The following is a 55,699-nucleotide window of genomic DNA, read 5'->3' as shown; positions in this document are numbered from 1 at the left end:
TCGCGACTCCAGACCGGGAAGCGCAGGTCGTAACAAATCAGTGGCCGCACACGCCAGCCCTTGAGTTCGAATTGCACCTGACGTTCGCCCGGCGTGTAGTGGTTATGCTCGCCGGCCATGCGAAACAGATGGCGCTTGTCGTAATGCCACACCTCCCCGTCCGGCCGCGCCCACAGCAGGCGATTACGATGACTGCCATCTGCGGTTTGAACGATGATGCTGCCAGTGATGACCGCGTCGAGCTTCGCCGCCTGAGCGCGCAGCCACTTGCTGGTCGGACCGTTTTCCGCTTCCGCCAGCGTTTGCGATTCCATGGAGAAACCGGTGGTGAACATCTCCGGCAGGATGATCAGGTCCGCGCCGCGCGCCTGCTCCAGCAATTGTTCGAAATGCTCCAGGTTGGCTTGCCGGTCGTGCCAGGCCAGCGTGGTCTGGATCAGCGCGACATTCAGGTTGGGCAATGCACTCAGATCACGCATAGTTTTGCCGCTGCTTCACGCAGGGTCTCCTCGCGTTTGGCGAAGCACAGGCGCACCAGGCGCTGGCCTTCGGGTGGGGTCTGGTAGAACACCGAGATCGGGATGCTCGCCACGCCATGTTCGCGGGTCATCCACAACGCCATCTCGACGTCATTGAGGTCCGGGCGGATCTGCGAGTAGTCGACCAACTGGAAATAGGTGCCGGTCACGCGAGTGAAACTGAAGCGCGACGGTGCCAGCAAGTCGCAGAACAGATCACGCTTGGCCTGATAGAAACCTGGCAGCTCTTCGACGTGTTCCGGGTGCTCGGCCATGAAGTCGGCCAGGGCGAACTGCAGCGGCGTCACGCCGCAGAAACTGACGTATTGATGAACCTTGCGCAGTTCGGCGGTGAGTGCCGGTGGAGCGACCACGTAGCCGGTTTTCCAACCGGTAACGTGATAAGTCTTGCCGAAGGAACTGACCACGAAAGCGCGCTGATAGAGCTCTTCGTGATTGAGCACACTGACGTGAGGCACGCCGTCAAACACCAGGTGTTCGTAGACTTCATCGCTGACCAGATAGATGTCGCGACCCCGAATCAGATCCGCCAGCTGATCCAGCTCGGCCCGGCTGATCAGCGCCCCGCTCGGGTTGTGCGGCGAGTTGAGCACGATCATCCGCGTGCGCGGGGTAATGGCGTCAGCCAGTTTCTGGAAGTCGATGGCGAAATCATTCAGCCCGAGCTGCACATGCACGCAGCGTCCACCGGCCAGTTCCACCGACGGCTCATAACTGTCGTAGCAAGGATCGAACACGATCACTTCGTCGCCGGTGTGGATAACCGCCTGAATCGCGCAGAAGATCGCCTGGGTGGCGCCGGGAGTGATGGTCACTTCGTGATCGGCATCGACGTTGACGCCGTAGCTGCGCGCGATCTTCGCCGACACTTGCTGGCGCAGCGCCGGCAGGCCGGTCATTGGCGAATACTGGTTATGGCCATTGGCGATATGCCGGCCGACCGCATCGCACAGGGCTTGCGGGGCATCGAAATCGGGAAAACCCTGGGACAGGTTGATCGCCCCGGTTTGCGCCGCGAGTTGAGACATCTGAGTGAAGATAGTGATGCCGACATTCGGCAGCTTACTGGTGATCATCGGTGATTCCCTGCTCTACACCCGGCTCTAACGGCGGCGCGGGAGAGCCCGAGGATAGCCCATCCGGCGCCCATAAAAAAAGGGCGCCAATGGGCGCCCTTCTTCTAATTGATCGTTCCTGCGCGGGAGCGTGGGAACGATCAACTAAAGCTGCTTCTATTTCTTGTCGCGGCGCTTTTTGTCGGCCTTTTTGTGGTGCGACATCATGCGACGCTTCTTGTTGACCTGGCGGTCGGTCAGCGTGGTCTTTTTGCCTTCGAACGGGTTCTCGCCGCCCTTGAACTCGATGCGGATCGGTGTACCGACCAGCTTCAAGACACGACGGTAAGTGTTTTCCAGGTAACGAACGTAAGACTTCGGCACCTTCTCGATCTGGTTACCGTGGATCACGATGATCGGCGGGTTCGCACCACCCAAGTGGGCGTAACGCAGCTTGATCCGGCGATTGTTGACCATCGGTGGCGCGTGCTCACCGACCGCATCTTCCAGAATCTGGGTAAGGCGGTTGGTCGGCCAGCGGGTCACGGCGGACTTGAACGAGTTCTGTACCGAGGCGTAGAGGTTGCCCACGCCCGTGCCGTGCAGGGCCGAGATGAAGTGGATGTCGGCGTAGTCAACGAAGAACAGTCGACGTTGCAGCTCGACCTTCACGAAGTCGCGCTCGCTCGGCGTCATGCCGTCCCACTTGTTGATCGCGATAACCAGCGCACGACCCGACTCAATGGCGAAGCCCAGCAGGTTGAGGTCGTGGTCCACCACGCCTTCGCGCGCGTCCATGACGAAGATCACCACGTTGGCGTCTTTGATCGCTTGCAGGGTTTTGACCACGGAGAATTTTTCAACTTCTTCGTGGATCTTGCCGCGCTTGCGCACACCGGCGGTGTCGATCAGCGTGTACTTCTCGTCGTTACGCTCGAACGGGATGTAGATACTGTCGCGGGTGGTACCGGGTTGGTCATACACGATCACCCGGTCTTCACCGAGCATGCGGTTGACCAGGGTCGACTTGCCGACGTTCGGGCGGCCGATGATGGCGATCTTGATACCGTCTTTTTCGCTTGGGCCAGGAATGCGCTTGGCTTCCTCGCCTTCGGCAACGATCTCTTCCTCGCCTTCTTCCTGCTCGTCATCGTCTTTCGGGAAGTCGCTGAGGGCGATTTCCAGCATCTGAGTGATGCCACGACCATGAGCACCGGCGATAGGGATCGCGTGGCCCATGCCCAACGGGGCGAATTCAGCGCGGGCCATTTCAGGGTCGATGTTGTCGACCTTGTTGGCAACCACATAAGAACGCTTGTTACGTTTGCGCAAATGCTCGGCGATCATCTGGTCGGCGGCGGTGAAACCGGCCTTGGCATCTACCAGGAACAGAACGACATCCGCTTCTTCAATGGCCAGCAGCGACTGCTCGGCCATTTTTTCGTCCATACCGTGCTCGTCACCGGAGATACCGCCGGTGTCGACCAGAATGTAGGAACGCCCTTGCCACTTGGCCTCACCGTATTGGCGATCACGGGTCAGACCGGACAAGTCGCCGACGATGGCGTCACGAGTCCTGGTCAGGCGGTTGAACAAGGTGGACTTGCCGACGTTCGGTCGGCCCACCAGGGCGATTACGGGAACCATGCGGCTCTCCACTTCGTTATTTCAGAAAATACAAAAGCCGCTGCGAGGCAGCGGCTGGTGCTCGGGGCAACGCTTGAGGGCGCTGCGAACCCCGTCAAACGGGGCTGCCTGGGGTTTAACCCCAAGCATAGTCAAACCTTTACTTAATGGTCAGGGCTTCCAGTTTGCCGCTGTTGCCATACACATAAATCGTGTCACCCACCACCAGCGGACGGGCACGCAGGCCGTCGCTGTCGATGCGCTCGCGACCGACGAAGCGACCGTCCACCTGGCTCAGCAGGTGCAGGTAGCCTTCCATGTCGCCGACTGCAACGTAGCTGGAGAACACTTCCGGAGCCGACAGTTGACGACGGGCCAGCGAATCGTTGCTCCACAATGCAGTGGTGGAACGCTCGTCGACGCCTTCAACCGTGCCCGCAGACAGGCTCACGTAGACGTTGCCAAAACCCTGGGCGACACCGGCATAACTGGAAGCATCACGCTGCCAGAGCTGACGACCGCTTTCCAAGTCCAGTGCCGCAACGCGACCCTGATAGCTGGCAACGTACAAAGTACCGCCGGACAGCAGCAAGCCGCCGTCGATATCGACCACACGTTCCAGCTCCGAACGACCTTGTGGAATTGCTACTCGCTGTTCCCACACCGGCACGCCGTTGGTGATGTCCAGAGCAACCACTTTACCGGTCGACAGGCCAGCCAGCGCAAGGCGGTTGGTGACGATCGGTGCGCTGGTGCCGCGCAGGGTCAGGACCGCAGGGGTACTGTCATACAACCAGCGCTGGTTGCCGGTCGCGGCATCCAGACCGATCAGACGGTCGTCCTGAGTCTGGACCACAACCACGTCACCGTTGTTGGCCGGCGGTGCGAGGACTTCACTGGACACGCGAGCGCGCCATTTCTCTTCACCGTTGATCGCGTCCAGGGCAACGATTTCGCCTTTGAGCGTACCGATCATGACCAGCCCGTAACCCACGCCAACGGCGCCGGAAACAGGCAGTTCGAGATCTTTCTTCCATTTGACGTCGCCATTGCTGCGATCCATCGCGACCACCACGCCAGTGACGTCGGCAGCATAGATGGTGTCGCCATCGATCGCCGGTACCAGCATGTTGTAGGTTTCGCCCTGACCGTCACCGATCGAACGACTCCACTGCTTGTGCAAGACCACTTCTTCTTTGAAGTCGACGAGCTCGGCAGGCGGCAATTCTTTTTTGCTGTTGCTGCTGCAACCCGCGGCCAAAATGGCCAGGGCCAGCAATGCTGCATGTTTCCAACGAATCACGTCACGCATCCCCTTTGGCCAGATCGTCCAGCTTGATTTGTAGGCCGCCGACCGCCGCTTCATCCGACAGGGCTGCCTTGGCTTTTTGATACGCCTTGTTCGCTTCGTCGGTACGACCCAACTGCACCAGCAGGTCGCCTTTGAGTTCTTCGCGAGTGGCCAGGAATGCTTTGTCGGCATCGCCTTCGAGCAACTTCAGGGCTTCATCGGCCTTGTTCTGCGCGGCCAGTACCTGCGCCAGACGCTGACGGGCGATTTCACCCAGCGCCGGGTTTGCCGGTTTGGCGACAATGGCTTTCAGCTCGGTGGCGGCGTCGTCCAGCTTGGCGCTGTCGACCGCGACTTTCGCCACGAACAGGCTGCCGTATTGCGCGTAGGCACTGCCGGCGAACTCGCTGTTGAGCTTGCCAGCCAGGTCGGCAACACGGGCTGCGTCAGGCTTGCCGTCAGGCGTCAGCGTGGTTTCGAGCAGTTGCTGATAGAGCATCGAGGCGCCTTGCGACTGATTGCTCTGATACTTGTGAAAGGCCTGCCAGCCGAACACGATGACCAGCGCCAACAGGCCGCCAGTGACCAGGGGCTTGCCGTTGCGTGACCACCAGTCCTTCAAATCCGCCAAATTTTCGTCTTCGGTACTCGACACCCCAATACTCCTTAATCGCTAATTCGGCTGTTTGACAGCTTCAACCCTGCACGACGCAGGTGGCCAGGTGTGCAGCAAGCGCATCCCAGGCAATGCTTTGTTGTTCGCCCTGGCCACGCAGGGGTTTGAAACCTACCACTTGCTGGGCCATCTCATCGTCACCGAGGATCAGCGCATACAGCGCACCGCTCTTGTCGGCCTTCTTGAACTGGCTTTTGAAGCTGCCGGCGCCGGCATTGACTTGCAGGCGCAGGTTGGGCAATTGATCACGAACACGTTCACTCAGGGTCAGGCCGGCGAGTTCCGCCGCTTCGCCGAAGGCGCAGAGGTAGACGTCGACCTGACGGGAGATTTCTTCCGGGATCTGCTCCAGGGTCTCAAGCAACAGCACCAGGCGCTCGATGCCCATGGCGAAACCAACGCCCGTGGTCGGCTTGCCGCCCATCTGCTCGACCAGACCGTCGTAACGACCACCGGCACACACGGTGCCTTGGGCGCCCAACTTGTCGGTGACCCATTCGAAAACGGTCTTGCTGTAGTAATCCAGCCCGCGAACCAGCTTCGGGTTGATCACATAAGGAATGCCGGCGGCGTCCAGACGAGCCTTCAGGCCCTCGAAGTGCACGCGGGACTCATCGTCCAGGTAGTCGGCCATTTTCGGCGCGTCGACCAGGATCGCTTGGGTGTCGGCGTTCTTGGTATCCAGAACCCGCAAAGGGTTCGTTTTCAGACGGCGCTGGCTGTCTTCGTCCAGCTTGTCCAGATGCGCGGACAGGAACTCGACCAGCGCTTCACGATAGCGACCACGCGATTCGGCAGTGCCCAGGCTGTTGAGCTCGAGTTTGACCGCATCACGGATGCCCAGCTCGCCCCACAGGCGCCAGGTCAGCACGATCAGCTCGGCATCGATGTCCGGACCGTCGAGGTTGAACACTTCGACACCGATCTGGTGGAACTGGCGATAACGGCCTTTCTGTGGACGCTCGTGACGGAACATCGGGCCGATGTACCAGAGTTTCTGCACCTGGCCACCGCCGGTGATGCCGTGCTCGAGCACTGCACGCACGCACGCAGCCGTGCCTTCCGGACGCAAGGTCAGGGAGTCGCCGTTGCGATCTTCGAAGGTGTACATTTCTTTTTCGACGATGTCGGTCACTTCACCGATGGAGCGCTTGAACAGCTCGGTGAACTCGACGATCGGCATGCGGATCTGCTTGTAACCGTAGTTATCCAGCAGACGCGAAACGGTGCCCTCGAAATGACGCCACAGGGGAGTCTGTTCGGGCAGGATGTCGTTCATGCCACGAATGGCTTGCAGAGACTTGCTCACTTTAAATCCTTAAATTCGTTCGGCTCTTCAGTCGGGCTCAGCCGCGGGCGATGACTGCCGCGTCGGCTTTGACCTTCTCGGCCGCTTTCTGGCGGATCAAACGTTCAAGCTCATCCACCAGATTGTCATTCGTCAGTTTCTGCGACGGCTTGCCGTCGATGTAAATCAGGTTTGGCGTGCCGCCGGTCAAGCCGATATGCGCTTCCTTGGCTTCACCCGGCCCGTTGACCACGCACCCGATGACCGCGACATCCAGCGGCACCAGCAGGTCTTCGAGGCGCCCTTCCAGCTCGTTCATGGTCTTGACCACATCGAAGTTCTGCCGCGAGCAGCTCGGGCAGGCGATGAAGTTGATGCCACGGGAACGCAGATGCAGGGATTTGAGAATGTCGTAGCCGACTTTCACTTCCTCGACCGGGTCAGCCGCCAACGAGATGCGAATAGTATCGCCAATCCCTTCGGCGAGCAGCATACCGAGGCCCACGGCGGATTTCACTGTGCCTGAGCGCAAACCACCCGCTTCGGTGATGCCCAGGTGCAGCGGCTGGACGATTTCCTTGGCCAGCAGGCGGTAGGCTTCGACGGCCATGAACACGTCGGAGGCCTTCACGCTGACCTTGAAGTCCTGGAAATTCAGGCGTTCGAGGTGCTCGACGTGGCGCAGGGCAGATTCGACCAGCGCCGCCGGAGTCGGCTCGCCGTACTTCTTCTGCAAATCTTTTTCCAGGGAACCGGCGTTGACGCCGATACGGATCGGAATCCCGCGATCACGGGCGGCATCGACCACCGCGCGGACGCGGTCTTCGCGACCGATGTTGCCCGGGTTGATCCGCAGGCAGTCCACACCCAACTCGGCCACGCGCAAGGCGATCCGGTAGTCGAAGTGGATGTCGGCGACCAAGGGCACTTTGACCAGTTGCTTGATCTTGCCGAAGGCTTCGGCGGCATCCATGTCTGGCACGGAAATGCGCACGATGTCGACGCCAGCGGCTTCCAGACGATTGATCTGGGCCACGGTGGCGGCGACGTCATTGGTATCGCTGTTGGTCATGCTCTGCACAGCGATAGGCGCATCGCCGCCAACAGGCACGTTACCGACCCAGATCTTGCGGGATTCGCGACGTTTGATTGGAGATTCGCCGTGCATGACTTATTGACCCAACTTCAGGCGAGCAGTCTCGCCACTGGTGAACGGAGCGACATCAACCGCCTGACCGTTGTAGCTGACCTGTGCACCACGGGCAAAGCCCAGGCGCACGGCAAACGGCGGCTTGCCGCTGACGGAAACGCTATCGCCTTTACGCTTGAGACCACTCAACAGCACCTTGCCGGAGCCATCGGTCACTTGCGTCCAGCAATCGGCGGTGAACTGCAGCTGAACCTGACCCTGGCCGGCCACTGGAGCCGTTGTGGTCGGAGCGGAAGCAGTCGGAGCAACCGGAGCGGTCACTACCGTTGCGGGAACCGCTGGAACAGCCGGCGCCGGAGCAGTCGGTGTTGCAACCACAGGGGCAGTGCTGTGCGCTGGAGCGGCAGCAACCGGCGCGGCGTTGTGCGTCGGAGCTACCGGTGCCGGTGCTACCGGAGCAGCAGGCGCGGTTGCTTCAGCTTCAGCCGGTGCCTCAGTGGAGGTCTCGGCTTGTGGCAATGCCAGCGAAGTAGAGCCTTCAGCCTGACCTTCCGCGACGGCCTGGTCTTCCGGCTCGTCCAGCGGATGGATCTGGGTGGTGCCGTCGGCGCCTTCCACTTCTACGTGTTCAGGGGCGAGGCCGATCGACTCCTTGGTGCGCTGCGAAGTTTGATCCTGCCACCAGACAAATCCGCCACCAATCACAGCGATCAGCAACAACAGGCTGACGATGCGCAAAATAGTATGGGAAACCCGCACCGGCTCTTCGATACGCCCCAGGCTGTGAACGCTGCTGCCCTGGGAATCGGTGCCAGTGGACTGGTCGAACTGCTGAACAAGAACGGCCTGGTCCATGCCCAACAACTTGGCGTACGCACGGATATAACCGCGAGCAAAGGTATGCCCTGGCAGCTTGTCGAATGCGCCGGCTTCAAGATTGCTCAAGGAGGTAACGGTGAGGTTGAGCTTGAGGGCCACTTCGGCCAGCGACCAGCCATTGCTTTCGCGGGCCTGGCGCAAAGTCTCACCGGGGTTAACGCGATTCGCTGCTACAACTTCGGGATGCGCCGCTTTCATCATTGCTCCGACAGGTATTGCTGATATTCCGGCGTACCGGGATAGAGTCGTTTTAGTTGTAGGCCTGCACTTGCGGCCTTGTCGCGATCTTCGAACACGTTTGCCAGCCGAACGCCGAGCAATAGACTACGTGCATTTTGCTCGGCCAGCAGGCTAAAACGATCGTAATAGTCACGCGCGGGCACATAATGCCTGTCTTCGAAGGACAACTCAGCCATTTCGAGCAATGCACGAGGCTGTTGGCGATTCAAACGCAGGGCTTTTTCAAGTTGCTGCTGTGCAAGATCACGCTCGCCCAGCTTTGAAGCGGTCATGCCCAGGTTCTCGAATACTCGCGAACGCTCAGGATACAGCGTATCGGCGGCGGCCTGTTCAAAGCGCTCGTACGCCTCTTTGTAGCGTTTTTCCTCGAACAGGAAACTGCCGTAATTGTTGAGGATTCGTGCGTCGTTGGGGCGGGAAGACAGCGCCTTGCGGAAATGCTGGTCGGCCAGTTCCGGCTCCATTTCGGCCTGGAACACCAGACCCAGCGCCGCGTTGGCATCAGGGTCCGAGTCATCCAGCTCCAAAGCCTTTTTCAGCGGGACTTTGGCACGCTCGGTCATGCCCTGCTGCAAGTACCCCAGCCCCAGCTGTACATAAGCCACACGCGCTTCATCGCGCCCCTTGCTGGTCTTCATCGGGTTGAAATCGCCCGACAGGACACAACCAGTACATAGACTGGCCCACAGCAAAAGCAGCGCGAAGCGCAGGGACATAGAGATCCTCTCTTTAATTATTTCGCAGCGTTTGTAGCCATATCGTTTTCGGCGCTCAACTCGCGCACGGCGATATAACGTTCGCTGCGACGGGTGCGATCCAGCACCTGCCCTACCAATTGGCCACACGCGGCATCGATGTCTTCACCGCGGGTGGTGCGTACGGTGACATTGAAGCCTGCATGGTGAAGCTGATCCTGAAACCGGCGAATCGCGTTGTTGCTCGGGCGCTCGTAACCGGAATGCGGGAACGGGTTAAACGGAATCAGGTTGATCTTGCACGGGATGTTCTTGAGCAGCTCGATCATCTCAACGGCGTGTTCAACCTTGTCGTTGATGTCCTTGAGCAAGGTGTACTCGATGGTCAGCACGCGCTTTTCGCCCAGGGACGACATGTAGCGCTGGCACGACTCGAGCAGCATCTTAAGCGGATATTTCTTGTTGATCGGCACCAATTGGTTACGCAATGCGTCATTCGGTGCGTGCAGCGACAACGCCAGGGAGACGTCGATGTGCTTGGACAGCTCATCGATCATCGGTACCACGCCGGAGGTCGACAGGGTCACACGGCGCTTGGAAATGCCGTAGCCCAGGTCGTCCATCATCAGGTGCATGGCCGCGACGACGTTGTCGAAGTTCAGCAGCGGCTCGCCCATGCCCATCATCACCACGTTGGTGATGGCACGGTCGGCGGTCGCCGGGATGCTGCCAAACGATTTATTGGCAATCCACACCTGACCGATGACTTCGGCGGCGGTGAGGTTGCTGTTGAAACCTTGCTTGCCGGTGGAGCAGAAACTGCAATCCAGGGCACAGCCTGCCTGGGACGAAACGCACAGAGTGCCGCGTTTGCCCTGGGGAATGTACACGGTCTCGACGCAGCTGCCGGACGCCACGCGCACCACCCACTTACGGGTGCCGTCGGTGGAAATGTCCTCGCTGACCACTTCAGGACCGCGAACTTCAGCAATCACCTTGAGCTTGTCGCGCAAGGCTTTGCTGACGTTCGTCATGGCGTCGAAATCATCGACGCCAAGGTGGTGAATCCATTTCATTACCTGACCGGCACGGAAACGCTTCTCCCCGATCGAGTCGAAGAATTTTTCCATTTCCTGTTGAGTCAGACCCAGCAGGTTGGTTTTTACAGTCGATGTAGTCATGGATTCACCTTCACTCTTAAGCCAATGCTTAGCGAGTGGTTACTTCAGTAGCTGCGAAGAAGTACGAGATTTCGCGAGCAGCAGCGGCTTCGGAGTCCGAACCGTGTACAGCGTTGGCGTCGATGGAGTCAGCGAAGTCAGCGCGGATGGTACCGGCAGCAGCTTCTTTAGGGTTGGTAGCGCCCATCAGCTCACGGTTCAGAGCGATAGCGTTTTCGCCTTCCAGAACCTGAACAACAACCGGGCCGGAGATCATGAAAGCAACCAGGTCGCCGAAGAAACCACGAGCGCTGTGCTCAGCGTAGAAGCCTTCAGCTTCAGCTTTGGACAGTTGCTTCAGTTTCGAAGCTACAACGCGCAGGCCTGCTTTTTCGAAACGAGTGGTGATCTCGCCGATGACGTTTTTAGCAACAGCGTCAGGCTTGATGATGGAGAAAGTACGTTGAACAGCCATGGTGTAACTCCAGAAACGGTAATTTGTGAAAAATTAAACCCGCGAATTATACGCGGGTTCTTGGGTATTGCCTAACCTGCAGCGTGGCTCAGTCGCGTTCTTCGATCCAGTTGGCCTGAATGGCCTCCAGGATCTTTTCGCCACAATGCTCAGGCTTGTCGTCGAACTCGGGCAATTCCATCACCCATTTGCGCAGATCGACGAAGTTGACCGATATAGGGTCAACATCGGGCTTGCTTTCAGCCAGCTGGATCGCAATCTCCAGCACATCAGTCCACTTCAGACTCATGACAATTCCTTGAATCAGTGCGGCGCTTCGGCTGCGTGGTTGAGCGAGTACTTCGGAATTTCGACGGTCAGGTCTTCAGTACCGACTCGGGCCTGACACGCCAGGCGGGACTGAGCCTCCAGCCCCCAAGCCTTATCAAGATAGTCTTCTTCCAGCTCGTCAGCCTCTTCCAGCGAGTCAAAGCCTTCACGAATCAGGCAATGGCACGTGGTGCAGGCACAGACGCCGCCACAGGCACTTTCCATCTCGATATGGTGCTCATGCGCCAGTTCGAGGATGGACGTACCGGTCTCAGCCTCCACAACCATGCCTTCCGGGCAAAACTTCTCGTGTGGCAGAAAAATGACCTGCGGCATCGTTATTCCTCAATCTCGTTCAGGTTGCGCCCCGCCAGCGCGGCTTTCACCGTCGAGTCCAGGCGGCGGGCAGCAAAGGCATCGGTCACTTGCGACAGACGCTTGGTCTGCTGCTCGATGGCGTAACCATCGGAACCTTTCATCAGTTCGGTCAATTCCTGCACTTGCATGTCGATGACCAGACGCTCTTCGGCGTCGAGCAAGCGCTCGCCATCAGCCTCCAGAGCCGCTTGTACTGCTTCGATCAGGCGTTGTGCGTCGACTTGCTGCTCACGCAGTACACGAGCGACTTTGTCGTCATTGGCGTGCTGGAACGAATCCTTGAGCATTTTGGCGATTTCGCCGTCTGTCAGACCGTAGGACGGCTTGACCTGAATGCTCGCTTCAACGCCCGAACCCAATTCACGGGCCGAAACACTGAGCAGACCGTCGGCATCGACCTGGAAGGTCACGCGAATCTTCGCCGCACCGGCCACCATCGCCGGAATGCCACGCAATTCAAAACGTGCCAGGGAGCGGCAGTCGCTGATCAGCTCGCGCTCACCCTGCAATACGTGGATCGCCATGGCCGACTGGCCGTCTTTATAGGTCGTGAAGTCCTGGGCGCGAGCGACAGGGATGGTGGTGTTGCGCGGAATCACCTTCTCCATCAGGCCGCCCATGGTTTCCAGCCCCAGGGACAACGGAATCACGTCGAGCAACAGCAGTTCATCGCCATCGCGCTTGTTGCCGGCCAGCGTATCGGCCTGGATCGCGGCACCGATGGCCACCACTTGATCCGGATCGATTTCGGTCAGCGGCTGACGACCAAAGGCTTCAGCGACCGCTTCGCGAACGCGAGGCACGCGGGTCGAACCACCGACCATGACCACCGCGTGCACTTCTTCCAGTTCAACACCGGAATCACGCACTGCGCGGCGGCAGGCTTTGAGGCTGCGAGCGACCATCGGCTCGATCAGCGCATCAAAGGCTTCGCGGGTCAGTTCGGCTTTCCAGCCGCCATGCGCCACTTCCACCGACGATACGGTGGTCAGTGCTTCTTTGGCGGCGCAGGCTGTTTGCAACAGTTGACGCTGCGCGCCCGGATCGAGGTCGGCGGACAAACCGGCGCTCTCGATGATCCAGCCAGCAATCGCGTGATCGAAGTCATCGCCACCCAGCGCGCTGTCGCCGCCGGTAGCCAGGACCTCAAAGACACCGCCGGTCAGGCGCAGAATCGAAATATCAAAGGTGCCGCCGCCCAGGTCATAAATGGCGACCAGGCCTTCAGCGTGCTGATCCAGACCGTAAGCCACAGCGGCGGCGGTTGGCTCATTGAGCAAACGCAGCACGTTCAGACCGGCCAGTTTGGCCGCGTCCTTGGTGGCTTGGCGCTGTGCATCATCGAAATAGGCTGGAACGGTGATCACCGCGCCGACCAGCTCGCCACCCAACGTCGCTTCAGCGCGCTGACGCAGCACTTTGAGGATATCGGCGGAGACTTCGACCGGGCTTTTCGGCCCTTGCACGGTGTCGATGAACGGCATGTGCGATTCGCCACCGACAAAGCGGTACGGCAGTTGATCGCCCAATTGCTTGACGTCGGACAGACCACGACCCATCAAGCGCTTGACCGACAGCACGGTGTTCAAGGGATCTGTGGCGGCAGCCAGTTTGGCGGATTCGCCCACTTCGACGCGATCAGCGTGATAGCGCACGGCAGACGGCAGGATGACCTGCCCGTCAGCGTCGGCCAGAGGCTCGGAAAGACCACTGCGCAACGCAGCGACCAGCGAATTGGTAGTGCCCAAGTCGATCCCCACAGCCAGACGACGCTGGTGCGGTTGAGGACTTTGGCCGGGTTCGGCGATCTGCAGTAGGGCCATTGGTATCAGGACTTATCTGTATATCAGGCGTGCGACCGGAGCGGCACTGGGTTAATCGTCGAGGCGCTCTTCTAACTGGCGCACTTCGTAGGTGAGCTTGTCGAGGAACTGCATGCGCCGCATCAGGCGTTCGGCCTGCTCACGGTGCGCCGCATCATTCCAACAAGCCGCGAAGCTTTGGTTCAGTACATCCTGGGCGGTTTTCAAGCGACGCTTGAACGCTGCAACACCGGCCAGATCGGCACTGTCTTGCAGGTCTTCGAGCTCTTCACGCAGCTCCATCTGCTGCAGCAAAAACTCCGGGTCATGCACCGTGACCTCCAGCGGCAGCTCACCACCGTTCAAGGCGAGCAAATAACGCGCGCGCTTGGGCGGACTTTTGAGCGTCTGGTAGGCCTCGTTGAGGCTCGCGGATTGCTCTAGCGCCAACCGCTGCTCACGCTCGGAAGCGTCAGCAAAGCGGTCCGGATGAACACTGCGCGCCAACTCACGGTAGCGCGTAGCCAGCTGGTCGAGGTCCAGATTGAAACTCGGTTGCAGCTCAAATAAAGCGAAATGACAAGGAGTACCCACGACAAGCCTCAGATGTTGAAGCTTTCGCCGCAGCCACATTCACCGCGTACGTTGGGGTTGTTGAACTTGAAGCCTTCGTTCAACCCTTCCTTGACGAAATCGAGCTCGGTGCCGTCCAGGTAGGACAGGCTTTTCGGGTCGATAATCACTTTTTCACCGTGACTTTCGAACACCTGATCCTCTTCAACCACCTCGTCGACAAACTCCAGCACGTAGGCAAGGCCGGAACAGCCTGTGGTGCGAACACCCAGACGAATCCCTTCACCTTTGCCGCGCCCGTCGAGGGAGCGCCGCACGTGTCGAGCAGCCGCTTCTGTCATGCTGATAGCCATCGGTGACTCCTTACTCGTCGCCAAAACCTGAAAGTCAGATCAAGCCTTTCTTCTGCTTGTAGTCACGAACGGCCGCTTTGATAGCGTCTTCTGCGAGTACGGAGCAGTGGATTTTCACTGGCGGCAGGGCCAGTTCTTCAGCCAGCTGAGTGTTCTTGATGGTCTCGGCTTCGTCCAGGGTCTTGCCCTTCATCCACTCGGTAGCGAGGGAGCTGGAGGCGATAGCCGAACCGCAACCGTAGGTCTTGAACTTGGCGTCTTCGATGATGCCTTGCTCGTTGACCTTGATTTGCAGGCGCATAACGTCGCCGCACGCCGGAGCGCCGACCATGCCGGTGCCGACATCAGGATCTTCCGCGTCCATCTTGCCGACGTTGCGCGGGTTTTCGTAGTGGTCGATGACCTTTTCGCTGTAAGCCATGATGCTTAATCCTCACTCATCAGAGAGTCGCTCTTGAGCCCTGAAAACCTGGGTTTACAGGGCCGGTTTGCGGCGACTTGAAATCAGTGTGCCGCCCACTCGATTTTCGAAATGTCGACACCGTCTTTGTACATGTCCCACAGCGGCGACAGAGTGCGCAGCTTGGTAACGGCCTCGCAGACTTTCTGCGCGGCGTAGTCGATTTCTTCTTCGGTGGTGAAACGGCCGAAGGTGAAGCGAATCGAGCTGTGTGCCAGTTCGTCGTTGCGGCCCAGGGCACGCAGTACGTACGAAGGCTCAAGGGACGCCGAGGTGCAGGCCGAACCGGACGAAACGGCCAGGTCCTTGAGCGCCATGATCAGCGACTCGCCTTCGACGTAGTTGAAGCTCAGGTTCAGGTTGTGCGGTACGCGAGCGGTCATGCTGCCGTTGATGTACAGCTCTTCCAGGCCTTCGACCTGTTTGAAGAAGCGGTCGCTCAGGGCTTTGATGCGCACGTTTTCGGCAGCCATGTCTTCCTTGGCTACGCGGAAAGCTTCACCCATGCCGACGATCTGGTGGGTCGCCAGGGTGCCGGAACGCATGCCACGCTCGTGACCGCCGCCGTGCATGGTCGCTTCGATGCGAACACGCGGCTTGCGGCTGACGTACAGCGCGCCGATGCCTTTAGGGCCGTAGGTTTTGTGGGCAGAGAACGACATCAGGTCGACTTTCAGCTTCGACAGGTCGATGTCGACCTTGCCGGTGGACTGAGCCGCGTCGACGTGGAACAGGATGCCCTTGGAGCGGAGCAGTTCGCCGATGGCTTCGATGTCGTTGATGGTGCCGATTTCGTTGTTCACGTGCATGACCGAGACCAGGATGGTGTCGTCACGCAGTGCCGCTTCGATCATCGCCGGCGTTACCAGACCATCAGTCTGAGGCTCGAGGTAGGTCACTTCGAAGCCTTCACGCTCCAGTTGGCGCATGGTGTCGAGGACAGCCTTGTGCTCAATCTTGGTGGTGATCAGGTGTTTGCCTTTGGTCGCATAGAAATGCGCCGCACCCTTGATTGCCAGGTTGTCGGATTCGGTGGCACCGGAGGTCCAGACGATTTCACGCGGATCGGCGTTGACCAGGTCTGCGACCTGACGACGGGCGTTTTCGACGGACTCTTCAGCTTTCCAGCCGAACACGTGGGAACGGGACGCCGGGTTACCGAAGTTTCCGTCGACCAGCAGGCATTCACTCATTTTTTGCGCAACACGCGGATCAACCGGGGTGGTCGCAGAGTAATCAAGGTAAATCGGCAATTTCATGGACTATCTCCTAAATCAGGCTGGCTGGCGTGCCGTTAGCTCTTTGGCTGTCATTCGACGGCGGACGCTTCAATCTTGTCCAGGCGTGGCGCCTTGCTGTTGCAACGGCGCTGGTCCTGACGCTGGGCTATGTCTTGTACCTCACGGCGAGTCACAAGGTCAGCCAAGCTGATACCGCTCAGAAATTCGTGAATCTGCAGGCTCAGGTCACACCACAAGTGGTGCGTCAGGCAGGTATCGCCTGAATGGCAATCGCCTTGGCCCTGGCATTTGGTGGCATCTACCGATTCGTTCACCGCATCGATCACCTGGGCGACCTGGATGCCCTGCATCTCGCGGGACAGTTGGTAGCCGCCGCCCGGACCGCGGACGCTGGACACCAGATTGCTGCGGCGCAATTTGGCGAAAAGCTGTTCGAGGTAGGACAGGGAGATGCCTTGGCGCTCGGAGATATCGGCCAGGGACACCGGCCCGTGCTGCGCGTGCAACGCCAGATCGAGCATGGCGGTCACGGCGTATCGGCCTTTTGTAGTCAGTCGCATGGACAATTACCACGGAGTTCGGAATGGGGCGAGTATGCAATTCCCGAGTGTTTAAGTCAACTATAAGACCTAGTACTTTAGTCAGGTTTACCCGCAAAAGAGCGGCCGCATCATAGCAAAGGCTGGAGGGTTACAGCCAGTCATTGCGCGTTATCGTTCTTCGCGAGCAGGCTCGCTCCCACAGGGGAATACATTTCAATTGTGGGAGCGACCCGGTCTAGCTGGCCTGACTCTGATCCTTGTCCTTCACGCAGGCGAAGTCTTCTTCGCGCAGCTCAGGCAGATCCTTGGCACAGTAGTTACTGCCCAGATCCTTCAGTGCGCCGCACATCCCCTCCAGGCGACCATCGACCGCCTGCAAGTGATCCAGCAACTGACCAATGGCACGGGCTACCGGGTCCGGCATGTCTTCACCGACACCGTAGGCATCGAAGCCGATCTTCTCGGCCATGGCCTTGCGCTTGGCATCCTGCTCGTCATCGGACTTGACGATGATCCGCCCTGGAATACCGACAACGGTCGCGCCGGCAGGCACCGCTTTGGTCACCACGGCGTTAGAACCGACCTTGGCACCCGCACCAACGGTAAACGGGCCAAGCACCTTGGCGCCCGCCCCCACCACCACGCCATCTTCAAGGGTCGGGTGACGCTTGCCCTTGTTCCAGCTAGTTCCGCCCAGCGTCACGCCTTGATAAAGGGTGACGTCATTGCCGATCTCGGCGGTTTCACCAATAACGATGCCCATGCCATGGTCAATAAAGAAGCGACGACCGACCTTGGCGCCCGGATGGATCTCGATCCCGGTCAGCCAGCGGCCGAAGTTCGAGACCAGTCGCGCCAGCCATTTCAGCTCTGCGCGCCACAAGGCCGACGACAGACGATGAATCCAGATGGCATGCATGCCCGGGTAGCACGTCAGAACTTCAAAAGCGTTACGCGCCGCCGGGTCTCGATGGAATACGCTTTGGATATCTTCACGCAAACGCTCAAACATCATTAATCCTTCCGCTTTAGAAGCTCGCCACGGGCCGCTTTTTGGGTTTCCGTGAGGATGCCACGCAATATGTTCATTTCCGCCCGGCTGACCGAGCTACGTCCGTACAACCGGCGCAGGCGCGCCATCAAGTGCCGTGGCTTTTCCGGATCAAGGAATTCGATGGCCACCAGGGTTTGTTCCAGGTGTTCATAGAATCGCTCCAGCTCATCCATGGTCGCCAGCTCACCACTTTTGGTGGACGCCACTTCATCCTTCTCGACCTTGCTCGGCTGCCCTTGGGCCGCGAGCCAGGACATGCGCACTTCATAGCCCAGCACCTGCACCGCCGCCCCAAGGTTCAGCGAACTGAACTCGGGGTCTGATGGAATGTGCACGTGATAATGACATCGCTGCAGCTCTTCATTGGTCAGGCCGGAATCTTCACGACCAAAGACCAAGGCAATCTCGGCGCCCTGCCCGGCTTCTTCTACTACTTTCACGCCGCATTCGCGAGGATCGAGCAGCGGCCAGGGAATGCGCCGGTCGCGAGCGCTGGTGCCGAGCACCAGGTTGCAGCCGACCAAGGCATCTTCCAAAGTGGCGACGACTTGCGCGTTTTCAAGGATATCGCCGGCACCGGAAGCACGGGCGTCGGCCTCGTGATGCGGAAATAGCCGCGGTTCGACCAGCACCAGCCGCGACAGGCCCATGTTCTTCATGGCACGCGCAGCCCCGCCGATGTTGCCGGGATGGCTGGTATTGACCAGGACGACACGAATGTTATGCAGCACGGGAGGCAGTCTCGAACACAGAATTAAGGAGCCGAATCTTACAGTTCCTACTACCGTTAAGCTATGAAAGCGAACACCGACCTTCACCTGTAGAAAAGTTCTGATAGAATGCCCGGCTTTCTTTAACAACCTTAGGTGACACATCCATGCAGCCCATGCTGAATATCGCGCTGCGCGCCGCCCGCAGCGCCAGTGAATTGATTTTCCGCTCCATCGAGCGCCTGGATACCATCAAGGTCGACGAAAAAGACGCCAAGGATTACGTATCCGAGGTGGATCGCGCCGCCGAACAGAAAATCATCGATGCGCTGCGCAAGGCCTACCCGAACCACTCGATCCTGGGTGAAGAAACCGGCATGCACGCCGGCAACGGTATCGAAGGCGAAGAATACCTGTGGATCATCGATCCGCTGGACGGCACCACCAACTTCCTGCGCGGCATTCCTCACTTCGCTGTCAGCATCGCCTGCAAATACCGCGGTCGCCTGGAACACGCTGTTGTTCTGGACCCGGTCCGCCAGGAAGAATTCACCGCCAGCCGTGGTCGCGGCGCTCAACTGAACGGTCGTCGCCTGCGCGTCAGCGGTCGCACCAGCCTGGACGGCGCCCTGCTGGGTACCGGCTTCCCGTTCCGTGACGACCAGATGGACAACCTCGAGAACTACCTGGGCATGTTCCGCGCCCTGGTTGGCCAGACTGCCGGCATCCGTCGCGCTGGTTCGGCGAGCCTGGACCTGGCCTACGTGGCTGCCGGTCGTTTCGACGCGTTCTGGGAGTCGGGCCTGTCCGAGTGGGACATGGCTGCAGGCGCCCTACTGATCCAGGAAGCCGGCGGTTTGATCAGCGACTTCACCGGTGGTCACGAATTCCTTGAGAAAGGTCACGTCGTTGCCGGTAACACCAAATGCTTCAAGGCAGTTCTGACGGCGATCCAGCCGCACCTGCCAGCCTCGCTGAAGCGCTAAGCTTCCAGCGACAGAAAAAGCACCCTTCGGGGTGCTTTTTTTATGCCCGAAATCCGCCCCCACAAACACCAAAAATCCCCTGTGGGAGCGAGCCTGCTCGCGAAAGCGGTGGACCAGTTTCCATTGATGTGGATGTGAGACCGCCTTCGCGAGCAGGCTCGCTCCCACACTGGATTGGGGGGATTCAGGAATTGTGGGCACAAAAAAAGCACCCCGAAGGGTGCTTCTTTTTAACGCTTGAACCTGAAGATTTAGCGGTTTTCTTCGTTCTGCGACAGGACCAGTTTGCCTTCCTTGTCGACCGGAATCTGGTTGCCCGGATCACGATCCATCCGCACCTTGCCTTCCTTGCCATCCAGCGAATAACGAACGTCATAGCCAACGACCTTGTCGCTGATGTCATTCACCGTATTGCAGCGAGTTTGAGTCGTGGTGTAGGTGTCACGCTCTTGCATGCCTTCCTGAACCTTATTGCCTGCATAACCACCGCCGACAGCGCCTGCAACCGTAGCAATCTTCTTGCCGGTGCCGCCGCCGATCTGGTTACCCAGCAAACCACCTGCTAATGCACCGACCACCGTACCGGCAATCTGATGTTGATCCTTGACCGGCGCTTGCCGAGTCACTGCGACATCCTTGCAGACTTCACGTGGCGTCTTGATCTGTGTCTTGACCGGTTCAACGGCTAGTACTTGCGCATACTCAGGGCCGCTTTTTACCAGGCTGTAGGTGGCAACAGCACCCCCGGCAGTTACACCGACAGCACCCAATACCGCACCAACCAGCAACGACTTGTTCACATGAACCTCCTGACCATCACATGCGGGAAGAACCCGCGCTTCTCCCAGCCTTGGAGCATAAAAAAAGGCGCGAGTTCAACTCGCGCCTTTTTTGGCAGACAGCTGGAAAGCGATGGCCGTTATGGACGGTCGTCGACTTCCTTCTCGGTTGCCGCAGGAGGAATCAGATCCTCGCTGTTCAGGTTCAGCCAGATCAGCACCACGTTCGCGATGTAGATCGACGAGTAAGTACCCGCCAGAACACCGACGAACAGCGCAATGGAGAAGCCGAACAGGTTGTCACCACCGAAGAACAGCAGGGCCGCAATCGCCAGCAACGTGGAGATCGAAGTGGCCATGGTCCGCAGCAGGGTTTGCGTGGTCGAGATGTTGATGTTCTCGATCAGGCTAGCCTTGCGCAGCACACGGAAGTTCTCACGAACCCGGTCGAATACCACGATGGTGTCGTTGAGCGAGTAACCAATGATCGCCAGCACCGCCGCCAGTACCGTCAGGTCGAAGGTGATCTGGAAGAACGACAGGATACCGATGGTCACGATCACGTCGTGGATCAGCGAAACAATCGCACCGACCGCAAACTTCCACTGAAAGCGGAACGCCAGGTAGATCAGGATGCCGCCCAGCGCCATCAGCATGCCGAGGCCGCCCTGGTCGCGCAGCTCTTCACCTACTTGCGGACCAACGAACTCGACGCGCTTGACCGTCGCCGGGTTGTCGCCGCCGACTTTCAGCAGCGCTTCTGCCACCTGGTGACCCAGTTGCGGATCTTCACCCGGCATACGCACCAGCAAATCGGTAGTTGCACCGAAGCTCTGCACGATTGCTTCGTGATAACCCGATGTCACCAGTTGCTCACGCACCTTGGTGACGTCAGCCGGACGCTCGTAGGTCAGCTCAATGAGCGTACCGCCGGTGAAGTCCAGGCCCCAGTTCATGCCCTTGTGGAAGACGCTGAAAATGGCCAGCGCCGTAAGGAACAATGTGACGCCGAACGCAAAGTTGCGAACGCCCATGAAGTTGATTGTACGTAACATGGCAGCCCCTTAAATCCACAACTTCTTGAAGTCACGACCGCCGAAGATCAGGTTGACCATCGCGCGGGTCACCATGATGGCCGTGAACATCGAGGTAAAGATCCCGAGGGACATGGTCACTGCGAAGCCTTTGACCGGGCCGGTGCCCATCGCAAAGAGAATCCCGCCGACCAACAATGTTGTCAGGTTGGCGTCGAGAATAGCGGTGAATGCCCGGCCGAAGCCTTCGTTGATTGCCCGTTGTACGGTCATGCCCGCCGCGATCTCTTCACGAATCCGCGAGAAGATCAGAACGTTGGCGTCGACCGCCATACCCATGGTCAATACGATACCGGCGATACCCGGCAGGGTCAGCGTTGCACCCAGCAAAGACATCAAGGCCAGCAGCAGCACCATGTTCACCGCCAGCGCGACGGTGGCGATGATGCCGAAGAAGCGGTAGATGGCGATGATGAACAGCGAGACAAACAGCATGCCCCACAGCGATGCATCGATACCCTTGACGATGTTGTCGGCACCCAGGCTTGGACCAATGGTGCGCTCTTCAGCGAAGTACATCGGTGCAGCCAGACCACCGGCACGCAGCAGCAGCGCCAGTTCGGAAGACTCGCCCTGGCCGTTCAGGCCAGTGATGCGGAACTGAGCACCCAGCGGCGACTGGATGGTCGCCAGGCTGATGATCTTCTTCTCTTCTTTAAACGTCTGGACCGGCACGTCTTTCTCGACGCCGTTGACCATTTGCTTGGTATAGGTGGTAACAGGGCGTTGCTCGATGAAGATCACCGCCATGCTGCGACCAACGTTGCTGCGAGTCGCACGACTCATCAGCTCGCCACCATGGCCATCCAGACGGATGTTCACTTCTGGCGTGCCGTGCTCGCCGAAGCCAGCCTTGGCGTCAGTCACCTGGTCACCGGTGATGATCAGGCCACGCTCGATCTGAGCCGGCGGACGCTTGCCTTCACGGAACTCGAAAGTTTCGGAAGTGGCTTTCGAAGCACCTGGCTCAGCCGCCAGACGGAACTCGAGGTTGGCCGTCTTGCCGAGGATACGCTTGGCTTCTGCGGTGTCCTGAACGCCCGGCAATTCAACCACAATGCGGTTGGCGCCCTGACGCTGAACGATCGGTTCGGCAACACCCAGCTCGTTGACGCGGTTACGTACCGTGGTCAAGTTCTGCTTGATGGAGTATTCGCGGATTTCCGCCAGCTTGGCTGGGGTCATCGCCAGACGCAGCACCGGTTGACCATTCAGGTCGGCCGGAACAATGTCGAAATCGTTGAAGTTCTTGCGGACCAGCGCGCGGGCCTGTTCGCGGGTTGCTTCATCAGTGAAGCCCAGCTGAATGGCACCGTTGAGTTGCGGCAGGCTGCGATAGCGCAGTTTCTCTTTACGCAACAGGCTCTTTACATCGCCTTCGTACACTTTCAAGCGTGCGTCGAGGGCTTTGTCCATGTCCACTTCCAGCAGGAAGTGCACACCACCGGACAAGTCCAGACCCAGCTTCATCGGGTGCGCGCCAAGGCTGCGCAGCCACTGCGGCGTGGTTTGTGCCAGGTTCAGTGCAACGACGTAGTCATCACCCAACGCCTTGCGCACGACGTCTTTGGCCGGCAGCTGATCTTCAGCCTTGGTCAGACGAATCAGACCGCCCTTGCCATTGGCCGCCAGCGTGGCTGCCTTGACGTTGATCCCGGATTCCTTGAGCGCAGTGCTCACACGATCCAGATCAGCCTGATTGACCAACAGCGCAGTACTTGCACCGCTGACCTGAATGGCCGGGTCATCAGGATATAGATTGGGAGCGGAATAAATCAGACCGACCGCCAGCACCGCCAGGATCAGAATGTATTTCCACAGAGGGTATTTGTTCAGCATCACGCCGCCCGTTTATGACGCGGGGCGCCTTGCGCGCCCCGTCGATTGAATATGAAGTTGAAACTTAGATCGCTTTCAGCGTGCCTTTTGGCAGCGTCGCGGCAATAGCGCCCTTCTGGAACTTCATTTCGACAGTGTCGGAAACTTCCAGAACAACGAAATCGTCTGCCACTTTAGTGATCTTGCCGGCGATACCACCGGTGGTCACAACTTCGTCGCCTTTCTGCAGGCTGCTCAGCAGGTTCTTCTGTTCTTTGGCGCGCTTGGCCTGTGGACGCCAGATCATCAGGTAGAAGATGACCAGGAAACCGACCAGGAAAATCCACTCAAAGCCGCCGCCCATTGGGCCTGCCGCAGGTGCAGCAGCGTCAGCCATGGCATTAGAGATAAAAAAGCTCATTTAGCACTCCAGTTGCAAATGTTGAATCTTGGGGTCAGAAAACTCAGTCCAAAGGCGGAACAGGTAACCCGCGTTTGGCGTAGAAGGCATCGACAAAGGCGGCCAATGTACCCTGTTGAATAGCCTCGCGCAAACCAGCCATAAGCACTTGATAATGACGTAAGTTATGGATGGTATTGAGCATGCTCCCCAGCATTTCGCCGCACTTGTCCAGGTGATGCAGATAAGCACGGGAGAAGTTCTGGCAGGTATAGCAATCGCAGGTCGGATCGAGCGGCGAATCATCATGGCGATGGAACGCGTTACGGATCTTCAGCACGCCAGTATCAATGAATAGATGCCCATTGCGGGCATTACGGGTTGGCATCACGCAATCGAACATGTCCACACCGCGGCGCACACCCTCAACCAGATCTTCCGGTTTGCCAACGCCCATAAGGTAACGAGGTTTGTCAGCCGGCATCTGACCCGGCAGGTAATCCAGCACCTTGATCATTTCGTGCTTGGGCTCGCCCACCGACAGACCGCCAATGGCCAGGCCATCAAAGCCGATCTGGTCGAGGCCTTCCAGGGAGCGCATGCGCAAGTCCTGGTGCATGCCGCCCTGAACGATGCCGAACAGCGCCGCCGTGTTGTCGCCATGCGCTTCTTTCGAACGCTTGGCCCAACGCAACGACAACTCCATCGACACGCGAGCGACGTCTTCGTCAGCTGGGTACGGGGTGCATTCGTCGAAAATCATCACGATGTCCGAACCCAGGTCACGCTGAACCTGCATCGACTCTTCCGGGCCCATGAACACTTTGGCGCCATCGACCGGAGAAGCGAAAGTCACGCCCTCCTCCTTGATCTTGCGCATGGCGCCGAGGCTGAACACCTGAAAACCACCGGAGTCGGTCAGAATCGGGCCTTTCCACTGCATGAAATCGTGCAGGTCGCCGTGCTTCTTGATCACTTCGGTGCCAGGACGCAGCCACAAGTGGAAGGTGTTGCCCAGAATGATTTCCGCGCCAGTGGCGGTGATATCCCGCGGCAACATGCCCTTGACGGTGCCGTAGGTGCCCACCGGCATGAAAGCCGGGGTTTCTACGGTGCCGCGTGGAAAGGTCAAACGACCGCGACGAGCCTTGCCGTCAGTAGCAAGTAACTCAAACGACATACGACTTTGGCGACTCATTCTGTTTCCTCAGGGCCACGTGGTGCGGGGTTACGGGTGATAAACATCGCATCACCGTAGCTGAAAAAGCGGTATCCATGCTCGACGGCCGCTTTATAGGCAGCCATGGCTTCGGGATAACCGGCGAACGCCGAAACCAGCATCAACAGCGTGGATTCAGGCAAATGGAAGTTGGTGACCAGGGCATCGACCACGTGAAACGGTCGGCCCGGGTAGATAAAGATATCGGTGTCGCCACTAAACGGCTTGAGCACGCCATCGCGCGCAGCACTTTCCAGCGAACGCACGCTGGTGGTCCCCACGGCCACCACACGACCACCGCGAGCGCGGCACGCCGCCACCGCATCCACCACGTCCTGGCCGACTTCCAGCCATTCGCTGTGCATGTGGTGGTCTTCGATCTTCTCGACGCGCACCGGCTGGAACGTACCGGCGCCGACGTGCAAGGTCACGAACGCCGTCTCGACGTCCTTGGCGGCAATCGCCTCCATCAGCGGTTGATCGAAATGCAGCCCCGCCGTCGGCGCCGCCACCGCGCCCAGGCGCTCGGCGTAGACCGTCTGATAACGCTCACGGTCCGAGCCTTCATCCGGGCGGTCTATATAAGGCGGCAACGGCATGTGCCCGACGCGATCCAGCAGCGGCAACACCTCTTCGGCGAACCCCAACTCGAACAACGCATCGTGACGCGCCAGCATCTCGGCCTCGCCACCGCCATCGATCAGGATCTTCGACCCCGGCTTCGGCGACTTGCTGGAACGCACATGCGCCAGCACGCGATGACTGTCGAGCACGCGCTCGACCAGGATTTCCAGCTTGCCGCCGGAAGCCTTCTGGCCAAACAGCCGCGCCGGAATCACCCGGGTATTGTTGAACACCATCAAATCGCCCGGGCGCAAATGCTCGAGCAAATCAGTGAATTGACGGTGTGCCAGGGCGCCGCTGACCCCATCAAGGGTCAACAGGCGACTGTTGCGACGCTCGGCCAAAGGGTGGCGGGCGATCAGCGAATCTGGGAGTTCGAAAGTAAAGTCAGCAACGCGCATGATGGGGTTCGTCTAGCAGGGGCCGGAAGTCTAGCCGAAATAGTGAAAATTCTCTATGTACCTGATTGACCGACGGTAATCTCATCTCTATACTTCGCCGCCATTGAGCCCTGATGGCGGAATTGGTAGACGCGGCGGATTCAAAATCCGTTTTCGAAAGGAGTGGGAGTTCGAGTCTCCCTCGGGGCACCAAAATTAAGAAAGGTCTTGCTTAGCAAGGCCTTTTTTTTCGCCTGCCAAAAAGTGCCTGACACAACGCCGACCTGTAGGAGCCGGCTTGCTGGCGATGCTTTTGATTCTCGCCTCCTCGACCGGTACGACCCTTCTCAAGGATTCACCCCATGGAACTGCTGCTGGAAACTGTTGCTCTGTTCTGCCTCAAGCTTGCTTATGAGACGGAGGATTCGAGTCCGATTCTTCGGGATGATTTGGTGATGAGTGAGTATGAGCGGGAGGTTTTTGGGTTGTTGGTAAGGAGGGGGGATGTTGAGGGGATTCAGGCAAAGGTGGGTGAATGCCTGAGTTTGGCGCTGAACGCTATCGGCGGCGTGGACACAGTCCTAGGGCGTGAGATGCATAGGTTGTCAGTTGAATTTAGCGATGCGCGGACGATGGAGCAGCTTGATGTTCCGCTCATCACACTGAAGAGCTATTTGAAAGATATTCAATGAATGAGGGGCGCACGGCAAAAATGTAGGTTTGCCCAATAGGCTGACCCTAGCTGCCGGAGCTCAGCCGAACCTGGTCGCAAGCTTCAATTACCGAGCTACACTCCAGCGACTTGGATTGCGATGGTTTACTCGCCCAACTCAAGCTAGGACAGCATAACCCAACGGTTGAAATACCTAATAAGGAGCGCAGGATGTCTGATGAGAAAGGACGGAACTTACAAGTTCCAGTGCAAGGTGCCGAGACGCCGGCAGAAAAGTCCCTGAAGCTAACGCAGAACGATGTAATCGACTTGAGCGGCCTAAGCGACAATCAGGTTTCCGAGCTACGTCTTCAGCACGCCAGAGGCTTGCTTTCGCTTCAACAGAAAGCACAGGAAATGAAGATTGACGTCGCGGCTTTAGATGCGTCGTTAAATTCTTTCAACGACCAAACTGCGAAGGCCACTCAAACTGGTGCTTCAGCAACTATTCAGCACTCGCAGACTACCTCGATTGGGCGCACTGAGGTGATAATCGGGAATACTGACCGCGCGGCTGCTGGGAAACTGTCGCGTTCTGCGGCAGGTGAAAAGGATCGCACACTGATGATTATCGGCATAATCGCTGTGGCTGTGGTGCTTGTAGCGATGTTCATGGGAGGGAAGTAATGTTTCGGAGCAGCATCACAATCCGCGCCCCCGAAGATGCTGTGACTGAGCTGGATCGATTCCAGATCGCTCTTAACAAATCAGGCTTGTCAGAAACGACTTCTGTTTTCTTGTGGGATCAGGTCAAGATGGCTCTTCAACAGTTCAAAGATCAGATGGCGCTGCGTCACATGCAAATGATTACTGCCGACAGGGTATTCGAGGGGGACGACTACCGCGTCTCAATTACCGTTCGACAGGGACAAAAAAGCCTCTTGTCGAAGATCATTCGGTTGATCAAGGGGTAAGCCATGGGTCGTTATCACCATGGTTCTCGCAGGAGCACCAAATATCGCAACAGTGCCGGCTCGGAAGCAGCCCGACGTCACATTCAGGAAGCGCAAGCGTTTTCGCAGGAAATTGGCGGAAATGATACAGATGTAAAGTCATATTTCTTTAGCTTGTCGGGTATTGAATTTGAATCCATCCTTATGGAATACGGCAAGACGTACGGCCCCGAAGCTGAGAGTTATGCACGGAATACCATGTATAAATGGCGTTCAGGCGTGACGAAGATGTCGGGCATGGTAGCGAAGCGGTTGTTCGACCTACTGCCGCCCCGTATGCCAGAGAGAAAAAAATACGAACTAGCGGAAAGTGTGTGGTTGCACTTCGGCCCTTCTTCGCGCCACGCTTATACAGTTGGACCACAAGCCGATGTTGTCGCCCTTGCGCATGTAATCGTGGAAAAGTTGGATCAGGTCGTGCTTTCTTACGGGCTCCCCGAGAACGTCAAGGCCCGCTTCGCCTGGTTAGCTTCAGGAGACGTGGCAATTAAGGAACAGCTCCTGAACCACTTCAGACAATTGCAGAAATCCATAGCGGCTGAGAAAGTCAATCTTGAAATCCCCGTCTTGCAAAAGCAGGTTCTTGATAACCCGGACACTACTGAATTGGTTCGCTCTCACATTGAAATACATAAGCATGTGGTGAGCATTACGGTGGATAAGCGCCTGACAATTGAGGTCAACGAAGGTGACCCGGAACCGTTGAAGAGTACAGCGAGCGGTAGCCTCTGGTGGCTGTGGGTTGTGGGTGCCGCGATCGTGTTTTTTCTTTTGTCTAAGCGGTAATACCGAGAAAAAAGAGGATACAAAAAAGTGGATTCAGATTTGCATCCATTTACCCTGCTACAAACTTCAAACCAAAAAAATTTGTAGCAAGTCACTTACTTCAATTAGGCAACACAAACTTCGCTTCAAGCCTATGCAACAACTCAAATGTATTCAAAAAAGGAACGTTAAGCTCCTGACAAACATTAGGAATAATAAACTTCCGTTTAGTTTTGAGATCCAGCACTTCCTGAGTAACGACTGTAGCCCCCATAGTCATCGCTTTCGCAATCAACCACGGATCAGCACCCGCTAAAAATTCTTCCATAGCGCCTATCCTCATTCTCGGCGCCTGATCAGCCACAAGCCCCACAACCTGTGCAAATGCCAGTTGCGTCTCCTGATCGGTGGTGGCGTGAAAAAAACCGGAATTGTTCTTCACCCAACCAGCCAGATCATCATTCCCTTTTGTCAGTTCATCCATTACAGGTTCAATGCTTGCTAGAGCAAAGGATTTATTTTTTATCAATAACCATTGCCAAAATCCAGGACAGATAGCCATCCCGTAGTAACGATTTTTTGCCTCAATCAGCGTGTTAGCGTCGAGTAAATGATTCATTCCGTAATCATGCTGGCGAGAGTCCTTAATTTGGCAGGTTGCACGCCGAGCAAATGTCCCGCATCGCGCAGCAGCATCCGGCCACTCATTGCTTCAGTCAGCACTGCCTTACTTAGGCTAGGGCTGTTTTTCGCGGTGGCGTTGCGATAGTAGTTACCCGCTCCACCTTTATCATCCTGGAAAGCCTTAAGGATTATTCGATAGTAAGCACTGTATTGGGCCTGGTTTATATATCCAAGATCTAATGCGCGGCGACCAATCGCCAATTTACTGATGTGAAATCGAGTTGCCAGCGGAGCTAGGTTTTCTTCCCAGTTAACATCGGCGTTCCACAGGGTACGAAATTGGGTTTCGGGAGCCAGAAACTCACCTGCAACTGCGTTGCAGAAGCGCTCCTCATCTCGACCATTGGCGGTATTTCCGTCAGACACTCCACTGCTACCAATCCAGATATGGGCCAGTTCGTGAAGTAAGGTGAACAGCCTGGCGGTGGGAGCGTCGGAACTGTTGACGAATACCACGGGCGCGTAGGTATTACTGATGGCAAAACCCCGAAACTCGCTGACTTCAAGTTTGCGATGAGTGTTTCCTAGAGCTATGCCACTGCGCATAACCAAGATGCCAGCCACTTCTGCCGCTTCGATCAAGGCACGGCTGTATTTATCGTAATCCAATCTAGCAGCGTGAGGGTCCACGCCGAGGACCCGGCGGATATCGTTCACCACCTCTGCGACTTGAGATCCGCTATTGAAGCGACCGACAAACTCCAGTGGCTGATGCTCTTGGTGTTGCAGATACTCCTGGTACCAGTCCTGCTTACGCATGGAGTCCCTGACAGTGTCCAACAATTCCAGGCTGGGACGTTGAGGCGCAATACCACCGACGGTCCGAAGATCAGGTAAAGGCAATTGTTCGACTGGCGGGCGCGGAAGAAACAAGAAGCCAAAAGGGATGTGAGCGAGACTCGCCCACTTTTGAGCCTGAAGGAATGTTGGTTTGGTCTCGCCAGCTTCCCATTCCTCTACTCGATCAGGTTTCACTGGCAGCTTTTTAGCAACCTGCTCAGTGGAGAGACCTGCGCGCTCACGAGACCATGTGAGCAGGCTTGGATTGACTAAGGCAGCTTGGCTCATAGGGTCACAGGCAAATCAAATGGGTCCAGCGAACGTTCGAGAGCATCCTTTGCAGATGCAGCCGACTGACGCGGGGTCCGGTTATCTGGCATTGCCTTTCTCCTTGGCTGTTTAAGGTCGGGTTGCAGCGACTACAGATTAGTCGAGAAGCAGAGCTACCGAAGGTAGGAGCGCGCGATTATGAGGTAAATCCGCAACGACCCGAAGCGCAAATATGTAACCTGCAGACAGATGGCATGGAACTGTTTCAACGCGTTTCATACCGCAGGTACGCCCTTCCTTCCCAGCCCGCCACCGAGCCCTCATCACCAGAATATCCACCGTGATTGTCCACATAATCACCCACCTCTCTCGGAGGTTGCAGGAAAATGACCTGCACGATACCCTCCCATCCGTCGCTGCCAATTCAGCGACCGGGTGTGGTAACCCGAGTTATTCAAGGCGCAACAGCGCCCCAGACACGTCATCAGGCGCTTTTTTTATGCCTGCGGCGTGAGTCATGGCGGCTGTGCGTGGGACGCCTTCGGGCGTGCCGGTTTCCTTGATACCCGGTTTACCACCCTGCGCACAGCTGTCACCCATTCGTGTGGTAACGAATCTGGCAGCTCCATCTATCAAGGAGTCTGATAATGCGCAGCATCAATCCGTACAAAATCTGGCTTTTCCCTCAACGCGACTCCCAGTTGCGTAACGCCCCACTGTCCGCCCTCTCCCACCGCATCTCCGTCAACGGAGGTGGCCAATGAACGATCAATCCGAGCTGAAAACCATCGGCCTAACACCTGCCATTTACTGCGCAGATCAACCGCTTTTCGACGTCACTCGTGGCGTTCCTCTCGGCGATGCATTAGCCATGGCTTCTGACTTTCTGTTTCTCGCCAAGAAGCTGAATGAAGATGCGGCGTACGCCACGGACACCGACCGTCATGCTTGGGCTGCGCATTATTTGACGGCGATGAGTAAGGCGGTAGTTGACGATGCGGTGAAGGTGCTTGGGCGGGGTCGCAGTTCTGCGGCGACACCTGAGCGGACGGCGACGACTGAAGAGTAGCGGCTGAAAAATAGGGAGCGGACTGCTTGTGATGACGGTGGTCGGTTCAGCATTGATGTTGGCTGAACCGGCGCTTTCGCGAGCAGGCTCGCTCCCGCAGAAGGACCGTGTGATTGCGTCCATGATTATTGGCTTACTACTTGATACGTACGAAGCACGCAGCGGATCTTGCGTACTTCGCAGAGTCTGAAACTTCAGGTTACCGAGTCAAATTGACTGGGACGCGAGCTGACCGACAATCTCCTGTCTCGAGACGACGTCACACAGGGATTGTCATGACCATGGACACACGGAAAAAACATCCTTTCGACGACATTTGGCGCCGAAAACGTCCGAACGGTGGCGCCTCGTGGGCCGGCTGGAATCCGCCCCCGAAGCCCGAGCCGGAATATATCCCCAAAGATGAATGGCCAATTCCCAAGGAGCGTACAGACCCGGTTTTTGCCAAGTGCTGCACACCTGAACACTGGGGGAGTACTCACGCTGGTAGCAACACCATGCCCGCCTCGGACTTTGGCAAGGTCATGCTGGCTGGGTCGATGCTTGTCCCGTCGGCGGCAGAGGCTGCCGGACTCGCTCTAGGCTTCGACGCTGTACTGGGGCGCGTAGCGGGTGGCGGCATCATGCAAAAAGGATTCACCTGGGCATTGCGTGGAAATCCTGCCGGCGTGTTTGTACTGGGCATGCTCCCGACCAAAATGGGCGACGGCACGCTCTATACCGACGATCAGCTACGCAGCATGACCCGTGCTCCGACCCGCGTTCGTTTTCAGTTTCGTCGCGATGTTGAGGGCGCGTTGCAGGTTTACGGCATTCATACCGGCCCGTCAGGTGATGACACGGTGCGCACGGTGCAAGCCAAGTGGAACGCCACTAAAACCGTGATAGAAGCCGAACTAAACGGCGCCACTATCCTGTGGACACCTAGAGGACGATCAGGCATTCCGCCAATGGTCCACCCTGACGCCAGCAACAGCCAAGGCACAATCCTCGTACACCCGATCCCGAAAGGAACAGACTCCCAGATCGAGGGCTATCCGGCATGGGACGGCTTAGAGGCCGATGACTGCATTCTGGTCTTTCCGGCAGACTCAGGCCTGAGCTCGTTGTACTTGGTGTTTTCGCGACCTATCGGCGGCGACCACAGCTATCACCCCGCTCCCAAAGGATTGGCGGCCTTTCCAGATGCCGTACTCAGTCCATCAAAGAGCTCTGTCAAAGGTGGTGGACATAAGCGAAAACGCTGGAAAGACCGCAAGGGACGAATTTATGAATGGGATTACGAGAATGGCAGGGTTGAGCTCTACGACAAACAAGGCAAGCATTTGGGCGAGTTCAACCCTGACACGGGCGAACGAACAAAGGACGCCGAGCCAGGCCGCATCACGCCAAAGTAACTTTGATAGGAGTCAGAAAAATGCTGCATGAGATTCTTGCATTCGACAAGGGAACTGAGGAGCTGGCGTTCAGCATTGAAATCCCTGCCAACCAGTTCGATCAATTGGCAGAGCTTATGGCGTGGAGTGAGCCGGAAGACGCCATTTATGAATACGACTTAACGCCAGATCAGATAAGGCGCCTTGAAAGCATGACTGGAAAAACCTTCGGCAGTCCGGATTACATATTTCAACTGTCCTGTAGTGCCTGATGGAGTTTGTCGGCGCGTCCATTCTGCGGCCATCTGGATAAGTCCGATTTGAAATAAGGGATGCAGCCTCTTCACACCTACTGATACATCACAAGGACGTATCAATGCGGCAAATCGCCCTCAGCAACAAGCCACTCAGAGGCATCCCCCGCCGCCTTCGCGCCCTGGAGCGCTGGGCCTCCAGTTTTCGCGACGAGTTTTACCCGCGATCCGAACACATGGAGCGCTACACACATTGGAAGATCCCAGTACACGAGGCATTAGTTCAAGGCCCCCAAGCCAGGATCGAAGTTCAGGCCTTCTGCATTCAGCAATTACTCGAAGCCGCTAACCACCTGTCCAACGCTGCTGACCAATCTCAAGGTTACTACCGCGTCGCTTGCCTGCTGACGTGGCCATGGGTTCATCAGAGCGAGGTCACCGTCTTCTATGACCGTGACTATTATCTGGGTTTTCTCGGTGAAACTAACGCGCTCATGCCAGAGCGGATCAGTCGTGATCTTGCGTTGCACACACCCGCTAATTTCGTCGAGCACGGGCATGACGTGACTCAACCTGACGATGAGGTCGCAGTACAGTGGTGGTGCATTGGGGAACCGGCCTGACGGCTTTGGCGAGCACCTCGAACGCTGGTACTCCAAGTAAAACAAGCTGGATCTGAAAAGGCCCTGACGGGCCCTTTTTGGGGATGACGCTAAACTCAAAAGCAAAACAAACTTCGCTGTCAACTCACAGCCTGCTGACAATCTCCTTCCAGATGTACCTGTAGTTATATTCCAACCAACGCACAAGGAGCTTGTCGAACTGCCTACGAAACCAACTGTTATTCCGGGCGACGCGCCTTTCTTCAATCATGGCATTGAGGGAGTCGGGATCGAAGCCTGTCCATACCGTTGGAAGGGCCGCCGCAATATTGGTAAAGCACACAGGCGCGACTTCGGAATATAGGATCTCGTAGAGGGTTTTAAGATCAACTCCTTTCACTTGGCTGGCTATGTAATCGTAATCAACCGGGAAATCATTGAACGGATCCGAGAGCGCGACCCTAATCTTTGTCAACTCAGATTGACTCAAAGAATATCCCAATGTGAAAACTCCTCTAATTCCTCATCAAGCGAGTCTGCTACCGTTCCGCCTGCGACGCCCCCAACAACAGTTCCCAGAAATACAACGGCAAATGCACAGATCGGAGCTCCTGGCCCACAGAGAGCGCTGACTCCAAGCCCTGCCAGAATACCGCCCGCCGCGCCGCCGCCCACGATGAGCCCTTGACGCGCCGTTTCCTTTTGTTTGTTTTCAGCATTCAGAATTTGATAAGTCGCGATAGCAGCAGTAACCAAAATGCCAAGCTTGCCCATTAGCTGCATTTTTTTTGTGCCATTTGTGAACTTGGAATTGTCCCGCCCTGCGGCCTCCAAAATTGTGTAATGAACCTTGCTCTGCTCCGTCGGTGAAAGGCTGTCGTAACTCTTCTTGAACAGCTCCTTGGAGTAACGATCAAAAAGCGTTTGAAGCGTTCTGCCATCGGCCTTCTTTTTTTGCACGACAGCCAAGCCCTGCGCAGAGGTAACCTTGCGGTGCTCCATCAAGATCTTGTTTCGCATTTCATGACTGAACTGCACGCCCTCTCGCGCGGTGATCTTCCCAGCCTTCACATCGGCCAACGTCTGCTGTGACATACGTTTTATGTTTTTCAGGTAGCTCGCCCGGACCTTTTCGTCAGAGACCGCGTCCAGAGAGAACCTAAGTGCAGTTCCCTCCATCAGTTCTAACGCCCTCTCGAGCGGAGAATCTTGTAAGGCGTGTTCACGCTGAACGACATAGCTGCCGGTGACGAGATATGGTTCTGTCATAGGATGTTCCTTATCCTAATATTCTATTCAAAAAGCTTTCTGTGAGAGACGACGTACCGGCTGGAGCTTCATCATCAAATTTGAGCATCACGCAGGTCTTACCGGACGGATTCGTAAACTTAACGGCATTGTCTTTATTGAACACCCCTGGCAGTGACGACCCATCCTCGAAATGAGCGGTGCACGATAAGCCTTCATAGCTTTCGTCAGCTGGAATTCTGAAGCCGATCCAGCTTGCGAAACCCGTTAACGGCGCAGGAGGAACAAATTCGCAGGGTGTGTGGGTATCGCCAATTATTACCGTACCCGAACCACCAATCACTATGCCGCCGTGGGTACCTCCGGTATCGATGGTCGCTGCATTCTTGCCGTTAATGAACACGGTCGCAGACAGTCCTGAAGAGAGCGCACTACCGCAAGTGCAGGTGTCGCCCTGACGCGCTGCGGGAAGGCCGTCGAAGAATACGTCGGGAGATCCTGATGCAATCGGGTTGGTGCCGTGCCCCGGTAAAGGACAACGGTATAAATCGCTTTTACGCGCTGCTGGCTTAGCCACTTTGACCTCCTGTCAAAAATCCTTGCGAGCGTCATAACCTACCCGAAACAAAGGGGACGGACCACATTACTTCACAACGTAATTTGTGGTCGATGTGTTCGAAGGTTGCGAGAAAAGGGCCTCCACGATACCCTCCTACCGTCGCTGCAAATTCAGCGGCCGGGCTTGGTAACCCGAGGTAAATCACTGCGCAACAGTGCCATGCGTTCGCAGGCGCTTTTTTTTCGCCTGCGATCTGCGTTATGGCGGCTGTGCGTGGGACGTCTTCGGACGTGCCGGTTTCCTTGATTTCCCGGTTTACCAACCTGCGCACAGCTGCCACCCATTCGCTTGGTAACGAATTGTGGCGGCTCTTAAAAATTAAGGAGCTTCACAATGCGCTGTATGGATACGTACAAAATCTGGCTTTTCCCTCAACGCGACTCCCGGTTGCGTAACGCCCCATCGTCCACCCTCTCCCACCGCATCTCCATCATCGGAGGTGGCCAATGACTGATCAATCTGAGCTGAAAACCATCGGCCTAACTCCTGCCATTTACTGCGCCGATCAACCACTGTTCCACGTCACACGCGGCGTTCCCCTCGGCGATGCATTGGCCATGGCTTCTGACTTTCTGTTTCTCGCCAAGAAGCTGAATGAAGATGCCGCGTACGCCACAGACACCGACCGCCACGCTTGGGCTGCGCATTATTTGACGGCGATGAGTAAGGCGGTGGTTGATGATGCGGTGAAGGTGCTTGGGCGGGGTCGGGGTTCTGCGGCGGCTTCTGAGCGGGCGGCGGATTCGTCTGAGGGGTAGTGGTTGGAAAATGGGGAGTGGGCTGCTTGATGGTGGCGGTAGGTTCAGCATTGATGTTGGCTGGTCTGGCGCTTTCGCGAGCAGGCTCGCTCCCACATTGGGTGTGTGTTTAGTCAGTTGGGGCCCCGAGTTTTTCGGGGCTTTTTTCGTGTTGGGTCAGAGCACGTGTTGGGAGATCAGTTTTGAGATTTCTACCATCGATGTTCTGCCGGTGAATTCGAATTTCACTTTGCCCAGTGACGAGAAATAGATCTCCAATTCGGAATCCAGGTCGAAAGTGCCGGATGTTTCCACCGAGTACGCCACGATGTTTTTATACGGCAGCGAGGTGAAGTCTTTTTTGCTGCCGGTGAGGCCCTGCACGTTGACGGCGATGATGCGTTTGTTGGTGAACACCACACCGTCGCGCATGGATTTATAGGCGTCGATGACCTGCTCCCCTTCCAGCAGCAGCGCGCTGACGCGTTCGGCGTATTCTTCGTTTTGCTTGAGTTTGAAGAATCCCTTGTTGTTGAAATCAATCATGTGTCGCTCCTGTTATTCAATCTGTATTGGCCCTTTGGTCCCAGCATCGCTGTCCGTCCAGTAGTCCTGATTCTGCAGGCTCCGATCGCCCTGGAGGGTGAAGAGGATTTTGCCCTGGCGAAACTGTAGCGTGCCGTCGGTACGCTTGGCTTTGACCGGTTTGCCGTTGACCCACACCTGTTCCTTGGCATCGATGCGGACGGTGGCGACGGTTGCGCCGGCATCGTTCTTGGCCACCCATTGCCCGACGTAGGGGGTTGGGGTGCTTGAGCTGTCCGCGGCGGGGTTGCTGAAGCCTGCCTTGGCGTTTTCTGCCTTGCTCTTGTGGATATCACAGCCTTGGGTTTCGCTGACCTGGGTGCAGCCGGATTGCTCCAGTTGCTTGCGGTATGTGTCGTTGATGGCGTAGGCCGGGGATTGCGCCGCGATCAGGATGACCAGCGCAGGCAGGATGAGTCGGTTCATGTGTGCTCCTTTGCGATCTCGTCGGACGGCATCGTACGTCCACTGTAGCGGGCGGGTGTGCCGCGCTTGTGCCACAAAACATTTCAGACAATGCGCGCCGTGGTCAGTGCTCTTCTAGACTTAACGGGTAGTCGTGGAAAGAACCAAACACGTCGCTTTGGTGCAGTCGAATCAATACCAGCGTGGCAAGCTCCCTTAATGCCCTATAAAAGGTGCGGCAAAGACCGCGCCGGGCACAACAAGATGCCCGCTCAGGGTGCCCTGGCCAACGGCCTGACAATGCCACGATACCGTGACGTGGTGTGAATGCCGCAGCCGACACTTTCGGACGACCGACAACCGCCTGGTTTGTCCGTGACCGTGAGGAATGCTGTATGCCTGATGAGATGTTGCAATTGCCTATGGTCAACAGCGTGCTGGAGCGCCACAAGGGCTCTGCGGGTGCACTGTTGCCGATCCTTCATGAGATTCAGGCCGGTATCGGTTACATCCCCGATGCCGCCATCCCCGAGATTGCCCACGCCCTCAATCAGAGTCAGGCCGAGATTCGCGGCGTGATCAGCTTTTACCATGACTTCCGCACCGCGCCGCCGGCCCGGCATATCCTGCGGCTGTGTCGGGCGGAGTCGTGCAAGAGTCGTGGTGCCGAGCAGTTGGCCGCGCAGTTGCGTGAACGTCTGCAACTGGATGACCACGGCAGCAGCGCCGATGGCAGCATCAGTTTGCGTCCGGTGTATTGCCTTGGTGCTTGTGCTTGTTCGCCGGCGCTTGAGCTGGATGGCCGGGTGCATGCGCGGCTCAGCGCTGAGCGTCTGGATGCTTTGCTTGATGCTTGCCGGGAGGACGCATGATGCCGGCTTTCTATCTGCCCCGTGATTCGCTGGCCCGTGCCGTCGGTGCCGAAGAGGTTGCGGCGGCCCTTATTACCCATGCCCGGGGACGCGTTGTGCCTCTGGAGTTGCAACGCACCAGCTCTCGCGGCCTGTACTGGCTGGAACCCTTGCTGGAAGTGGACACCCCGCAAGGCCGTATCGGCTTCGGCCCGCTGACCGCTAGCGATGTGCCGTCGGTGCTCGATGCGCTGCAAGGCGACCCGTCCTCGCACCCACTGGCCTTGGGCTTGGTGGAAGAATTGCCGTATCTCAAGTCTCAACAACGCCTGCTGTTCGCCCGCGCCGGCATCACCCGGCCGTTGTCGCTGGACGATTACCGAGCCCACGGCGGTTTCGAGGGTTTAACAAGGGCCGTCACGATTGGCTGCGATGAAACCGCGACTGCGGTGTTCGATTCAGGCCTGCGTGGCCGTGGCGGCGCAGCCTTCCCCGCCGGGATCAAATGGCGCACGGTGCGCGCTACCGAGGCGGCGCAAAAGTACATTGTGTGCAACGCCGACGAAGGCGACTCCGGCACCTTCGCCGACCGTATGTTGATGGAAGGCGACCCCTTCCTGCTGATCGAAGGCATGGCCATTGCCGGCATCACCGTCGGCGCCAGCTACGGCTACATCTATGTGCGCTCGGAATATCCACAGGCCATCGCCACGTTAAATGAGGCGCTGGCGATTGCCCGGACTAACGGTTACCTCGGCGCCAACGTCGGCGGCAGTGGCTTGGCCTTCGATATGGAAGTGCGCGTCGGTGCAGGCGCTTATATCTGCGGTGAAGAAACCGCGCTGCTGGACTCGCTCGAAGGCAAACGCGGGATCGTCCGCGCCAAGCCACCGATTCCCGCCTTGAAGGGGTTGTTCGGCCTGCCGACGCTGGTGCACAACGTGCTGACCCTGGCCTCGGTGCCGCTGATTCTGGCCAAGGGTGCGCAGTTCTATCGCGATTACGGCATGGGCCGCTCCCTCGGCACGATGCCTTTCCAACTGGCGGGCAATATTCGTCGTGGCGGCTTGGTGGAACGGGCCTTTGGCCTGACCCTGCGCGAACTGGTGCAAGACTACGGCGGCGGCACCGCCAGCGGTCGACCACTGAAAGCCGCACAAGTCGGCGGCCCGCTCGGCGCCTGGGTGCCGCCGTCGCAATTCGATACGCCACTGGATTACGAAGCGTTCGCCGGCATCGGCGCGATGCTCGGGCACGGTGGTGTGGTGGTGGCGGACGACACGCTGGACATGGCCCACATGGCGCGCTTCGCCATGCAGTTCTGCGCCGAGGAATCCTGTGGCAAATGCACGCCCTGCCGCATCGGCTCGACCCGGGGCGTGGAGGTGATCGACCGCTTACTGGCCGCGCCGGACCAGAACGGTCGCGATGAGCAGGTGATCATCCTCAAGGACCTGTGCGACACCCTGCAATACGGTTCGCTGTGCGCCTTGGGCGGCATGGTTTCCTTTCCGGTCGCCAGCGCCCTCAAGTACTTCCCCGCCGACTTCGGTCTGCAATCTTCGGAGGCCGACCAATGATCACTCTCTTCGACCCGAACACCGACATCGATCTGGGCACGCCGGCCCGCGAAAGTTCGGTGCAAGTCACGCTGAACATCGACGGTCGCAGCATCAGCGTGCCCGAAGGCACCTCGGTGATGCGCGCCGCTGCGCTGATGGGCACTACGATTCCGAAACTGTGCGCCACCGACAGCCTGGAAGCCTTCGGTTCTTGCCGCATGTGTCTGGTAGAAATCGACGGCATGCGCGGTTACCCGGCGTCCTGCACCACGCCGGTCAGCGAAGGCATGAGCGTGCACACCCAGACGCCGAAACTCGCGACGCTGCGCCGCAATGTCATGGAGCTGTACATCTCCGATCACCCGCTGGACTGCCTGACCTGCTCGGCCAACGGCAACTGCGAGCTGCAAACCGTCGCCGGTCAGGTCGGCCTGCGGGAAGTGCGTTACGGCTATGAAGGCGAGAACCATTTGGCCGACGTGAAGGACACGTCCAACCCCTACTTCGACTACGACCCGAGCAAGTGCATCGTCTGCAACCGCTGCGTGCGCGCCTGCGAAGAAACCCAGGGCACGTTTGCCCTGACCATTACCGGGCGCGGCTTCGAATCCCGTGTGTCCGCTGCCGGTGGCGATAACTTCCTCGACTCGGAATGCGTGTCCTGCGGCGCCTGTGTGCAAGCCTGCCCGACCGCGACCCTGATGGAAAAAAGCGTGGTCGAACTGGGTCAGCCTGAACGCAGCGTGATCACCACGTGTGCCTATTGCGGCGTGGGTTGCTCGTTCCGCGCCGAGATGAAAGGCGACCAACTGGTGCGCATGGTTCCCGACAAAAACGGACAAGCCAACCACGGCCACTCTTGTGTCAAAGGGCGCTTTGCCTGGGGCTATGCGACCCACCCGGATCGCATCACCAAACCGATGATCCGCCAGAACATCAACGACCCTTGGCAGGAAGTCAGCTGGGATGAAGCGGTGACTTACGCCGCCAGTGAATTCCGCCGTTTGCAGCAAAAATACGGCCGCGACTCCATTGGTGGTATCACCTCCAGCCGCTGCACCAACGAAGAAACCTACCTGGTGCAAAAACTGGTGCGCGCCGCGTTCGGCAACAACAACGTCGACACCTGTGCGCGGGTCTGCCATTCGCCGACCGGCTATGGCTTGAAACAAACCTTGGGCGAGTCCGCCGGCACCCAGAGTTTCGACTCGGTGATGCAAGCCGACGTGATCCTGGTGATGGGCGCCAACCCCAGCGATGCCCACCCGGTATTCGCCTCCCAGCTCAAACGTCGCTTGCGTGAAGGCGCACGGCTGATCGTCATCGACCCACGCCGCATTGATCTGGTGGACTCGGTGCATGCCCGCGCTGAATATCATTTGGCCCTGCGTCCGGGCACCAACGTCGCGATGCTCAACGCCTTGGCCCATGTCATCGTCACTGAAGGCCTGCTCGATCAGGCCTTTATCGACGCTCGTTGCGAGGGCAACGATTTCGCCCGCTGGAGCGAGTTCGTCAGCCGCGCGGAAAACTCGCCGGAAGTGCTGGCCGCCATCTGCGGCGTAGACGCTGCCGACATCCGCGCCGCTGCCCGTCTGTATGCCACCGGCGGCAACGCGGCGATCTACTACGGCCTCGGCGTCACCGAACACAGCCAGGGCAGCACCGCTGTCATGGGCATCGCCAACCTTGCCATGGCCACCGGCAACATCGGCCGCGAAGGCGTGGGCGTGAACCCGCTGCGTGGACAAAATAATGTGCAGGGCTCCTGCGACATGGGCTCCTTCCCCCACGAGTTGCCCGGCTACCGGCACATCTCCAACGAAGTGGTACGCGCGCAGTTCGAACAGGCGTGGAACGTCACGCTGCAACCCGATCCGGGCCTGCGTATTCCGAACATGTTCGAATCTGCACTGGCCGGCAGTTTCAAGGGCTTGTATTGCCAGGGCGAGGACATCGCTCAGAGCGACCCGAATACCCAGCATGTCACCGCGGCCCTGTCGGCCATGGAATGCGTGGTGGTGCAGGACATTTTCCTCAACGAAACGGCCAAGTTCGCCCACGTATTCCTGCCGGGCGCTTCGTTCCTGGAGAAGGACGGCACGTTCACCAACGCCGAGCGGCGCATTTCACGGGTACGCAAGGTAATGGATCCGCTGGGCGGCAAGGCTGACTGGGAAGGAACGGTAGCCCTGGCCAACGCCTTGGGTTACCCGATGAACTACAAACATCCATCAGACATCATGGATGAAATCGCCAGCCTGACGCCGACCTTCACCAATGTCAGCTACGCCGAACTGGATCGCCACGGCAGCCTGCAATGGCCATGCAACGCGGCGGCACCGGACGGTACGCCGACCATGCACATCGAGGAATTCGTGCGCGGCAAGGGGCGCTTCATGCTCACCGGTTATGTGCCCACCGAGGAGAAGGTCAACAGTCGCTATCCGCTGTTGCTGACCACCGGGCGCATCCTCAGCCAGTACAACGTCGGCGCTCAGACACGGCGGACAGAAAACGTCGCCTGGCACGACGAGGATCGATTGGAAATCCACCCGACCGACGCCGAGAGCCGTGGTATCAACGAGGGTGACTGGGTCGGCATCGGCAGCCGCGCCGGGCAGACCGTACTGCGTGCGCGGGTCACCGAACGGGTCGCGCCGGGCGTGGTGTACACCACGTTCCACTTCCCGGAATCGGGGGCCAACGTGATCACCACCGACAACTCCGACTGGGCCACCAACTGTCCGGAGTACAAGGTCACCGCCGTGGAGGTCAGCCGCGTCTACCACCCTTCCGAGTGGCAAAAACGCTATCAGGCCTTCAGTGATGAACAGGACCGTCTGCTCAAGGAACGCCGGCATGCCCGTGGAGCCAAAGCGGAGGTGCGCCGATGAGCACTGAAAACCTGATCAAGATGGCCAACCAGATCGCCCAGTATTTTGCCACTGAACCGGACCAGCAAGCGGCCGTGCTCGGCGTGCGCAATCACATTCAGATGTACTGGACACCCGGCATGCGCATGGAATTGCTGGCCTGGCAGACGGAGCATCAAGGGGCCGACATGCATCCACTGGCGCAGGCGGCGGTCAGTGGGGCGGGCTGGGCGGCTTAGGTTCACACAATCCTTGGCCTGCTGACTGAAACCTGTGGCGAGGGAGCTTGCTCCCGCTGGGCTGCGCAGCAGTCCCCTTCTTCTTCGGAAATTAGGGGGCCGCTTCGCGACCCAACGGGGGCAAGCCCCCTCGCCACATTGGTTTCGCGCTGCTGCTCAATCAAGTCGATATAAATCCACAACGTCCTTCAGCTCAGAGCCACTGATTTGATATCGTGCCTGCCATCGCCTGACCTCATCAAAGGCCCACGACGTTGTTAACAGGGAAGATTGAATGCAGTTAATCAGTATCTTGATGTTTTTCGCTGCATCAGCAGGGATGTGGATTTGGGTCGTGAAGAGCCGTGGCCCGTTGAATATCTGGCTCGCGAACCTCGCTGGTGCCGTGGCCAGTTTTATCGTCGGGACTGCGGTGCTGATTCTTTGCTCGAGCTGGTTAACCCCGGACGCCCCCGTCTCGCGAGCCCCGGCCTTTGCGCTTTATACGCTGATGGCATTTTTGGGCGCTCTGATCGGGACCTGGCTCTTGGTATTCAGCAAGTGCAACCAGGAACAATCCCCCGCTTATCGACATTTTGCTGCGGCAGCGTGCAGCCTGGTGAGCGCATTGATCACGCTGGTGGTGGCGACTACGATCTTTCCCCTCAAGTGACCCCATCGGGCAATTGATGAAGTTCGGCCACGGCTCTGCGCTATCATCGCCGACCTGTGCGCCAAGAGCCTTGAACCCGGATGCCCGTATCTCTGCCGTTGTCTGACGATTGCAACTCACTGCCACCGGTGCTGGTCGGCCCGCTGTTGCGGCGGCTGGAGCCTGCGCGGCTGGTCATGTGGCTCGTGGGCTCACGGGCGCTGTCGCTGACGTTGCGCCTGCAAGACTGCGCCGACATCCGACTGGATGCCGGGCAGTGCACCGTCATCCCGATTGGCACTCACGCGTTTATCCACTTGATCGATGTGCCGCTGGCGAGCGCCCTGCCCTGCGACACCGTGATCGAGTACGACCTGTTGATCGACGGGACGGGCATCGCCGACTGGGCGCCGCACCTGCTCTACGGCGACGCGCGCTGCCCTAACTTCGTCCTGCGCTCGCGCATTGATCAGTTACTGCATGGCTCCTGCCGTAAACCCCATCACCCGGCCACCGATGGCTTGCTCTGTGTCGACGCTTTATTGGCAACGGAACATGACGCATCGCAGCGCCCGGCGTTATTGATGATGACCGGCGATCAGGTTTACGCAGACGATGTGGCGGGACCGATGTTGCGGGCGATTCACGCCTTGATCGAGCGGCTGGGACTGTTCGAAGAACACCTCGAAGGCGCCGTGGTCAGCGACAGCGCCAAGCTTTATGAGCACCCGGCCAGTTACTACCACCGTGCGGATTTGTTACCGGCGCTTGAGAGCAACGAAACCCTGCGCGAGCGATTTTTCGGTGGCGCGCGCAAGCCGATTTTCACCAGCAGCAGCGCCGACAATCATCTGGTGACGTTCGCTGAAGTGATGGCCATGTACCTGCTGGTCTGGTCGCCGACGCCGTGGACATTGATCGCCCCGCAACCGCCCGCGCTGACGCCTGAAAGATTCAAGCGTTATGCCGTTGAACAGACCAATATCGACGGCTTCAAGTCCGGCCTGGGCGGTGTCGCTCGGGCCATGGCACATCTGCCGTGCCTGATGATTTTCGACGACCACGACATTACCGATGACTGGAACCTTTCTGCGCAATGGGAAGAAACGGCCTACGGCCATCCCTTCTCCAAGCGCATCATCGGCAACGCCTTGATCGCCTACATGCTCTGCCAGGGCTGGGGCAACAACCCCGACGCGTTCAGCGACGTACTGGAAAAAACCTGTTTGCTCAGTGTCACCGGGGCCGACCGTTACCTCGACAGTCCGGTGCAGGACGACTTGATCGATGCGCTGTTGAGCTTCCAGCAGTGGCATTACGTGCTGCCGACCACGCCCGCCCTGGTGGTGATCGACACCCGCACCCGACGCTGGCGCAGTGAGATGAACCTCAAGCAACCGTCGGGACTGCTGGACTGGGAAGCCCTCAGCGAACTGCAACAGGAACTGCTCGATCATCCGTCGGCGATCATCGTTTCACCCGCGCCGATCTTCGGCGTCAAACTGATCGAAACCGTGCAGAAAGTCTTCAGCTGGTTCGGTTATCCCCTGCTGGTTGACGCCGAAAACTGGATGGCCCATCGCGGCGCGGCGCAAGTGATCCTGAATATTTTCCGACACTCACGCACGCCGGGTAACTACGTGGTGCTTTCCGGTGATGTGCATTATTCCTTCGTCTACGAAGTGCTGATCCGACACCGCAAGGCCGGCCCGAAAATCTGGCAGATCACCAGTAGCGGCATCAAGAACGAATTCCCGCCGAGGCTGCTCGAATGGTTCGACCGCCTCAACCGCTGGCTCTACTCGCCGCGCTCGCCCCTCAACTGGCTGACCAAACGCCGCCGCATGCGCATCGTCCCGCATATCCCCGAACATGCCGAGGCCGGCGAACGGCTATGGAACTCGGCGGGCATCGGCCAGGTGTACTTCAATGAGAAAGGGCAACCCCAGGATATCTATCAGCACAACTCAAACGGCTCGCCCAAGACCCGGATGGTTGCGCCTGAACATGACGACTGAAACGGCGAGTCACCATGAACCTCACCCGCACGCTGATCATCGGCAACTCCGGCGCAGGCAAAAGCTGGCTGGCGGAACGATTGGCCGCACAACTCAAGGCGCCATGGATCGATCTCGACCTGATTTACTGGGTCTCGGACGAACACAGCATCGCCCGCCCGCACGCCGCGGCACTGGGCATCGCGCGGGTGGCGGCCGATGAAGATGAGTGGGTGATCGAAGGTGTTTATGGCTGGATCGTCAGAGAACTTATCCACAGGGCAACGGCGCTGATCTGGTTGTGTGTGGATGACGAGCGCTGTGTGGCCAATATTCGTCAGCGGGAACAAAGACCGGACGATGACGAGTTGCTGAAAGCGTTGCTGGAATGGGCTGGCAGTTATCGGATGCGCGAGGACGCCAGTGGATTTACCGTACACCGGCAATTGTTCGCAACGTTCACGGGTTCAAAAATAAAACTTATGGATCGAGGTGAAATCAGCACTTTTGCGAACGCCGATAGACCATCCCATATCCCCTAATGCCGCAATACTTGTGGGGGCGAGGCTGATGCCTCGACCGTGGATTCACTATCGCGATGGGTGCTCGGAGCCACGACGTACAAGATCTGTGGGAGAAATCGGATTGGGACTACGTCGGTCTCGGAAACGTCTTTTGGTTAGTCGATAGATACTCAGCCTCTATCGCTATCAATGGGGAGAAACCCATGCAAAACGTCAAACACCGGATAAATTGCAAAAACAGTGAAGACATCGCTTGGGCTGAATCCGAAGCAACGGATGAAACAGTTTATCTTCTGAACTCCGCAGCCAACGCTGAACGTCTACTCACGTCGATTGATAACTTTCGTGCTGGGCGAACCAAAGCAAGAAGGTTAGTTACGTTGACGGAGATGCCGATTCTGTAGGCACTGTCGAAGACCTCTTGGAGCTCGGCAGTTCCTACAGGAAACGTGTATCAGGCAATGGTCACGGCCCGACATACCCCTCTGACAATCATCTCCACCTCCCGCTCATCAATCGTCAGCGGCGGAAGCAACCGAATGGTTTTCCCGCGTGTCACGTTGATCAGCAAACCATGATCCCGCGCAGCGATCAGGGTCAAGTCGCGTATCGATTGCTTGAGTTCGATGCCGATCATCAAACCTTGACCACGGATGGCCAGGACGTTCGGATTGTCCGCCAACTCGCTGCGTAATCTGGCGAGCAGACGTTCGCCCTGAAGCCTGGCGTTCTCCAGCAGACCTTGTTCTTCGATGATGTCCAGCACGGTGCAACCCACACGGCAGGCCAGTGGATTGCCACCGAACGTGCTGCCATGACTGCCAGGTGTGAACAGATCGGCGGCTTTGCCCCGGGCCAGGCAGGCACCGATAGGGATGCCATTGCCCAGCCCTTTGGCCAGGGTCATGACGTCCGGGACAATGCCCTCGTGCTGGAAGGCGAACCATTGGCCGGTGCGGCCGATGCCGGTCTGGATTTCGTCGAGCATCATCAGCCACGAGCGCTTGTTGCAGAGTTCGCGCACCGCTTTGAGATAGCCCGGCGGCGCCAGCTGCACACCGCTTTCGCCCTGGATGGGTTCCATCAGGATCGCTACGATTCGTTGGCCGTGGGTTTGTTGAACATCATTCAGAGCGCGGAGATCACCGAACGGAACCTTGACGAAATCCCCCGGCAACTCATTGAATCCCAGGCGCACCGCCGGGCCGTCGCTGGCGGATAACGTGCCCAGCGTCCGACCATGGAAAGCGTTTTCCATGACCACCACCAGCGGTTGCTCGACGCCTTTGTGCCAGCCGTAAAGCCGTGCGAGCTTCAGCGCGGTTTCGTTGGCTTCGGCTCCGGAGTTGTTGAAGAACGCTCGCTCCATGCCGGACAACGTCGTCAGCCGCTGCGCCAACCGTTGTTGCCAATCAATGCTGTAGAGGTTGGACGTGTGCAGCAGTAAACCGGCTTGCTCAGTGATCGCCGATACGATTCGAGGATGGGAGTGGCCAACGTTGGTCACCGCGACACCCGCCACCGCGTCCAGGTATTCACGACCCGCCTCATCCCAAAGGCGCGTGCCCATCCCTTTGCTGAAACTCAGGGCCAGCGGTTGGTAAGTGCTCATCAGGCAGGCGGCGGTCATGGGATCAAGCTCCATCTATGGTCGGTGTTTTTGCAGTATGGTTAGCCACCTGAGCTGGATAAACGCTGTAATACTTCATTCATCTTAAAGCCGAGCTTGATAATGGATTTGTTCCAGGCAATGACCGTTTACGTACGCGTGGTAGAAGCCGGCAGCATGACCGCCGCCGCCCAGCAGTGCGAAATGTCCACGACCATGGTCGGCAATCACCTGCGGGCACTGGAGCAACGCCTGGGTGTGCGCTTGCTCAACCGTACGACACGGCGCCAGCGCCTGACAGAATTCGGCTCGGCCTATTACCAGCGCTGCCTTGAAGTATTGGGGTTGGTGGCCGATTCCGAACGTCTGGCCGAACAGAGTCAGGACGCGCCCAGTGGCACCTTGCGCATCACGGCACCACTGACCTTCGGCACGGAACGGCTCGCGCCGGCCCTTAGCGAGTTTTCACTGCAATGCCCGCAAGTCAAACTGGACGTGGTGCTCACCAACGGGCGCCCTGACCTGCTCGAAAACGGCCTCGATGTCGCATTTCGCCTGGGCGCCATTGAGCCGTCCAACCTGATCGCCCGGCCATTGATCGATTACACGCTGACCATGTGTGCATCACCGCAATACCTCGCACGCCGATCAACGCCGGAAAAACCCGAAGACCTGCAACATCACGATTGTTTGTCCTTTGCCTACCCGGTCGGGGACGACTGGCAATCGGTGGAAAAACAATGGCGCCTGAGCGGGCCGGAAGGTGAAGTGATGGTGGCCGTCACGGGTCCGATGCTGATCAACAGTTCGGCGGGGTTGCATCAGGCTGCCCGCACCGGGATGGGCATCGTGATGCTGCCCGATGCGCTGGTGGAACAGGACCTGCTCAGCGGAAAACTGGTGGCGTTGATGCAGAACTATCAATTGCCGAGCCGGCCCATGCACCTGGTGTACGCCCAGGATCGCTATCGATTACCGAAATTACGCCACTTCGTCGACTTTGCCATGCAGTTGTGGGGCAAACACTAGCCGTGGCAATGCGCCATGAACTAATCTCGACGCCAGGCGAATCAATTGATATCTGTGCGTCAGGGAGAGCGGTGATGGGGGAAGCATCAAATATCACGCCGTTGAAATTCAATGTGTCAGATTTTAGCGAAGACCTGCTCCACACCATTCTGGAACTGGTCAGCGATGGCATTTGGGACTGGAACGCCAACACAGGTTTGGTCTATCGCAACCCAGGTTGGTACAAGATGCTCGGCTACGAGCCTCATTCCCTGGACAACACCGTGTTGACCTGGGAAAACATCATCCACCCTGACGATTACCCCGGCGTCATGGCCGTGTTTGATGACTACCTGAAACAGCGCGCGCCCACCTATCAAGCCGAATATCGCTGCCGCATGCGGGACGGCAGCTACACCTGGATCGAAGACCGCGGCTATGTGCTGTCTCGCAACGCAGACGGTACAGTAGCGCGGATGGTCGGCGCACACCGCAGCATCGACGATAAACGACGTCTGCTCGAAGAGTTGGAACGCCGCGCTCATTCCCTTGAAGCGATCGTTGAAGAGCGGACCCGCGAGTTGTCCCGGGTCAATCAGCAGCTTCAGATTCAACTCGAAGCAAATCGCAAACTGGCGGAAACCGACACGCTCACCTCCATCGCCAATCGCTACCTGATGGAAAAAAGCCTGCCTCAGGAATGCGAACGAGCCCAACGTTTTCGACGACCGTTATCATTGATCGCGATGGACATCGACGACTTCAAGATCATCAACGATCACTACGGACATGCCTTGGGTGACGCCGCCATCGTGCAAGTGGTCGAAGGCGTGAAGCACTTCGTGCGCGAAGGGGATCTGCTGGCGCGATGGGGCGGTGACGAGTTCATCATGATCCTTCCCGATACTTCGTTGGCTGACGCCAGACTCCTGGCTGAGAAAATCCGCGGGGGCCTGTCGAGCCTGCCCCCAGTGGGTGCGTTTCAAGTGACCATGAGCTTTGGCGTGGTCCAGCGTTTTGAGGAAGAACAGCAGACCGGGTTGCTGGCTCGGGCTGATCAGGCGCTGTATCGGTCAAAGGTGGCTGGCAAGAATGTGATTTCGGGGTAAACAAAACCCGTTATCGCATTCACTCACATCCCCGCCTTCACCAACACCGGTTTCTCCTGATATCGCTCGGGATACAACTGCTTCAACTGCGCCACTTTCGGTAGATCGTTGATCACGATGTACGGATAGGTCGGATGCTCGGTCAGAAAATCCTGGTGCTCCTCCTCCGCCGGGTAGAAACCGTTGTAGGTTTCCAGCTTGGTCACTATCGGTTTGTTGAACGAATGAGCAGCGTCCAGCTGGACAATGTAAGCCTGGGCGACGCGTTGCTGTTCGGCGTTCTCAGTGAAAATCGCCGACCGGTATTGAGTGCCGCTATCTGGGCCTTGGCGGTTCAGTTCGGTGGGGTTGTGGGCCACCGAAAAATAGATCTGCAGCAGCGTCCCGTAACTGACCTGAGCCGGATCGAAAGTGACTTCGACGGACTCCGCGTGGCCGGTATCGCCCTCGCTGACCCGTTCATATTGGGCAGTATTGGCCGCACCGCCGGCGTAACCGGAGACCGCTTTCTTCACGCCTTTAACGTGCTGAAAAACACCTTGGACGCCCCAAAAACATCCGCCGGCAAACACCACTTTTTCGCTGTGGGCCTGGGTCGTTTCATCCAGCGCTGGTGGAGGGATGATGACGGCGTCTTCGGCTCCGAACGAGAATGCCGAGCACTGACTGATAACGCCGGCAGCGGCCATTCCCAACAGGGTGCGGCGCCAGGTGAACAGGGTTTTCATGGAGCAGACTCCTCAACAAATGAAATGACTTCAACCGAACGTAAACGCGTAGGCCGAGACACCCGGATCGAGAAACTCGATGCTGAATGTCCGGTCTGTCACGCCGCCGCTCTGGCGTACCAATTGATACAAACGCTGTGAATTCACACTGCCGCTGCCATCGGGTGCCACATCGGTGCCGTGGGCATCGCCAGGGGCTTTGCCGTCAATGAGCACTTTGAAACGCACCGGTTTACCGTCGGCACCGGGGCCCAGCACCAGGTGCAGATCACGGGCATGGAAGCGATAAACGATGCGACTGGCTGGCGCACTGGAGGTCGCACGCTCTGAACCCACATTCCATTTTCCGTCCAGGCTCCAGTCGTTGAGGGCCAGTTCGACAGGTGGGCTGTACGCGGCCACTTTGTCCGGCACAAGGCCGGTTTCGGGGACGAAATGCTCCGCCCGCTGGAAACCGACATAGGTTTCCGGTGATTGCACTTCGCTCATGTCCGGCGCGAGTTGAACCCCTGTTGCATCCGCGTCGATCAAACCGTCCGCGACTTTCACCGCGCCCGCTTCACGCAGCAGTTGCTGGATGACCCTTTCCGATTCGGCGTAATCGCCTTCACCAAAGTGGTGATAACGAATGCGCCCCTGAGCATCGGCAAAGTAGTGGGCCGGCCAGTATTCGTTGTTGAAGGCGCGCCAGACTTTGTAGTCGTTATCGATGGCCACCGGATACGTGATGCCCAGGTCCTTCATGGCCTTGGTGACGTTACCGACGTCGCGTTCGAAGGCGAATTCGGGGGCATGAACACCGATCACCACCAATCCCTGATCGCGATACTTCTCGGCCCAGGCTTTCACATACGGCAAGGTGCGCAGGCAGTTGATGCAGGAGTAAGTCCAGAAATCCACCAACACGACTTTGCCCTTCAAGGCTTGCACAGTCAGGGGTGGGGAATTGAGCCATTGCACCGCGCCATCCAGCGGTGGGAGATTGCCTTCAATCGGCAGCGCGCCCGATGCCTTGTCACTCGCTTTCATCGCGCCACCCGCGGCCATCATCGCTCCGCTATTGTTCGGCGACTTGCCGGCCAACCGGCCCACCAGGGCTTGTTCGATCCCGCCGGTGGACGCGGTCGAAACCCGTGCCAGAATCCCGGTGTCCAACCCCAGGGCTATCGCGGCGACACCCGCCAGCATGGCGGCGCCCAGACCGCGCCGAACCCATTCGCCGGCGCCAATCGAGCGCTTCATCGCCGCGAAGACTTTACCGCCGAGCAGCAGCGCCACGGCCAGCGACGTGGCGGCACCGGCCGCGTAAGCCAGCAGCAACAGCGTGGTTTGGATGCTTGCCCCTTGCAGTGCCGCCCCGGTCAGCAACAGGCCCAGAATCGGCCCGGCGCAAGGCGCCCAGAGCAGGCCCGTGGCGACGCCGATCAGGAACGAAGCGCCGGGACGCGGCCGGGCATCGGCGCCAGCGGCTTCCGACAGTCGGCTGCCGGCCGCCACCACTGGCCGTGTCAGACGCTCGGCCAGTTGCGGCAGCAGCAGCGTCAGCCCGAACAGTGCAACGAACAGCAACGCGAGCCAGCGACCGTACTGATTGACTTGCACCACCCAACCGCCGCCCACCGCCGCCAACGTGGCGACCAGGGCGAAGGTCAACGCCATCCCCGCCAACAGCGGCAAGCCACTCTTCATAAACGGCTGCCCGGTTCGAGCGAAGACAAAGGGCAGCACCGGCAGAATGCAGGGGCTGACAATCGTCAGTACGCCACCGAGATAAGCGAGAACCAAAAGCCACATAGCGTCGACCTGCATCAAGTGAGTGAAAGGAAATGCCCATGAATCAAGCCGCCTGTGGCTCGAACGTCAGCGCCAGACCGTTCATGCAATAACGCAGGCCGGTAGGCTTGGGCCCATCATCGAAGACATGCCCCAGATGACCGCCACAGCGCCGGCAGTGGACTTCTTCACGCAGCACGCCAAAGGACCGGTCCTGACGAGTGGCCACCGCTTTGTCCAGGGGCGCCCAGAAGCTCGGCCAACCGGTGCGACTGTCAAACTTGGTATCGGATGAGAACAGCGGCAGATCACAACCGGCGCAGGCGAAAACGCCCTCGCGATGTTCATTGTTCAAGGGGCTGCTGTAAGCCCGCTCGGTGCCCTCTTCCCGCAGGATTTCGTACTGCTCGTCGCTGAGCATGGCGTGCCATTCGCTGTCGCTGTGGGTCACCTCGAATACCTCCGCCGCGCCGGCGTCACTGACCAGTGCGGTACTGGCGGCAAATTTTGGCAACACACCGATCACCAAGGCTGCAGCGCCCAGCCCGCCGCCCGCTACAAGAAACTGTCGCCGTGAAAACATGGCCTTCTCCAAAATTCCCGATGCCTGATAAGGAACACAGCCTAGGCTTGGGTTGATCGCCAAATCCTCACGAGCAGTTAAACAATTCGTGATAACTCGGACTGAGGAAAACCCGCACAATGTGCCCATTGCGCTACAAAGGATTGAGCTTTATGGAACAGACCAAACGCGTCCTGGTGGTCGAGGACGACCTGCACATCGCCGACCTTATCTGCCTGCATCTTCGTGATGAGCAGTTCGAGGTGGTGCACTGCGCCGACGGTGACGAAGGCATGCGCCTGTTGCAGCAAGGAAGCTGGGACGCCTTGATCCTCGACCTGATGCTGCCCGGTGTCGACGGCCTGGAAATCTGCCGTCGGGCACGGGCGATGGCCCGCTATACCCCGATCATCATCACCAGTGCACGCTCCAGCGAAATGCACCGGATCCTGGGACTGGAACTCGGCGCCGACGATTACCTCGCCAAACCCTTTTCGATGCTGGAACTGGTCGCCCGGGTCAAAGCGCTGTTGCGCCGGGTCGACGCCATGGCCCGCAACCTGAAGATGGACTCGGGCAGCCTGATGACGGACGGCTTGTCCATCGACCCTATCACCCGTGACGTCTCGCTCGATGGTCGTCGCCTGGACCTGACGCCACGGGAATTCGACCTGCTGTACTTCTTCGTTCGCCAACCCGGCAAAGTCTTCTCGCGCATGGATTTGCTCAACGCGGTCTGGGGTTACAGCCACGAAGGTTACGAACACACGGTGAACACCCACATCAATCGTCTGCGGGCCAAGATCGAAGCCGATCCGGCGCTACCTGCGCGCATCCTCACGGTGTGGGGCCGAGGCTACAAATTCGCCGTCAAGGAGGAGCAGCCATGAGGCTGACCCTGACACAACGCCTGTCGCTGGTGTTCGCCATTCTGTTGCTGGTGTGCTGTGGCACATCGGCCTGGATGCAGGTGCGCTCCAACAAGATGCATGAGCTGGAAGTGGTCCAGGGGCTATCGCGCGATCTGGCGCAACACATCGCCCATGACACGGTGCTGATGGACAGCAGCGGGCTGATGCCCAATGCCATTCGTGAATTGTTCAGCAAACTCATGCAGGTCAATCCCAGCGTTGAGGTTTATCTGCTCGACACCGAGGGCAAGATTGTCGGAAGCGCCGCACCGGAGGGCCGGATACATCGGGAGCGGATCGATCTGGCTCCCGTTCAGCGCCTGCTCAAAGGCGATGCCCTGCCGATTCTCGGTGATGACCCGCGCAGTGTTGACGGCCGCAAGGTGTTCAGCGCTGCGCCGTTGCAGGTCAACGGCCAACCGGCCGGTTATCTGTATGTGGTACTGCTCAGCGAAGAACACGACCGCTTCGCCGAACGCGGTGCCACCAGCGCCGCGCTCAATACCGCCCTGTTGTCCATCGGTCTGGTGGCGTTGCTGTGCCTGATTGCCGGTCTGACGGCATTTGCCCTGATTACCCGACCGCTGCGACGCTTGACCGAAAGAGTCAGCCAGTTCGACATCGACGGCGTGCCCTCTTCACCCCCTCCATCGGAGCCGGTGGAAAAAGCCGCCAGTCACGATGAAATTGCCGTGCTGGACGCCGCCTTCCGGCAGATGCAATCCCGACTCAGTGAACAGTGGCGCTCGCTGACACGTCAGGACCAGGAGCGCCGCGAACTGGTGGCGAACATTTCCCACGATCTGCGAACACCACTGGCCTCGCTGCATGGATACCTGGAAACCCTGTCGCTCAAGGACGCCACGTTATCCCCCGCCGACCGGCGTCGCTATCTGGGCATTGCCCTGGATCAAAGCCGCAAGGTGGGTGGCCTGGCGCAATCGCTGCTGGAACTGGTCAGGCTGGAACACGGTTTTGTACAACCGGTGCTGGAGCGCTTCTCACTGACCGATCTGGTGCAGGACATTTTTCAGAAATTCGAACTGACCGCCGAAGCACGCCAGATCGAACTGAAGGCTACTTTCGCCCCTAACGTTTCCGCGGCCTGCGCCGACCTGGGATTGATCGAGCGGGTGCTGACCAACCTGTTCGACAATGCCCTGCGCGATACCCCGCAAGGTGGAGAAATCGAGCTGAGCCTGCGCCCGCAAGGGCCGTTTATCGAAGTCACGGTCAGCGACACCGGCCCCGGTATTGCGGCGCCCTTACGCGAAGGTCTGTTCCTGCGCCCCTTCAACATTGGCGGTGCACGGCGCGATGGCGGGTTGGGGCTGCGCATCGTGCACCGAATCCTGCAATTGCACGGTCGCGAGATCCAGTTGATCGACTTACCCGGGCGGGGCGCGACCTTCCGCTTCTCCTTGCCGGTGGATCAGCAAACGGCGGAACAATGGGCGGTTCACTCGATGAACCTGAATTCGATGGGGAAATAGCCGACGTTCCGGCAACGCACCAAAATGCCTTCTCGCAAAAATCATGACCAACTGCCTGTTCATCCGTGACAACTCAGCGTGGGTCCAATAGATTAGGCGACCTGAAAAGGCCCTGTGCTTTCTCGCCTCAATTCAAGTTAAAAGAAGTAGTGAAATTTCAATGTCCGATTCCAACACCGCTGAATCCGTAGTCACCCTGTCGTCCAAAGCGGAATACGAAAACTCCATCAATCTTTCACAGCACGTGCCACAGGCCAAGACCATCAGCGAGATGGTCCTGGACGCTTTCCAATCCACCCGGGAAAGCGACCAGATCCGCGAGCTGCGCGCCGCGATTCGCCAGGCACATGACAGCTTCGACGACGATAAAGCCTATGAACTGATGGGTGAACTCAAGCAGTTGAAAGACGCGGAAGCGTCTGACATCGCGGCTCTCGAAGACCTGAGCAGCAAATTCCCGATCAGCCGGATTCTCTCCAGCTTCAAGGATGACCCGGCGTTTCAGGAAATCGTCTACGGCCTCGCGCTGAAAGTGCTGAACCAGACTCACCAGGCCATCAGCAACCCGAGCAGTGGCAAAAGCAAAGTGGCTCGCGCCAAGAAAGATCTCGAAGTGTTCACCATCAGCAAGGACGGCATAAACGTCACCCTGCCGCTGCGCACCCCGCGCTCAAGCCTGAACGTCGACCGCAAGGCGCTGGAGTTCCTCGGCTTTACCTTCGTCGGCGAAGGTGAGGACGCAGTGATTGAAAGCGAGACGTTCCTGGATAACGCCGGCGTCGAACAAGCGGTCAACCGCAAGAACATCATCACCGCATTGCAGCAGCAAACCGCGTTCGACGGCTACAGCATCGCCGCGCAGTAACACGCTTCACCCCAAAGCCCCGCCCTTGCAGCGTAATGCTGTTCACTTAAGCGGAGCAGCCTTACGGTCCACTGGAAACCGGGTCTTTGAGATCTTCACCGTCCTT

The 55,699-nt window shown here is 58.2% G+C and carries 61 protein-coding genes and 1 tRNA gene (1 of these 62 cut by a window edge); 24 read left to right on the top strand and 38 right to left on the bottom strand.

Annotation, left to right across the window (positions count from 1 at the left end):
* The 21 genes from AC07N8_RS25575 to trmJ form a co-directional block, all read right to left on the bottom strand.
* Positions 1-479: the 5' portion of an amidohydrolase gene (locus AC07N8_RS25575; RefSeq protein ID WP_493146345.1), read on the bottom strand. 313 nt of this gene lie to the left of the window's left edge; 479 of the gene's 792 nt are visible here — the first part of the coding sequence; its start codon is at positions 477-479; its stop codon lies off the left edge, out of view.
* On the bottom strand, positions 467-1,615 hold the full coding sequence (locus AC07N8_RS25570; protein ID WP_493146343.1) for a pyridoxal phosphate-dependent aminotransferase: 1,149 nt from the start codon (positions 1,613-1,615) through the stop codon (positions 467-469). Before AC07N8_RS25570 ends, AC07N8_RS25575 begins: the two co-directional genes overlap by 13 nt.
* Before the next feature lie 156 nt (positions 1,616-1,771).
* Positions 1,772-3,241: a ribosome biogenesis GTPase Der gene (der, locus tag AC07N8_RS25565; protein WP_483842906.1), complete on the bottom strand. Its 1,470-nt coding sequence runs from the start codon at positions 3,239-3,241 to the stop codon at positions 1,772-1,774.
* A gap of 139 nt (positions 3,242-3,380) precedes the next feature.
* Complete coding sequence (gene bamB, locus AC07N8_RS25560) at positions 3,381-4,532, bottom strand: outer membrane protein assembly factor BamB (RefSeq protein ID WP_483842905.1); 1,152 nt, start codon at positions 4,530-4,532, stop codon at positions 3,381-3,383.
* Positions 4,525-5,166: a tetratricopeptide repeat protein gene (locus tag AC07N8_RS25555; protein WP_483842904.1), complete on the bottom strand. Its 642-nt coding sequence runs from the start codon at positions 5,164-5,166 to the stop codon at positions 4,525-4,527. The genes bamB and AC07N8_RS25555 overlap by 8 nt, the downstream gene beginning before the upstream one ends.
* Positions 5,167-5,206: 40 nt before the next feature.
* Positions 5,207-6,496 (bottom strand): histidine--tRNA ligase, encoded by a 1,290-nt coding sequence (hisS, locus tag AC07N8_RS25550; protein ID WP_059182204.1) that lies wholly within the window; start codon positions 6,494-6,496, stop codon positions 5,207-5,209.
* A gap of 37 nt (positions 6,497-6,533) precedes the next feature.
* Positions 6,534-7,643, bottom strand: coding sequence for a flavodoxin-dependent (E)-4-hydroxy-3-methylbut-2-enyl-diphosphate synthase (ispG, locus tag AC07N8_RS25545; protein WP_477803228.1), 1,110 nt, complete (start codon positions 7,641-7,643; stop codon positions 6,534-6,536).
* A 3-nt stretch (positions 7,644-7,646) separates the two neighbouring features.
* Positions 7,647-8,702: a RodZ domain-containing protein gene (locus AC07N8_RS25540; RefSeq protein WP_483842902.1), complete on the bottom strand. Its 1,056-nt coding sequence runs from the start codon at positions 8,700-8,702 to the stop codon at positions 7,647-7,649.
* Complete coding sequence (gene pilW, locus AC07N8_RS25535) at positions 8,702-9,460, bottom strand: type IV pilus biogenesis/stability protein PilW (protein WP_483842901.1); 759 nt, start codon at positions 9,458-9,460, stop codon at positions 8,702-8,704. The genes AC07N8_RS25540 and pilW overlap by 1 nt, the downstream gene beginning before the upstream one ends.
* Positions 9,461-9,477: 17 nt before the next feature.
* A complete protein-coding gene (gene rlmN, locus AC07N8_RS25530; RefSeq protein WP_027922755.1) occupies positions 9,478-10,620 on the bottom strand; it encodes a dual-specificity RNA methyltransferase RlmN in 1,143 nt (380 codons plus the stop codon).
* Positions 10,621-10,648: 28 nt separating this feature from the next.
* Positions 10,649-11,074 (bottom strand): nucleoside-diphosphate kinase, encoded by a 426-nt coding sequence (gene ndk, locus AC07N8_RS25525; RefSeq protein ID WP_007916882.1) that lies wholly within the window; start codon positions 11,072-11,074, stop codon positions 10,649-10,651.
* A gap of 88 nt (positions 11,075-11,162) precedes the next feature.
* Positions 11,163-11,363: a Fe-S cluster assembly protein IscX gene (gene iscX / locus AC07N8_RS25520; protein ID WP_483842899.1), complete on the bottom strand. Its 201-nt coding sequence runs from the start codon at positions 11,361-11,363 to the stop codon at positions 11,163-11,165.
* 14 nt (positions 11,364-11,377) lie between these two features.
* Positions 11,378-11,719, bottom strand: a complete 342-nt coding sequence (gene fdx / locus AC07N8_RS25515) for an ISC system 2Fe-2S type ferredoxin (RefSeq protein ID WP_483842898.1) — start codon at positions 11,717-11,719, stop codon at positions 11,378-11,380.
* Between the two features lie 2 nt (positions 11,720-11,721).
* Complete coding sequence (hscA, locus tag AC07N8_RS25510; protein WP_493146335.1) at positions 11,722-13,584, bottom strand: Fe-S protein assembly chaperone HscA; 1,863 nt, start codon at positions 13,582-13,584, stop codon at positions 11,722-11,724.
* Positions 13,585-13,635: 51 nt separating this feature from the next.
* Entirely contained in the window at positions 13,636-14,157 is a 522-nt protein-coding gene (hscB, locus tag AC07N8_RS25505; protein ID WP_027922751.1) for a co-chaperone HscB, read from the bottom strand.
* An 8-nt stretch (positions 14,158-14,165) separates the two neighbouring features.
* Complete coding sequence (iscA, locus tag AC07N8_RS25500; protein ID WP_123435026.1) at positions 14,166-14,489, bottom strand: iron-sulfur cluster assembly protein IscA; 324 nt, start codon at positions 14,487-14,489, stop codon at positions 14,166-14,168.
* A 34-nt stretch (positions 14,490-14,523) separates the two neighbouring features.
* Positions 14,524-14,910, bottom strand: coding sequence for a Fe-S cluster assembly scaffold IscU (iscU, locus tag AC07N8_RS25495; protein ID WP_003443374.1), 387 nt, complete (start codon positions 14,908-14,910; stop codon positions 14,524-14,526).
* 83 nt (positions 14,911-14,993) lie between these two features.
* On the bottom strand, positions 14,994-16,208 hold the full coding sequence (locus AC07N8_RS25490; protein ID WP_007948176.1) for an IscS subfamily cysteine desulfurase: 1,215 nt from the start codon (positions 16,206-16,208) through the stop codon (positions 14,994-14,996).
* A gap of 50 nt (positions 16,209-16,258) precedes the next feature.
* The gene (gene iscR / locus AC07N8_RS25485; RefSeq protein ID WP_027922748.1) at positions 16,259-16,750 is read right to left on the bottom strand and encodes a Fe-S cluster assembly transcriptional regulator IscR; all 492 of its coding nucleotides are present in this window, start codon (positions 16,748-16,750) and stop codon (positions 16,259-16,261) included.
* 217 nt (positions 16,751-16,967) lie between these two features.
* Positions 16,968-17,744: a serine O-acetyltransferase gene (cysE, locus tag AC07N8_RS25480; protein WP_483842896.1), complete on the bottom strand. Its 777-nt coding sequence runs from the start codon at positions 17,742-17,744 to the stop codon at positions 16,968-16,970.
* Positions 17,745-17,746: 2 nt separating this feature from the next.
* Positions 17,747-18,517, bottom strand: coding sequence for a tRNA (cytosine(32)/uridine(32)-2'-O)-methyltransferase TrmJ (gene trmJ, locus AC07N8_RS25475; protein WP_140668441.1), 771 nt, complete (start codon positions 18,515-18,517; stop codon positions 17,747-17,749).
* Positions 18,518-18,663: 146 nt separating this feature from the next.
* On the opposite strand from trmJ, the gene suhB reads away from it, so the two are divergent.
* Complete coding sequence (gene suhB / locus AC07N8_RS25470) at positions 18,664-19,482, top strand: type III secretion system regulator SuhB (protein WP_483842894.1); 819 nt, start codon at positions 18,664-18,666, stop codon at positions 19,480-19,482.
* 251 nt (positions 19,483-19,733) lie between these two features.
* On the opposite strand, the gene AC07N8_RS25465 is transcribed toward suhB, so the two are convergent.
* The 6 genes from AC07N8_RS25465 to queA all read right to left on the bottom strand — a co-directional run bounded on the left by AC07N8_RS25465 (position 19,734) and on the right by queA (position 25,817).
* Positions 19,734-20,282, bottom strand: a complete 549-nt coding sequence (locus AC07N8_RS25465; RefSeq protein ID WP_027922743.1) for a glycine zipper 2TM domain-containing protein — start codon at positions 20,280-20,282, stop codon at positions 19,734-19,736.
* Positions 20,283-20,401: 119 nt separating this feature from the next.
* Positions 20,402-21,316, bottom strand: coding sequence for a protein translocase subunit SecF (secF, locus tag AC07N8_RS25460; protein ID WP_123435029.1), 915 nt, complete (start codon positions 21,314-21,316; stop codon positions 20,402-20,404).
* Between the two features lie 9 nt (positions 21,317-21,325).
* Entirely contained in the window at positions 21,326-23,194 is a 1,869-nt protein-coding gene (secD, locus tag AC07N8_RS25455) for a protein translocase subunit SecD (RefSeq protein WP_483842893.1), read from the bottom strand.
* Between the two features lie 64 nt (positions 23,195-23,258).
* The gene (yajC, locus tag AC07N8_RS25450) at positions 23,259-23,594 is read right to left on the bottom strand and encodes a preprotein translocase subunit YajC (RefSeq protein ID WP_007982729.1); all 336 of its coding nucleotides are present in this window, start codon (positions 23,592-23,594) and stop codon (positions 23,259-23,261) included.
* 43 nt (positions 23,595-23,637) lie between these two features.
* On the bottom strand, positions 23,638-24,753 hold the full coding sequence (gene tgt / locus AC07N8_RS25445; RefSeq protein ID WP_128870527.1) for a tRNA guanosine(34) transglycosylase Tgt: 1,116 nt from the start codon (positions 24,751-24,753) through the stop codon (positions 23,638-23,640).
* Between the two features lie 14 nt (positions 24,754-24,767).
* On the bottom strand, positions 24,768-25,817 hold the full coding sequence (gene queA, locus AC07N8_RS25440; protein ID WP_493146327.1) for a tRNA preQ1(34) S-adenosylmethionine ribosyltransferase-isomerase QueA: 1,050 nt from the start codon (positions 25,815-25,817) through the stop codon (positions 24,768-24,770).
* Between the two features lie 107 nt (positions 25,818-25,924).
* On the opposite strand from queA, the gene AC07N8_RS25435 reads away from it, so the two are divergent.
* The 5 genes from AC07N8_RS25435 (at position 25,925) to AC07N8_RS25415 (ending at position 28,247) form a co-directional block, all read left to right on the top strand.
* Positions 25,925-26,009: transfer RNA gene (locus tag AC07N8_RS25435), tRNA-Leu, on the top strand.
* 149 nt (positions 26,010-26,158) lie between these two features.
* Entirely contained in the window at positions 26,159-26,488 is a 330-nt protein-coding gene (locus tag AC07N8_RS25430) for a hypothetical protein (protein ID WP_493146325.1), read from the top strand.
* 191 nt (positions 26,489-26,679) lie between these two features.
* Positions 26,680-27,135 (top strand): hypothetical protein, encoded by a 456-nt coding sequence (locus AC07N8_RS25425; protein ID WP_493146324.1) that lies wholly within the window; start codon positions 26,680-26,682, stop codon positions 27,133-27,135.
* The gene (locus AC07N8_RS25420; protein ID WP_493146322.1) at positions 27,135-27,422 is read left to right on the top strand and encodes a hypothetical protein; all 288 of its coding nucleotides are present in this window, start codon (positions 27,135-27,137) and stop codon (positions 27,420-27,422) included. The genes AC07N8_RS25425 and AC07N8_RS25420 overlap by 1 nt, the downstream gene beginning before the upstream one ends.
* Before the next feature lie 3 nt (positions 27,423-27,425).
* Entirely contained in the window at positions 27,426-28,247 is an 822-nt protein-coding gene (locus AC07N8_RS25415) for a hypothetical protein (RefSeq protein WP_493146321.1), read from the top strand.
* 100 nt (positions 28,248-28,347) lie between these two features.
* On the opposite strand, the gene AC07N8_RS25410 is transcribed toward AC07N8_RS25415, so the two are convergent.
* Positions 28,348-28,845, bottom strand: coding sequence for a DUF4411 family protein (locus AC07N8_RS25410; protein ID WP_493146319.1), 498 nt, complete (start codon positions 28,843-28,845; stop codon positions 28,348-28,350).
* Positions 28,842-29,978: an ImmA/IrrE family metallo-endopeptidase gene (locus tag AC07N8_RS25405; protein WP_493146318.1), complete on the bottom strand. Its 1,137-nt coding sequence runs from the start codon at positions 29,976-29,978 to the stop codon at positions 28,842-28,844. The genes AC07N8_RS25410 and AC07N8_RS25405 overlap by 4 nt, the downstream gene beginning before the upstream one ends.
* 742 nt (positions 29,979-30,720) lie before the next feature.
* Between AC07N8_RS25405 and AC07N8_RS25400 the strand changes: the two genes are divergently transcribed.
* The 4 genes from AC07N8_RS25400 to AC07N8_RS25385 all read left to right on the top strand — a co-directional run bounded on the left by AC07N8_RS25400 (position 30,721) and on the right by AC07N8_RS25385 (position 33,282).
* Complete coding sequence (locus AC07N8_RS25400; RefSeq protein ID WP_493146316.1) at positions 30,721-31,029, top strand: DUF3077 domain-containing protein; 309 nt, start codon at positions 30,721-30,723, stop codon at positions 31,027-31,029.
* Positions 31,030-31,304: 275 nt separating this feature from the next.
* Positions 31,305-32,426 (top strand): S-type pyocin domain-containing protein, encoded by a 1,122-nt coding sequence (locus AC07N8_RS25395; RefSeq protein WP_493146314.1) that lies wholly within the window; start codon positions 31,305-31,307, stop codon positions 32,424-32,426.
* 20 nt (positions 32,427-32,446) lie between these two features.
* Entirely contained in the window at positions 32,447-32,677 is a 231-nt protein-coding gene (locus tag AC07N8_RS25390; RefSeq protein ID WP_493146313.1) for a DUF7683 domain-containing protein, read from the top strand.
* A 104-nt stretch (positions 32,678-32,781) separates the two neighbouring features.
* Positions 32,782-33,282 carry a DUF3916 domain-containing protein gene (locus AC07N8_RS25385; RefSeq protein WP_493146311.1) on the top strand — a complete coding sequence of 167 codons (501 nt, stop codon included), beginning with the start codon at positions 32,782-32,784 and terminating at the stop codon, positions 33,280-33,282.
* A gap of 124 nt (positions 33,283-33,406) precedes the next feature.
* Here AC07N8_RS25385 and AC07N8_RS25380 read toward each other — a convergent pair whose 3' ends face one another.
* Genes AC07N8_RS25380 through AC07N8_RS25370 form a run of 3 tightly spaced genes read right to left on the bottom strand, consistent with a single transcriptional unit; the run spans position 33,407 to position 35,086 of the window.
* Complete coding sequence (locus AC07N8_RS25380; protein ID WP_483842883.1) at positions 33,407-33,763, bottom strand: DUF7079 family protein; 357 nt, start codon at positions 33,761-33,763, stop codon at positions 33,407-33,409.
* Complete coding sequence (locus tag AC07N8_RS25375) at positions 33,748-34,530, bottom strand: hypothetical protein (RefSeq protein ID WP_493146309.1); 783 nt, start codon at positions 34,528-34,530, stop codon at positions 33,748-33,750. The genes AC07N8_RS25380 and AC07N8_RS25375 overlap by 16 nt, the downstream gene beginning before the upstream one ends.
* A gap of 10 nt (positions 34,531-34,540) precedes the next feature.
* A complete protein-coding gene (locus tag AC07N8_RS25370; protein ID WP_493146307.1) occupies positions 34,541-35,086 on the bottom strand; it encodes a PAAR domain-containing protein in 546 nt (181 codons plus the stop codon).
* Positions 35,087-35,574: 488 nt separating this feature from the next.
* On the opposite strand from AC07N8_RS25370, the gene AC07N8_RS25365 reads away from it, so the two are divergent.
* Positions 35,575-35,886 (top strand): DUF3077 domain-containing protein, encoded by a 312-nt coding sequence (locus AC07N8_RS25365; RefSeq protein WP_493146305.1) that lies wholly within the window; start codon positions 35,575-35,577, stop codon positions 35,884-35,886.
* 156 nt (positions 35,887-36,042) lie between these two features.
* Here the strand turns inward: AC07N8_RS25365 and AC07N8_RS25360 are convergent, their stop codons facing one another.
* Both AC07N8_RS25360 and AC07N8_RS25355 read right to left on the bottom strand, forming a co-directional pair.
* Complete coding sequence (locus AC07N8_RS25360) at positions 36,043-36,411, bottom strand: PH domain-containing protein (RefSeq protein WP_077431301.1); 369 nt, start codon at positions 36,409-36,411, stop codon at positions 36,043-36,045.
* A gap of 12 nt (positions 36,412-36,423) precedes the next feature.
* Positions 36,424-36,876, bottom strand: a complete 453-nt coding sequence (locus AC07N8_RS25355; protein WP_493146302.1) for a hypothetical protein — start codon at positions 36,874-36,876, stop codon at positions 36,424-36,426.
* Between the two features lie 374 nt (positions 36,877-37,250).
* Here AC07N8_RS25355 and AC07N8_RS25350 point away from each other — a divergent pair, with 374 nt between their 5' ends.
* From AC07N8_RS25350 to AC07N8_RS25315, 8 genes are all read left to right on the top strand, one after another.
* Positions 37,251-37,727, top strand: a complete 477-nt coding sequence (locus tag AC07N8_RS25350) for a formate dehydrogenase subunit gamma (protein WP_077431299.1) — start codon at positions 37,251-37,253, stop codon at positions 37,725-37,727.
* Positions 37,724-39,286 carry a formate dehydrogenase beta subunit gene (locus AC07N8_RS25345; protein ID WP_493146300.1) on the top strand — a complete coding sequence of 521 codons (1,563 nt, stop codon included), beginning with the start codon at positions 37,724-37,726 and terminating at the stop codon, positions 39,284-39,286. The genes AC07N8_RS25350 and AC07N8_RS25345 overlap by 4 nt, the downstream gene beginning before the upstream one ends.
* On the top strand, positions 39,283-42,165 hold the full coding sequence (fdhF, locus tag AC07N8_RS25340) for a formate dehydrogenase subunit alpha (RefSeq protein ID WP_493146298.1): 2,883 nt from the start codon (positions 39,283-39,285) through the stop codon (positions 42,163-42,165). The genes AC07N8_RS25345 and fdhF overlap by 4 nt, the downstream gene beginning before the upstream one ends.
* Positions 42,162-42,383, top strand: a complete 222-nt coding sequence (locus tag AC07N8_RS25335) for a formate dehydrogenase subunit delta (protein ID WP_483842875.1) — start codon at positions 42,162-42,164, stop codon at positions 42,381-42,383. The genes fdhF and AC07N8_RS25335 overlap by 4 nt, the downstream gene beginning before the upstream one ends.
* 274 nt (positions 42,384-42,657) lie before the next feature.
* A complete protein-coding gene (locus AC07N8_RS25330; protein WP_493146296.1) occupies positions 42,658-43,035 on the top strand; it encodes a hypothetical protein in 378 nt (125 codons plus the stop codon).
* Between the two features lie 80 nt (positions 43,036-43,115).
* Positions 43,116-45,032, top strand: coding sequence for an alkaline phosphatase D family protein (locus AC07N8_RS25325; protein WP_493146294.1), 1,917 nt, complete (start codon positions 43,116-43,118; stop codon positions 45,030-45,032).
* A gap of 14 nt (positions 45,033-45,046) precedes the next feature.
* On the top strand, positions 45,047-45,553 hold the full coding sequence (locus tag AC07N8_RS25320; protein ID WP_493146292.1) for a P-loop NTPase family protein: 507 nt from the start codon (positions 45,047-45,049) through the stop codon (positions 45,551-45,553).
* Between the two features lie 185 nt (positions 45,554-45,738).
* Positions 45,739-45,939: a type II toxin-antitoxin system Phd/YefM family antitoxin gene (locus AC07N8_RS25315; RefSeq protein WP_483842871.1), complete on the top strand. Its 201-nt coding sequence runs from the start codon at positions 45,739-45,741 to the stop codon at positions 45,937-45,939.
* A 50-nt stretch (positions 45,940-45,989) separates the two neighbouring features.
* Here AC07N8_RS25315 and AC07N8_RS25310 read toward each other — a convergent pair whose 3' ends face one another.
* Positions 45,990-47,165 (bottom strand): aspartate aminotransferase family protein, encoded by a 1,176-nt coding sequence (locus AC07N8_RS25310; RefSeq protein WP_483842870.1) that lies wholly within the window; start codon positions 47,163-47,165, stop codon positions 45,990-45,992.
* A gap of 102 nt (positions 47,166-47,267) precedes the next feature.
* On the opposite strand from AC07N8_RS25310, the gene AC07N8_RS25305 reads away from it, so the two are divergent.
* Both AC07N8_RS25305 and AC07N8_RS25300 read left to right on the top strand, forming a co-directional pair.
* Positions 47,268-48,173, top strand: coding sequence for a LysR family transcriptional regulator (locus tag AC07N8_RS25305; protein WP_493146289.1), 906 nt, complete (start codon positions 47,268-47,270; stop codon positions 48,171-48,173).
* Positions 48,174-48,247: 74 nt separating this feature from the next.
* Positions 48,248-49,261: a sensor domain-containing diguanylate cyclase gene (locus tag AC07N8_RS25300; RefSeq protein ID WP_493146286.1), complete on the top strand. Its 1,014-nt coding sequence runs from the start codon at positions 48,248-48,250 to the stop codon at positions 49,259-49,261.
* A 23-nt stretch (positions 49,262-49,284) separates the two neighbouring features.
* On the opposite strand, the gene msrA is transcribed toward AC07N8_RS25300, so the two are convergent.
* The 3 genes from msrA to msrB are packed head-to-tail and all read right to left on the bottom strand — an operon-like array spanning position 49,285 to position 52,345.
* Entirely contained in the window at positions 49,285-49,989 is a 705-nt protein-coding gene (gene msrA, locus AC07N8_RS25295; RefSeq protein WP_493146284.1) for a peptide-methionine (S)-S-oxide reductase MsrA, read from the bottom strand.
* Positions 49,990-50,019: 30 nt separating this feature from the next.
* A complete protein-coding gene (locus AC07N8_RS25290) occupies positions 50,020-51,783 on the bottom strand; it encodes a cytochrome c biogenesis protein DipZ (RefSeq protein ID WP_493146282.1) in 1,764 nt (587 codons plus the stop codon).
* 43 nt (positions 51,784-51,826) lie between these two features.
* Positions 51,827-52,345: a peptide-methionine (R)-S-oxide reductase MsrB gene (gene msrB, locus AC07N8_RS25285; protein ID WP_483842865.1), complete on the bottom strand. Its 519-nt coding sequence runs from the start codon at positions 52,343-52,345 to the stop codon at positions 51,827-51,829.
* Positions 52,346-52,497: 152 nt separating this feature from the next.
* On the opposite strand from msrB, the gene AC07N8_RS25280 reads away from it, so the two are divergent.
* The 3 genes from AC07N8_RS25280 to AC07N8_RS25270 all read left to right on the top strand — a co-directional run bounded on the left by AC07N8_RS25280 (position 52,498) and on the right by AC07N8_RS25270 (position 55,593).
* Positions 52,498-53,214 carry a response regulator transcription factor gene (locus AC07N8_RS25280; protein ID WP_123435046.1) on the top strand — a complete coding sequence of 239 codons (717 nt, stop codon included), beginning with the start codon at positions 52,498-52,500 and terminating at the stop codon, positions 53,212-53,214.
* On the top strand, positions 53,211-54,728 hold the full coding sequence (locus tag AC07N8_RS25275) for a sensor histidine kinase (RefSeq protein ID WP_493146280.1): 1,518 nt from the start codon (positions 53,211-53,213) through the stop codon (positions 54,726-54,728). Before AC07N8_RS25280 ends, AC07N8_RS25275 begins: the two co-directional genes overlap by 4 nt.
* A 160-nt stretch (positions 54,729-54,888) precedes the next feature.
* Positions 54,889-55,593 (top strand): hypothetical protein, encoded by a 705-nt coding sequence (locus AC07N8_RS25270; protein WP_483842863.1) that lies wholly within the window; start codon positions 54,889-54,891, stop codon positions 55,591-55,593.
* Positions 55,594-55,699 lie beyond the last annotated feature (106 nt).

It is taken from the genome of Pseudomonas sp. GW821-FHT10C09, assembly GCF_059415465.1.
The sequence above is the reverse complement of the archived record's forward strand: the minus strand, read 5'-3'. Positions and strand labels throughout refer to the sequence as shown.

Coding starts and splice junctions, on each gene's coding strand:
- AC07N8_RS25280 (WP_123435046.1), top strand. CDS start 52,498: ATGGAACAGACCAAACGCGTCCTGGTGGTCGAGGACGACCTGCACATC.
- iscU (WP_003443374.1), bottom strand. CDS start 14,910: ATGGCTTACAGCGAAAAGGTCATCGACCACTACGAAAACCCGCGCAAC.
- AC07N8_RS25330 (WP_493146296.1), top strand. CDS start 42,658: ATGCAGTTAATCAGTATCTTGATGTTTTTCGCTGCATCAGCAGGGATG.
- AC07N8_RS25540 (WP_483842902.1), bottom strand. CDS start 8,702: ATGAAAGCGGCGCATCCCGAAGTTGTAGCAGCGAATCGCGTTAACCCC.
- AC07N8_RS25320 (WP_493146292.1), top strand. CDS start 45,047: ATGAACCTCACCCGCACGCTGATCATCGGCAACTCCGGCGCAGGCAAA.
- AC07N8_RS25410 (WP_493146319.1), bottom strand. CDS start 28,845: ATGAATCATTTACTCGACGCTAACACGCTGATTGAGGCAAAAAATCGT.
- tgt (WP_128870527.1), bottom strand. CDS start 24,753: ATGTCGTTTGAGTTACTTGCTACTGACGGCAAGGCTCGTCGCGGTCGT.
- fdx (WP_483842898.1), bottom strand. CDS start 11,719: ATGCCGCAGGTCATTTTTCTGCCACACGAGAAGTTTTGCCCGGAAGGC.
- AC07N8_RS25390 (WP_493146313.1), top strand. CDS start 32,447: ATGCTGCATGAGATTCTTGCATTCGACAAGGGAACTGAGGAGCTGGCG.
- suhB (WP_483842894.1), top strand. CDS start 18,664: ATGCAGCCCATGCTGAATATCGCGCTGCGCGCCGCCCGCAGCGCCAGT.
- AC07N8_RS25365 (WP_493146305.1), top strand. CDS start 35,575: ATGACTGATCAATCTGAGCTGAAAACCATCGGCCTAACTCCTGCCATT.
- AC07N8_RS25355 (WP_493146302.1), bottom strand. CDS start 36,876: ATGAACCGACTCATCCTGCCTGCGCTGGTCATCCTGATCGCGGCGCAA.
- AC07N8_RS25430 (WP_493146325.1), top strand. CDS start 26,159: ATGGAACTGCTGCTGGAAACTGTTGCTCTGTTCTGCCTCAAGCTTGCT.
- AC07N8_RS25345 (WP_493146300.1), top strand. CDS start 37,724: ATGATGCCGGCTTTCTATCTGCCCCGTGATTCGCTGGCCCGTGCCGTC.
- AC07N8_RS25360 (WP_077431301.1), bottom strand. CDS start 36,411: ATGATTGATTTCAACAACAAGGGATTCTTCAAACTCAAGCAAAACGAA.
- secD (WP_483842893.1), bottom strand. CDS start 23,194: ATGCTGAACAAATACCCTCTGTGGAAATACATTCTGATCCTGGCGGTG.
- cysE (WP_483842896.1), bottom strand. CDS start 17,744: ATGTTTGAGCGTTTGCGTGAAGATATCCAAAGCGTATTCCATCGAGAC.
- AC07N8_RS25385 (WP_493146311.1), top strand. CDS start 32,782: ATGCGGCAAATCGCCCTCAGCAACAAGCCACTCAGAGGCATCCCCCGC.
- AC07N8_RS25325 (WP_493146294.1), top strand. CDS start 43,116: ATGCCCGTATCTCTGCCGTTGTCTGACGATTGCAACTCACTGCCACCG.
- hscA (WP_493146335.1), bottom strand. CDS start 13,584: ATGGCCCTACTGCAGATCGCCGAACCCGGCCAAAGTCCTCAACCGCAC.
- ndk (WP_007916882.1), bottom strand. CDS start 11,074: ATGGCTGTTCAACGTACTTTCTCCATCATCAAGCCTGACGCTGTTGCT.
- iscR (WP_027922748.1), bottom strand. CDS start 16,750: ATGCGACTGACTACAAAAGGCCGATACGCCGTGACCGCCATGCTCGAT.
- fdhF (WP_493146298.1), top strand. CDS start 39,283: ATGATCACTCTCTTCGACCCGAACACCGACATCGATCTGGGCACGCCG.
- AC07N8_RS25415 (WP_493146321.1), top strand. CDS start 27,426: ATGGGTCGTTATCACCATGGTTCTCGCAGGAGCACCAAATATCGCAAC.
- AC07N8_RS25300 (WP_493146286.1), top strand. CDS start 48,248: ATGGGGGAAGCATCAAATATCACGCCGTTGAAATTCAATGTGTCAGAT.
- AC07N8_RS25405 (WP_493146318.1), bottom strand. CDS start 29,978: ATGAGCCAAGCTGCCTTAGTCAATCCAAGCCTGCTCACATGGTCTCGT.
- der (WP_483842906.1), bottom strand. CDS start 3,241: ATGGTTCCCGTAATCGCCCTGGTGGGCCGACCGAACGTCGGCAAGTCC.
- AC07N8_RS25395 (WP_493146314.1), top strand. CDS start 31,305: ATGACCATGGACACACGGAAAAAACATCCTTTCGACGACATTTGGCGC.
- AC07N8_RS25350 (WP_077431299.1), top strand. CDS start 37,251: ATGCCTGATGAGATGTTGCAATTGCCTATGGTCAACAGCGTGCTGGAG.
- AC07N8_RS25290 (WP_493146282.1), bottom strand. CDS start 51,783: ATGTGGCTTTTGGTTCTCGCTTATCTCGGTGGCGTACTGACGATTGTC.
- iscA (WP_123435026.1), bottom strand. CDS start 14,489: ATGGCTATCAGCATGACAGAAGCGGCTGCTCGACACGTGCGGCGCTCC.
- pilW (WP_483842901.1), bottom strand. CDS start 9,460: ATGTCCCTGCGCTTCGCGCTGCTTTTGCTGTGGGCCAGTCTATGTACT.
- AC07N8_RS25305 (WP_493146289.1), top strand. CDS start 47,268: ATGGATTTGTTCCAGGCAATGACCGTTTACGTACGCGTGGTAGAAGCC.
- yajC (WP_007982729.1), bottom strand. CDS start 23,594: ATGAGCTTTTTTATCTCTAATGCCATGGCTGACGCTGCTGCACCTGCG.
- secF (WP_123435029.1), bottom strand. CDS start 21,316: ATGTTACGTACAATCAACTTCATGGGCGTTCGCAACTTTGCGTTCGGC.
- msrA (WP_493146284.1), bottom strand. CDS start 49,989: ATGAAAACCCTGTTCACCTGGCGCCGCACCCTGTTGGGAATGGCCGCT.
- msrB (WP_483842865.1), bottom strand. CDS start 52,345: ATGTTTTCACGGCGACAGTTTCTTGTAGCGGGCGGCGGGCTGGGCGCT.
- AC07N8_RS25315 (WP_483842871.1), top strand. CDS start 45,739: ATGCAAAACGTCAAACACCGGATAAATTGCAAAAACAGTGAAGACATC.
- AC07N8_RS25310 (WP_483842870.1), bottom strand. CDS start 47,165: ATGACCGCCGCCTGCCTGATGAGCACTTACCAACCGCTGGCCCTGAGT.
- AC07N8_RS25490 (WP_007948176.1), bottom strand. CDS start 16,208: ATGAAATTGCCGATTTACCTTGATTACTCTGCGACCACCCCGGTTGAT.
- AC07N8_RS25400 (WP_493146316.1), top strand. CDS start 30,721: ATGAACGATCAATCCGAGCTGAAAACCATCGGCCTAACACCTGCCATT.
- ispG (WP_477803228.1), bottom strand. CDS start 7,643: ATGCACGGCGAATCTCCAATCAAACGTCGCGAATCCCGCAAGATCTGG.
- AC07N8_RS25425 (WP_493146324.1), top strand. CDS start 26,680: ATGTCTGATGAGAAAGGACGGAACTTACAAGTTCCAGTGCAAGGTGCC.
- AC07N8_RS25375 (WP_493146309.1), bottom strand. CDS start 34,530: ATGACAGAACCATATCTCGTCACCGGCAGCTATGTCGTTCAGCGTGAA.
- AC07N8_RS25420 (WP_493146322.1), top strand. CDS start 27,135: ATGTTTCGGAGCAGCATCACAATCCGCGCCCCCGAAGATGCTGTGACT.
- AC07N8_RS25275 (WP_493146280.1), top strand. CDS start 53,211: ATGAGGCTGACCCTGACACAACGCCTGTCGCTGGTGTTCGCCATTCTG.
- queA (WP_493146327.1), bottom strand. CDS start 25,817: ATGCGCGTTGCTGACTTTACTTTCGAACTCCCAGATTCGCTGATCGCC.
- rlmN (WP_027922755.1), bottom strand. CDS start 10,620: ATGACTACATCGACTGTAAAAACCAACCTGCTGGGTCTGACTCAACAG.
- AC07N8_RS25335 (WP_483842875.1), top strand. CDS start 42,162: ATGAGCACTGAAAACCTGATCAAGATGGCCAACCAGATCGCCCAGTAT.
- iscX (WP_483842899.1), bottom strand. CDS start 11,363: ATGAGTCTGAAGTGGACTGATGTGCTGGAGATTGCGATCCAGCTGGCT.
- AC07N8_RS25570 (WP_493146343.1), bottom strand. CDS start 1,615: ATGATCACCAGTAAGCTGCCGAATGTCGGCATCACTATCTTCACTCAG.
- AC07N8_RS25270 (WP_483842863.1), top strand. CDS start 54,889: ATGTCCGATTCCAACACCGCTGAATCCGTAGTCACCCTGTCGTCCAAA.
- bamB (WP_483842905.1), bottom strand. CDS start 4,532: ATGCGTGACGTGATTCGTTGGAAACATGCAGCATTGCTGGCCCTGGCC.